This is a genomic window from Flavobacterium sp. ZT3R18, assembly GCF_007097385.1.
Taxonomy (GTDB): Bacteria; Bacteroidota; Bacteroidia; order Flavobacteriales; family Flavobacteriaceae; genus Flavobacterium.
On record NZ_VJZS01000008.1, the window covers coordinates 57,672 to 115,342 of the forward strand.

At 34.5% G+C, this 57,671-nt stretch carries 45 protein-coding genes (2 of these 45 cut by a window edge); 26 read left to right on the forward strand and 19 right to left on the reverse strand.

The genetic code is table 11. The features are described 5' to 3' along the window. From FNW52_RS10530 to FNW52_RS10545, 4 genes are all read right to left on the reverse strand, one after another. A protein-coding gene (locus tag FNW52_RS10530; protein ID WP_143377429.1) for a glycoside hydrolase family 16 protein crosses the window boundary here: on the reverse strand, positions 1-608 show its 5' portion. The gene continues 457 nt to the left of window position 1, outside the view; 608 of the gene's 1,065 nt are visible here — the first part of the coding sequence; the start codon lies at positions 606-608; its stop codon lies off the left edge, out of view. A gap of 133 nt (positions 609-741) precedes the next feature. Further along, on the reverse strand, positions 742-1,611 hold the full coding sequence (locus FNW52_RS10535) for a hypothetical protein (RefSeq protein WP_143377430.1): 870 nt from the start codon (positions 1,609-1,611) through the stop codon (positions 742-744). Positions 1,612-1,630: 19 nt separating this feature from the next. After that, positions 1,631-3,142 (reverse strand): RagB/SusD family nutrient uptake outer membrane protein, encoded by a 1,512-nt coding sequence (locus FNW52_RS10540; RefSeq protein WP_143377431.1) that lies wholly within the window; start codon positions 3,140-3,142, stop codon positions 1,631-1,633. A 14-nt stretch (positions 3,143-3,156) separates the two neighbouring features. Then, positions 3,157-6,276 carry a TonB-dependent receptor gene (locus FNW52_RS10545; protein ID WP_143377432.1) on the reverse strand — a complete coding sequence of 1,040 codons (3,120 nt, stop codon included), beginning with the start codon at positions 6,274-6,276 and terminating at the stop codon, positions 3,157-3,159. Positions 6,277-6,626: 350 nt separating this feature from the next. Between FNW52_RS10545 and FNW52_RS10550 the strand changes: the two genes are divergently transcribed. Continuing rightward, positions 6,627-9,500: a triple tyrosine motif-containing protein gene (locus FNW52_RS10550; RefSeq protein WP_143377433.1), complete on the forward strand. Its 2,874-nt coding sequence runs from the start codon at positions 6,627-6,629 to the stop codon at positions 9,498-9,500. Positions 9,501-9,543: 43 nt separating this feature from the next. Here the strand turns inward: FNW52_RS10550 and murF are convergent, their stop codons facing one another. Both murF and gldJ read right to left on the reverse strand, forming a co-directional pair. Then, a complete protein-coding gene (murF, locus tag FNW52_RS10555) occupies positions 9,544-10,830 on the reverse strand; it encodes a UDP-N-acetylmuramoyl-tripeptide--D-alanyl-D-alanine ligase (protein WP_143377434.1) in 1,287 nt (428 codons plus the stop codon). Between the two features lie 63 nt (positions 10,831-10,893). Next, positions 10,894-12,591, reverse strand: coding sequence for a gliding motility lipoprotein GldJ (gene gldJ, locus FNW52_RS10560; RefSeq protein ID WP_143377435.1), 1,698 nt, complete (start codon positions 12,589-12,591; stop codon positions 10,894-10,896). Between the two features lie 248 nt (positions 12,592-12,839). Between gldJ and porU the strand changes: the two genes are divergently transcribed. The 8 genes from porU to FNW52_RS10600 all read left to right on the forward strand — a co-directional run bounded on the left by porU (position 12,840) and on the right by FNW52_RS10600 (position 25,406). Continuing rightward, positions 12,840-16,670, forward strand: coding sequence for a type IX secretion system sortase PorU (gene porU / locus FNW52_RS10565; RefSeq protein WP_143377436.1), 3,831 nt, complete (start codon positions 12,840-12,842; stop codon positions 16,668-16,670). 39 nt (positions 16,671-16,709) lie between these two features. Continuing rightward, a complete protein-coding gene (porV, locus tag FNW52_RS10570; protein WP_143377542.1) occupies positions 16,710-17,873 on the forward strand; it encodes a type IX secretion system outer membrane channel protein PorV in 1,164 nt (387 codons plus the stop codon). 178 nt (positions 17,874-18,051) lie between these two features. Next, the gene (gene cdd, locus FNW52_RS10575; RefSeq protein WP_143377437.1) at positions 18,052-18,534 is read left to right on the forward strand and encodes a cytidine deaminase; all 483 of its coding nucleotides are present in this window, start codon (positions 18,052-18,054) and stop codon (positions 18,532-18,534) included. 151 nt (positions 18,535-18,685) lie between these two features. Continuing rightward, positions 18,686-19,684, forward strand: a complete 999-nt coding sequence (gene pdhA, locus FNW52_RS10580) for a pyruvate dehydrogenase (acetyl-transferring) E1 component subunit alpha (RefSeq protein WP_143377438.1) — start codon at positions 18,686-18,688, stop codon at positions 19,682-19,684. A 7-nt stretch (positions 19,685-19,691) separates the two neighbouring features. Next, positions 19,692-21,323: a pyruvate dehydrogenase complex dihydrolipoamide acetyltransferase gene (locus FNW52_RS10585; protein ID WP_143377439.1), complete on the forward strand. Its 1,632-nt coding sequence runs from the start codon at positions 19,692-19,694 to the stop codon at positions 21,321-21,323. Between the two features lie 91 nt (positions 21,324-21,414). After that, positions 21,415-23,262, forward strand: a complete 1,848-nt coding sequence (locus FNW52_RS10590) for a hydrolase/aminopeptidase (RefSeq protein ID WP_143377440.1) — start codon at positions 21,415-21,417, stop codon at positions 23,260-23,262. Between the two features lie 371 nt (positions 23,263-23,633). Next, a complete protein-coding gene (locus tag FNW52_RS10595) occupies positions 23,634-24,074 on the forward strand; it encodes a MarR family winged helix-turn-helix transcriptional regulator (RefSeq protein WP_143377441.1) in 441 nt (146 codons plus the stop codon). Positions 24,075-24,077: 3 nt separating this feature from the next. Next, positions 24,078-25,406, forward strand: coding sequence for a S41 family peptidase (locus FNW52_RS10600; RefSeq protein ID WP_143377442.1), 1,329 nt, complete (start codon positions 24,078-24,080; stop codon positions 25,404-25,406). A 307-nt stretch (positions 25,407-25,713) separates the two neighbouring features. Here FNW52_RS10600 and FNW52_RS10605 read toward each other — a convergent pair whose 3' ends face one another. Continuing rightward, positions 25,714-26,958: a glycosyltransferase gene (locus FNW52_RS10605; protein WP_143377443.1), complete on the reverse strand. Its 1,245-nt coding sequence runs from the start codon at positions 26,956-26,958 to the stop codon at positions 25,714-25,716. Positions 26,959-27,069: 111 nt separating this feature from the next. Here FNW52_RS10605 and FNW52_RS10610 point away from each other — a divergent pair, with 111 nt between their 5' ends. Then, positions 27,070-27,651 carry a tRNA-(ms[2]io[6]A)-hydroxylase gene (locus tag FNW52_RS10610; RefSeq protein ID WP_143377444.1) on the forward strand — a complete coding sequence of 194 codons (582 nt, stop codon included), beginning with the start codon at positions 27,070-27,072 and terminating at the stop codon, positions 27,649-27,651. Positions 27,652-27,715: 64 nt separating this feature from the next. Continuing rightward, on the forward strand, positions 27,716-30,478 hold the full coding sequence (locus FNW52_RS10615) for an AsmA-like C-terminal region-containing protein (RefSeq protein WP_143377445.1): 2,763 nt from the start codon (positions 27,716-27,718) through the stop codon (positions 30,476-30,478). Between the two features lie 98 nt (positions 30,479-30,576). Here the strand turns inward: FNW52_RS10615 and FNW52_RS10620 are convergent, their stop codons facing one another. Together FNW52_RS10620 and FNW52_RS10625 are read right to left on the reverse strand one after the other, a co-directional pair. Then, positions 30,577-31,377, reverse strand: a complete 801-nt coding sequence (locus FNW52_RS10620) for a hypothetical protein (protein ID WP_143377446.1) — start codon at positions 31,375-31,377, stop codon at positions 30,577-30,579. Between the two features lie 113 nt (positions 31,378-31,490). Then, positions 31,491-32,726 carry a folylpolyglutamate synthase/dihydrofolate synthase family protein gene (locus FNW52_RS10625; RefSeq protein WP_143377447.1) on the reverse strand — a complete coding sequence of 412 codons (1,236 nt, stop codon included), beginning with the start codon at positions 32,724-32,726 and terminating at the stop codon, positions 31,491-31,493. 129 nt (positions 32,727-32,855) lie between these two features. Here FNW52_RS10625 and FNW52_RS10630 point away from each other — a divergent pair, with 129 nt between their 5' ends. Both FNW52_RS10630 and FNW52_RS10635 read left to right on the forward strand, forming a co-directional pair. Next, positions 32,856-33,551 carry a MotA/TolQ/ExbB proton channel family protein gene (locus FNW52_RS10630; RefSeq protein ID WP_143377448.1) on the forward strand — a complete coding sequence of 232 codons (696 nt, stop codon included), beginning with the start codon at positions 32,856-32,858 and terminating at the stop codon, positions 33,549-33,551. Positions 33,552-33,554: 3 nt separating this feature from the next. Next, on the forward strand, positions 33,555-33,950 hold the full coding sequence (locus tag FNW52_RS10635) for a biopolymer transporter ExbD (RefSeq protein ID WP_143377449.1): 396 nt from the start codon (positions 33,555-33,557) through the stop codon (positions 33,948-33,950). Positions 33,951-34,551: 601 nt separating this feature from the next. Here the strand turns inward: FNW52_RS10635 and FNW52_RS10640 are convergent. From FNW52_RS10640 to FNW52_RS10655, 4 genes are all read right to left on the reverse strand, one after another. Beyond that, positions 34,552-35,454 (reverse strand): energy transducer TonB, encoded by a 903-nt coding sequence (locus FNW52_RS10640; protein ID WP_143377450.1) that lies wholly within the window; start codon positions 35,452-35,454, stop codon positions 34,552-34,554. Between the two features lie 405 nt (positions 35,455-35,859). Then, positions 35,860-37,086: a Glu/Leu/Phe/Val dehydrogenase dimerization domain-containing protein gene (locus FNW52_RS10645; RefSeq protein WP_143377451.1), complete on the reverse strand. Its 1,227-nt coding sequence runs from the start codon at positions 37,084-37,086 to the stop codon at positions 35,860-35,862. Positions 37,087-37,252: 166 nt separating this feature from the next. Next, on the reverse strand, positions 37,253-37,828 hold the full coding sequence (locus FNW52_RS10650; RefSeq protein ID WP_143377452.1) for a chalcone isomerase family protein: 576 nt from the start codon (positions 37,826-37,828) through the stop codon (positions 37,253-37,255). 193 nt (positions 37,829-38,021) lie between these two features. Next, positions 38,022-39,089, reverse strand: coding sequence for an anhydro-N-acetylmuramic acid kinase (locus FNW52_RS10655; RefSeq protein ID WP_143377453.1), 1,068 nt, complete (start codon positions 39,087-39,089; stop codon positions 38,022-38,024). A 210-nt stretch (positions 39,090-39,299) separates the two neighbouring features. Between FNW52_RS10655 and FNW52_RS10660 the strand changes: the two genes are divergently transcribed. The 8 genes from FNW52_RS10660 (at position 39,300) to FNW52_RS10695 (ending at position 45,213) form a co-directional block, all read left to right on the forward strand. Further along, positions 39,300-40,439, forward strand: coding sequence for an acyl-CoA dehydrogenase family protein (locus FNW52_RS10660; protein WP_143377454.1), 1,140 nt, complete (start codon positions 39,300-39,302; stop codon positions 40,437-40,439). Positions 40,440-40,576: 137 nt separating this feature from the next. After that, complete coding sequence (locus FNW52_RS10665; protein WP_143377455.1) at positions 40,577-41,254, forward strand: Crp/Fnr family transcriptional regulator; 678 nt, start codon at positions 40,577-40,579, stop codon at positions 41,252-41,254. Positions 41,255-41,362: 108 nt separating this feature from the next. Next, positions 41,363-41,872, forward strand: coding sequence for a YHS domain-containing (seleno)protein (locus tag FNW52_RS10670; RefSeq protein ID WP_255515563.1), 510 nt, complete (start codon positions 41,363-41,365; stop codon positions 41,870-41,872). A gap of 6 nt (positions 41,873-41,878) precedes the next feature. After that, positions 41,879-42,268 (forward strand): DoxX family protein, encoded by a 390-nt coding sequence (locus FNW52_RS10675; protein ID WP_143377456.1) that lies wholly within the window; start codon positions 41,879-41,881, stop codon positions 42,266-42,268. 1 nt (position 42,269) lies between these two features. After that, on the forward strand, positions 42,270-42,758 hold the full coding sequence (locus FNW52_RS10680; RefSeq protein ID WP_143377457.1) for a DinB family protein: 489 nt from the start codon (positions 42,270-42,272) through the stop codon (positions 42,756-42,758). Continuing rightward, the gene (locus FNW52_RS10685; RefSeq protein WP_143377458.1) at positions 42,746-43,456 is read left to right on the forward strand and encodes an NRDE family protein; all 711 of its coding nucleotides are present in this window, start codon (positions 42,746-42,748) and stop codon (positions 43,454-43,456) included. The genes FNW52_RS10680 and FNW52_RS10685 overlap by 13 nt, the downstream gene beginning before the upstream one ends. 68 nt (positions 43,457-43,524) lie before the next feature. Further along, positions 43,525-44,559, forward strand: a complete 1,035-nt coding sequence (locus FNW52_RS10690; RefSeq protein WP_143377459.1) for a D-alanine--D-alanine ligase — start codon at positions 43,525-43,527, stop codon at positions 44,557-44,559. Between the two features lie 3 nt (positions 44,560-44,562). Then, a complete protein-coding gene (locus FNW52_RS10695) occupies positions 44,563-45,213 on the forward strand; it encodes a hypothetical protein (protein WP_143377460.1) in 651 nt (216 codons plus the stop codon). Here FNW52_RS10695 and FNW52_RS10700 read toward each other — a convergent pair. Both FNW52_RS10700 and FNW52_RS10705 read right to left on the reverse strand, forming a co-directional pair. Beyond that, complete coding sequence (locus FNW52_RS10700; RefSeq protein WP_143377461.1) at positions 45,203-45,775, reverse strand: GNAT family acetyltransferase; 573 nt, start codon at positions 45,773-45,775, stop codon at positions 45,203-45,205. The genes FNW52_RS10695 and FNW52_RS10700 overlap by 11 nt on opposite strands. 76 nt (positions 45,776-45,851) lie before the next feature. After that, entirely contained in the window at positions 45,852-46,298 is a 447-nt protein-coding gene (locus FNW52_RS10705) for a cytochrome c oxidase assembly factor Coa1 family protein (protein ID WP_143377462.1), read from the reverse strand. A 143-nt stretch (positions 46,299-46,441) separates the two neighbouring features. Between FNW52_RS10705 and FNW52_RS10710 the strand changes: the two genes are divergently transcribed. From FNW52_RS10710 to FNW52_RS10720, 3 genes are all read left to right on the forward strand, one after another. Next, positions 46,442-47,119 (forward strand): SDR family oxidoreductase, encoded by a 678-nt coding sequence (locus FNW52_RS10710; protein WP_143377463.1) that lies wholly within the window; start codon positions 46,442-46,444, stop codon positions 47,117-47,119. 66 nt (positions 47,120-47,185) lie between these two features. Next, positions 47,186-47,785 carry a SprT-like domain-containing protein gene (locus FNW52_RS10715; RefSeq protein ID WP_143377464.1) on the forward strand — a complete coding sequence of 200 codons (600 nt, stop codon included), beginning with the start codon at positions 47,186-47,188 and terminating at the stop codon, positions 47,783-47,785. Between the two features lie 209 nt (positions 47,786-47,994). Further along, complete coding sequence (locus FNW52_RS10720; protein WP_143377465.1) at positions 47,995-49,056, forward strand: mannose-1-phosphate guanylyltransferase; 1,062 nt, start codon at positions 47,995-47,997, stop codon at positions 49,054-49,056. A gap of 335 nt (positions 49,057-49,391) precedes the next feature. Here FNW52_RS10720 and FNW52_RS10725 read toward each other — a convergent pair whose 3' ends face one another. The 4 genes from FNW52_RS10725 to FNW52_RS10740 form a co-directional block, all read right to left on the reverse strand. After that, a complete protein-coding gene (locus FNW52_RS10725) occupies positions 49,392-50,153 on the reverse strand; it encodes an ABC transporter ATP-binding protein (protein WP_143377466.1) in 762 nt (253 codons plus the stop codon). After that, positions 50,150-50,899 carry an ABC transporter permease gene (locus FNW52_RS10730; RefSeq protein ID WP_143377467.1) on the reverse strand — a complete coding sequence of 250 codons (750 nt, stop codon included), beginning with the start codon at positions 50,897-50,899 and terminating at the stop codon, positions 50,150-50,152. Before FNW52_RS10730 ends, FNW52_RS10725 begins: the two co-directional genes overlap by 4 nt. Before the next feature lie 115 nt (positions 50,900-51,014). After that, a complete protein-coding gene (locus tag FNW52_RS10735) occupies positions 51,015-51,914 on the reverse strand; it encodes a glycosyltransferase family 2 protein (RefSeq protein ID WP_143377468.1) in 900 nt (299 codons plus the stop codon). Between the two features lie 22 nt (positions 51,915-51,936). Then, positions 51,937-52,485, reverse strand: a complete 549-nt coding sequence (locus FNW52_RS10740) for a methyltransferase domain-containing protein (protein WP_143377469.1) — start codon at positions 52,483-52,485, stop codon at positions 51,937-51,939. Positions 52,486-52,966: 481 nt separating this feature from the next. Between FNW52_RS10740 and FNW52_RS10745 the strand changes: the two genes are divergently transcribed. After that, positions 52,967-54,682 (forward strand): T9SS type A sorting domain-containing protein, encoded by a 1,716-nt coding sequence (locus FNW52_RS10745; protein WP_143377470.1) that lies wholly within the window; start codon positions 52,967-52,969, stop codon positions 54,680-54,682. 61 nt (positions 54,683-54,743) lie between these two features. Beyond that, positions 54,744-57,671: the 5' portion of an RHS repeat domain-containing protein gene (locus tag FNW52_RS10750; RefSeq protein ID WP_185965959.1), read on the forward strand. The gene runs 126 nt beyond the window's last position; the window shows 2,928 of its 3,054 coding nt (coding positions 1-2,928); the start codon lies at positions 54,744-54,746; its stop codon lies beyond the right edge, outside the window.

Sequence of the window (57,671 nt, forward strand, 5' to 3'; positions counted from 1 at the left end):
TCAAATTTCCCATTGGATTCTATTCTACCAGAAGTGAAGTCCCCTTTTCCATATTTTTCTCTTATCGCTTTTATTTTCAAAAGGCCACGTTGTACAATTGTGTTTTCTGGACGAGTGGTATAAGATTGAAGTTCGTTGTTAACATAACCAGGGTCCCAAGTTTGAAAATTCCATTTGGAGGGATCCGGTGCTCCATCGGTATTAAATTCGTCCGACCAAAGTAGTTTTGAATCGACAAAAATAGATAATGATACTGTAGTGCTGACAAATTTTCCTGAATTATAAGCAGACACATATAATGCATAGGTATTTGTTCCTGATGCTGTATAGGTGTAAGTAAAATTTCCATTGGTCACTTCTTTAGTTTCACCGTTTCCTAGCACTATTTTGTAAGATGTTGCATTAGTTGCCGATATAGTAAAATTTACTGTGCCGCTGCCATCCCCGTTTGGAGTCTGGGCAGTTGCCCCCACAATTACTGGCGTTACAACAAGGTTTGTTGGTGTTTGATTTACCACAGTATCCTCGGAATTAGAACTACTACAAGCAAACAATAAAAAGCAATTAAAAGCGACAATCAAACCTATTCTTATGAGATGTTTTTTCATTTATTCAATATTAAATAATAATTCAAAAAAGACAATTCTTTATAAAAATGGCCCATAATCAAAAGAGAATGGACCATTCTACCAACTCAAACCTAACTCAAACCTAACTCATTATTTATCATTAGGAAAATATTTACAAGGATGGTCTCATTTCAATATTCTGAATTTTGATTCCGGCCTTCATGTCTTCTCCTCCACCTCGCATTACTAAGTAAGCTACTCCTGTTTTTGTAGCTGTGAATATTCCTAAATTGTTTTCTGGTTTACAGCCAACAACTGAAATCTTACCGGAAAAAGGAGCCTTTGCACAACCGTCCCAAGTACTTAAAGCTCTTAATTTGCCACCTTCGGAATAATCAGTTCCTTCTACTGGAATCGAATAGCCACAATACATTTCGAGCCAAGTGTTATTGCAGCCTGTTGTAGAAGAGGTAACCATATCGATCACGTATTTTTTGCCTGCTACAACATTAACAGCTTGATACATTCCTTGTCCAGCCCAGCCACTTGAAGTTAGAGTAGCAGACCCATTGCCAAAAACGATTTTTGCGCTCGAAGCAGGATTTGTAATTGTCCATTTACCCCAATCTGCTGTATCAACCAGTTTTCCCCCTTTAAGAATATTTCCAGCAATTGGATCTGGTGTAGCTACAATAATATTTTGAGTAGTTGTATTAACTACACCTCCTCTGCCAATAACAGTATGTGTAATGGTATATGTACCTGCGTCAGGAAGGAAAATAGCTTCGGTCATTTTACCGGTATATAGTCCTACACCATTACCTAAATCCCATTTTGAACCCAGTGCATTTTTTGTTTGAGCAACCAACGTAAATTTATTGGCTGAACCTTCTACAGGTTTTATTGTAAAAGCTGGATCTACAGTAGCATCTGATAATCCATTATCTACGATATCTTCAGATTGACAACTCTCTAATGAACTTAATGTTATAATAGTCAACATTAAATAAATACATCTATTTAAAATTATTTTTATATTCATAATATGTGTTTTTTTAATATTAATAATTAGGATTTTGAACCAATTTTGTATTTTTTAATTCACCAAAAGGAATTGGGAAAATTTCGTTTTTTCCGGCAACAAATCCTCTGATAGCAAGGACTGAAGCAGCTTTACCTGTTCTTACCAAGTCATACCAACGATGACCTTCGCCTGCCAATTCTAATCTTCTTTCGTCCATAATTACTGCTTTTGAAACGGGTACAGATGGCAATCCAACTCTAGCTCTTACTGCATCTAAAAGTGCTTGCGCTCTGGCTCCAGTTCCTCCCAAAGCTTCAGCTTCCAACAAGTACGTATCAGACAAACGAATAGCATAAGTGTTCTGTTTGTAATTTAAAGGTTGTGCTCCAGTACCAGTTGTTACATCTGCCTGTGTTGGCGTAAATTTGTTTACAAAATAACCAGTATCCTGATATCCAGGAATATAATCTGCTTTTCCGGCAGCTTTCAATGCCTTCATATCCAGTACGGTAGAGTTAAAACGAGGGTCGGTTTTAATAAGATTATATAAATCTACTGTAATTGGATTAAAACTCCATCCAGAAGGTAAATCTGGCGCTGGCGATCCTGCTGTTCTGACATATCCTCTAGGTCCAACCATTACATTCACAGAGTTACCCTCATCTCTTCCAGACCCCCAAAATCCCCAATCTGAATTTCCTTCACTAGTATGTGAAATTTCTAGTATAGATTCTGAATTGAATTTGTTACTTATAACCCATAAATCACTGAATTTTGTCAACAATTTGTAGCCATAAGGACTTGTAGTACCCGGGGTTGGTCCGTTTACTAATGCCAATTGCGTAGCAGCATCAGCATATTTTTTTTCATACAAAAATACTTTACCCAACAAAGCTGTTGCAGCGCCTTTTGACAAACGACCAGACTCATTAGCGGCAATTGTCATTGGTAAATTTGGAATTGCTTCAGTCAAATCTTTTTCTATTCGAGCATAAACCTCTGAGGGTGTGGCTTGAACTACTGTATATACTTGTGAAGTAGTAAGAGGAGTTAATATCAATGGTACATTTCCAAACATTCTTACTAAATCAAAATAGTAATATGCACGTAATCCTTTCAATTCTGCAGTATATCTTGATTTTGTAGCTTCATCCATAGGAATACCGGGTAATTTCACTAATAAAATATTAACATTGAAAACCCCTTGATAAGGAACACTCCAAAAACTACCAGGAACATTGTTTGTATCTAAAGTATATTTAGAGAAAGCTTGTAGTCCTGCACCATCTGTCGCTGATCCGCCTCCTGCATAATGATCATCTGAACCTGCATTCAACATGGTTATATAATTTTCAAAACCTCCGGAATTTTTTCGAATAGGATCATACGCGCTAACAAGAGCTGCATAAGCATCGGCTGGTGTTTTATAATAGTCATCTACAGATACACTTCCTGATTTATCTACATTCAAAAAGTCTTCGGAACAGGAAACCATTGTAAGTACAATTGCTGTGGCAATTAAGATATACTTATTTCTATTTATTTTCATAATTGTATTTTTTATTAAAACTGTAAATTAGCACCAAAGATGAACCCTTTAGCTTGAGGATAAAGTCCTTTGTCAACTCCCGAAATATCACCACCAATTTCTGGATCATATCCGGTATATTTTGTAAAAGTCAATAAGTTTTGACCCGTAACATAGATTCTTACTTTTGTAGCTCCAATTTGACTAATCACTTTTTCTGGTAATGAATATCCTAAAGTCATTAGTTTTAGGCGTAAATAATCACCATTTTCTAAATAGAAATCAGAAGATTTTTCGAAATTTCCATTAGTGTCATTGGAAGTTAATCGAGGATAATCATTAGATGTTCCTTCTCCTGTCCAACGTCCTAGAGCTTTGGTCTGGTAATTTGCATTTTGTACATCTAAACGACGTAGTCCTTGGAAAATTTTGTATTTTGAAGCTCCTTGAAAAAACACTTGAAAGTCAAACCCTTTGTAATCTAGATTGAGAGTCAAACCATAATTATAAGCAGGTAAAGAGTTTCCAATAAAAGTTTTGTCATCATCATTTATTTTTCCATCATGATTATTATCTACCCAACGGAAATCCCCAGGTTTAGCTGCTGGTTGAATTGGAGTTCCAGCTGCATTTGTATAAGCGTTTATTTCCTCTTGTGTCTGGAAAATTCCAGCGGTTTGAAACCCATAGAATGAATTGTAAGTTTGTCCAACGGCAGTCCTTGTTATATCTCCCATCGATTGGAATCTAGCTGTCCTATCAGTTATAAAATCTTTTCCTCCTCCTAGATAAGTAACTTTATTTTCAACATAGGACAGGTTACCATTTGCAGAAAAATTTAATTCTCCAAATTTATGATGATACCCTAATTCAAAATCAACTCCTTTATTTACCATATCAGCAACATTCCCAACTGGATTTTTTATTGATCCAACATATCCTGGAATCTCCACCACTTGTAATATATCCGAAGTCTTTTTATTATAAAGACTCAAACCCATATTAAAGTCATTAAATAGTGTAGCATCAAATCCTATATCGGCAGATGTTGTAGATTCCCATTTCAAGTCAGGATTAGCTGGTGAATCTGGACCATAACCAGAAATAATAGTACCTGGATTACCAATATTATAATTACTTCCTCCAATAATATTAGATACAAATTTGTTTGGTTCTATAGCGTCATTACCATTTAATCCATAGTTCCCGCGTAATTTTAAACTATTAACGATGGAATTCTCTTTCCAAAATTCTTCTTTAGACACTACCCAACCTCCAGATACAGCAGGGAAAACACCATATTTATTATTTGTCCCAAAATTGGTAGAACCATCACGACGAATTACACCTGTAAGCAGATATTTCTCCTTAAAATTATAATTCAAACGAGCAAATAAAGATTCAATACGGTGAGGATCAACTGCAGAAGCAGTACCTGTTTTTTTACTAGCTGGGATGTCCCAGTTAAAAGAGGCGTCTTGAAAATTATTTACTGGCAATCCTTGATAAGTAACTGTACTACCTATAGCAGTATAATCTTCATACGCTCCTTGTCCTAATAATACGACAATGTTGTGATTACCCAATTGTTTTGCATAGGTTAGAGTGTTTTCTACATTCCAACCAAAACTTCGATTGTTTGAGCGATACAAACTATTTTCAGTCACGTTATTATTAGAATTCAAGAAAGCTTTTGGAGTAAAAGTTTCTTCACCCCAAGTAGATAACTTACCCCCAAATGAGGCTTTAAACACAAAGTCATTAATAGGTTTAATTTGCACGTAGGCATTCCCCAATAAATTATCAGACCATCTATAGTTTCCTAGTCTAGTTTGTATATAAGCTAATGGGTTTGTTATCTCTTGGCCCACAACGCTTGAAATCCCATAAGGATTACCATTGGCATCTCTTACAACAGGATTAGTACTATATGGCGCCACATTAGCTACTGTTGGATCTGTAACTACAGTTGGAGTTGTTGGATCCAAATTGATTGCAGAGCTCAATGGTCCTCCAAACTCACTATTGGTATTGCCAATCCCTTGAGATTTATCATGAGCATAACCAACAGATTCTCCAATTGTAAAGATTTTTGATATTTTATGAGTAGAGTTCAAACGCATATTCAATTTTTTATAATTCGAAATATCCGTTGCAACAATTCCTTGTTGGTCTTGATAACCTATAGAGCTATAAAAACTAGAAACTTCATTTCCGCCACTAAAACTAATTTCGTGTGAAGAACGTTGGGAACCACTGTTAAAAATAGTAGATTGCCAATCTGTTCCTGCTCCCAACGCTGCTGGATTAGTATATATTAGTCCACCACCACCAGCTACAGATTTCTCATTCATGATAGTAGCATACTGTGTTGCATTAAGTAAGTCCAATTTTTTAGCTGGAGAAAAGGAACCAGCAAAACCAGAATAAGAAACATTAATTTTACCAAGCTTTCCTTTCTTTGTTGTTATCAAAATAACTCCCGAAGCAGAACGCGAACCATAGATTGCCAATGATGCTGCATCTTTAAGTACCTCAAGAGATTCAATATCCGATTGATTGATTGAACCAATACCACCATTATCGACAATAATACCATCAACGACCCACAGAGGATTATTGCCATTTTGATCAGAATTAAAAGTAGTTATCCCCCTAACTCTAATTGTTGATGCCGCCCCAGGTTCACCTGAATTAGCAATAACAGTAACACCCGAAACTCTACCTTGAAGAATTTGTCCAACAGCAGTATTTGGGTTATCTGCAAAAGCTTTTGCTTTAAGACTAGATACGGAACCAGTTACATTAGATCTTTTCTGAACACCATACCCAACAACTACAACCTCATTTAAGTCTTGAGCAGTAGAATTAAGTTTAATTTGAAGTTCTGTTCGTCCATTTATAGGCTCTTGAACAGTTTTACACCCAATAAAACTGATTATCAAAGTGCCGTCTTTTGGCGCCTTAATTTGAAATTTTCCGTCAAAATTAGAAGACTCGAAAATAGCTGATCCTTTTAATAGAATAGTTGCCCCTGGTATTGGCAACCCTTTATCGTCAAGTACTTTTCCGTTTATGGCAACTTCCTGTGCATGCCCATAAACTGAGAATAAGATTGACGAAATACAAAAAATAAATGTTTTTAATAATTTCATTTTTCTGATAATTTTGGTTAATTAATTTAGTTATTGATGCAATATTATGGTAATTAATTTTGTATTGATAAAATAAAAGCATTACAAAAACACATCAAAACATATAAAAGTAGATTTTTATACTTTACAAAAACACATCAAAAAATAATTAACTTTTTGATTGTTAGGTGTTTATATTTTGATGTGATCTAACAACAAAATGAATTTATAAAAAATAAACACTACATTTACAAATAAATGATAATTATGAATTTTGAGATCATTGTTTGTAAACGATCCATCTTATTTTGCTTTTTTTTACGAAAAAAAAGATTTAATTTAAATTAATTTAGTAGAATAAAAATCAATTTATGCAATATACAAAACGCCACACTTTCGTTATTTTATTTTTGTTGTTCCTAAACTTGATCTTTAGTCAGGTAAAAAGCATTGGCTTACCTCAAATAAAAAACTACAAAAAATCAGAATATAAAGGAGGGACTCAAAACTGGAATATCGATCAAGACAAGAATGGTAATTTATATTTTGCAAATAATAATGGTCTCTTACAATTCGACGGTTCCGCATGGACAAAATACGCTATGCCAAATGCTGCGGATATAAGATGTCTTAAAATAGATGCTTCGGGTAGAATTTTTGTTGGTGGTTATAATGAATTTGGTTATTTCAAAGCCAATTCAAAAGGAAGACTAGAGTATTTTTCTATTTCCAAACTCATAAAAAGAGATAATTCCAAAATAATAGATAATATTTGGAAGATTCATTTTTACAAAGGCGCTGTGATTTTTCAGTCTTTCAAAACCACGTATATCTTTAAAAATAATAACTTAAAATTACTGGAAGCACCCAGTAAATTCCAGTTTTCATTTCAAGTTAATAACCAACTCTATTTTCAAGATCTTTCCTTGGGTTTAATGAAATATAGTAATGGTCAACTTATTCCTCTGAAAGGTACAACCATTCTGAACAACACTGAAATTTGGGGAATGTTTGTGATGCCAGATAATAAAATGTTAATTGCAACTTTGGACAAAGGTCTTTTTTTGTATGATAATGAAAAAATGATTTCTTGGAAAACTGAAGCCAATCAATTTATTAAAAAGAATAGCTGTTTAGGAGGTTCGGTCATTAAGAATAACTACATAGTTCTTAATTCTATCTTGAATGGAATTATTATATGTGACACCAATGGGAAAATTATTCAGCAGATCAACCATAAAAAAGGAATACAAAACAACACCGTGCTCACTTCGTTTGTTGACAGTAAAAGCAATCTTTGGCTAGGTCTTGACAACGGAATTTCGTTTATTAATGAAAATTCTCCTTTCACCTATTTTGGTTTTAGTTTTGATTTGAGCACGGTTTACGCTTCGGTTATTCATAAAGGAAATTTATATGTAGCTACAAATCAAGGGTTGTTTTACCATTCTTGGAATGACACCTTTAAAGAAGATACTTTCAAACTTGTAGCAGGCACAACTGGACAAGCTTGGAACATTCAAGTTATAGATGGAGAGTTGCTATGCTCCCATAATAGGGGAGCCTTATTGATTGACGGGGACAAATCATATAAAACTTTAGACAATGTAGGGTATTGGGAATTCAAGCAAATCCCAAATCATCCTACTTATTTAATAGGTTCTAATTACAATGGCTTCTCAATATTCGAAAAAAAGGCTAATGGCTGGCAGTTTAGAAATAAAGTTGGAGGACTCGTTAAGTCTATTGGTGCATTTGAACTAGACGATAAAGCCATTTGGATGAAAAAAGACAATTTAATTCATCAAATGGAATTAACCGAAGACCTAAGACGGTTTAAATCTATTAAAACATACCAAAACTTGACAAATAAAGCCAAAGGAATTGGAAGCATTCAACAGTTAAAAAACAAAATTTATTTTCAAACCAATAATCATTTTTTTAAATATTCCTATGAGCAAGAATTATTTTTTGAAGACAACACAATAAGTCATTTGTTTAGGAATATTCCTAAAATCAGTACTGTTAAGGAAGATAGGCAAGGAAATATTTGGTATGTGTACAATGAATCATTAGGGGTTTTAATGAAAAGTAAGGATGGTAGTTACAAAAATAGAGCTGCACCATTCTCTAACTTAACAGGTAATCTAGTCTATAACTATTTGTCTATAAACGCAATTAATCCTGAAAACATTTTAATAGGACTTACTGACGGTCTGGCTCATTATGATTCCAAACTAGTGAATAATTTTGCAACCAAACCAAAAGCTTTTATAAGAACATTTTCGTTTCCAGGAAATACTTGTATTCTTGGAAATGGACAAAAAACAATCGAAAAACACAAAATACCATATGCGTCAAATCAAGTAAAATTTACCTTCTCGTCTCCTATTTATGAAAATCTTGAAAACACTGAATTTTCCTATCAGTTAGTAGGCTTTGATGAAAGTTGGAGTTCTTGGTCAAATAGTTCGATAAAAGAATACACTAATCTTAAAGAAGGTAATTATAAAATGAAAGTAAAAGTCAGAAACAGTTATGGGATTCAATCTGATGAAACTTCAATTAATTTCAGAGTATATCCGCCTTGGTATAGACATTCGTTAGCTTATTTACTATACTTACTAATGGCCGTTGGTTTAGTTTACTATATTAGGTTAAGAATAAAAATTAAAATAAGACAAAACAAACATTTTGAAACATTAGAACAAAGAAGGTTATATTTAGAAAAAGAAACCAAAATTAAGCAAGAACAATATGATCTTGAAAAAGAGATAGAAAAATTAGAAAATGAAAAACTTCAAATTAGAATTTTATCAAAAGACAAGGAATTAGTAAATAATACTTTGCAAGTGGTTAAAAAGAATAAAATACTAAATGGTATCCTTTATAAATTAAAAGATATTAATAGTAATTCATTTGATGAATCAACAAAAAACCAGTTTACCAAACTGAACAAAAGCATTGCAAAAGAAGTGAATACAGATAAAAGCTGGAAAGATTTAGAAAAACATCTCAAGAATGTGCATTTTGATTTTCTAAAAAAGCTAAAAGAAAAACATCCCACCATTTCTCCGAGAGAAATGGACTTGTCCACCTATTTATTAATGAACATGTCTACCAAAGAAATTGCTGAGTTTATGAATATCTCAACTGGAGGAGTAGAATTAGCCAGATACAGGTTAAGGAAAAAACTAGAATTAACCCAAAAAGAAAATCTAATAAGCTATTTGATGAGTCTTTAAAATAACAACGCCTTCATTATCTATGAAGGCGTTGTTTTAATTTTTAACGGATAAATTCTAATGTCCGTTCCAGAGCCATTCCTCTAGAGCCTTTAATGAGAATCATATTGTTTTCAAATACATTTTTCTGAATGGAGTTTGAGAAGTTTTCAAAAGTATCAAAGAAATGAAAATTGCTTTTCTCCATTTTATTATGATAAAAATCCTTTCCTATAAAATAACAAACTGTCTTTTCTTCTTTTGAAAGTAAATAAATGATGTTTTTGTGTTCCTCTAAACTTTCAGTTCCTAACTCAAACATATCGCCAAGAATGGCTATTTTATTTGGTTTGTCTAACTGTACAAAATTTTCAATAGCCACTGTCATACTGCTCGGATTGGCATTGTAAGCATCCAATATAATTTGGTTTGTGCCTTTTGTCAATAATTGTGATCTGTTATTTTCGGGAATATAACTTTCTAAAGCTTCTTTTATAGGTACATCATCAACACCAAAGTACTTTCCGATGGTAATTGCTGCATTTATATTATTGGAGTTATATAAGCCGATTAAATGGGATGAAATCACAATATTAGAATAGCGAATCATCACAAAAGGATTTGCTTCTATAGACTTAATATTTACATTGGCACTCTCTTTATTTACACCAAAAGAATATGATTTTAAAGTTTTTGATTTTTGTACTTGAATTGGGTCTTCGAGATTTATAAAGCATAACTTGTCGTTTTCAGACAAATAAGAATACATTTCACTTTTACCGGCAATAACTCCTTCAACGCCGCCAAAACCTTCAAGATGGGCTTTTCCAAAATTAGTGATGTAACCATAATCCGGTTTTGCTAAATCACATAGAAACTCGATTTCTTTTTTGTGATTGGCTCCCATCTCAACAATACCAATCTCTGTTTCGGAATTAAAAGACAATAAAGTTAGAGGCACACCAATATGATTATTTAAATTTCCAACTGTTGCTTTTGTGTTGAATTTTTTAGAAAGAACCACATGAATCAACTCTTTTGTAGTTGTTTTTCCATTACTTCCTGTTAGGGCAATTATGGGTAGTTCTAAATAGGTTCTGTGAAATTTTGCTAGTTGTTGTAAAGCCGCTAAACTATTTTCTACCAAAATGGTTCTTTGGTCAATATAATAGGAGTCATTGTCAATTATTACATAAGAAGCCCCTTTTTCTAATGCTTCTTTAGTGAATATATTAGCGTCAAAATTATCCCCTTTGATAGCAACAAATAATGAATTGGATTCGATTTTTCGTGTGTCAATTGAAACGGAATTGCATTTCAAAAACAGACTATGAATGTATTTAATATCCATATTATTTAGTTTAAAAAATAAAAGCCCTAATTAAAGGGCTTTTAGATGAATTTTTATAAAGAATTAATTTCTAGGTGATTTTTTTGTGTTAGACTTTGAACCTACTCTTGACATAGCGCATCTAAAACCAATGTAATCTGTTGCCATATCTTGAGGGAAAAATCTTCTTTGAGCTGGATCTAACCAATAGGCTCTATCTCTCCAAGATCCTCCTTTGTAAACTCTAACGGCATCATTAATCAAGGTTGTTCTCTTGGTTGACTTGTCGTATTTTCTGTCCATATTTCCTAAGCTGTCAATTTTCACATTGTGCTTTGGAGCATTATACATAGCTTCTTTGTCAGTCATCTTGCTTTTGTCAGCATCAGCTCCTCCAAATTTATAGTATTTAGTAGATTGCTTGTCGCCGTCTCTATAATTAATATTGTCGCTTGTGCTAAAGTTTTGTCTTAAATACGTTTCGTTATCATCAACAGGAACTTGAGAAATTTCGCCAGGTAAACTTTTTGCTACCAATTTTCCATTACTTAAGGTGTCATAAACAACATTGCTACTAGTAATGATGTCTAGTTTGCCATCTTTTCCAATTTTGTTTTTAGTGTAAACGTTACCTCTAAAATAGTTGAAATCATTTGTTTCAACATCGATGATAGGTCTGTAAACATCGGCAACCCATTCTGCAACGTTTCCAGCCATGTCATACAAGCCAAAATCATTAGCAGGATATTTTTTTACTTCATTAGTAATATCAGCTCCATCATCAGACCATCCAGCGATTCCGCCGTAATCTCCATTGCCTTGTTTGAAGTTGGCTAATTGGAAACCTTTATTTGATCTTTTTCCAGAACGAGTATAGCTTCCAGACCATGGGTATTTCTTTTGTCCTTTGTAGGTGTTGTATTCTCTTTGTCCAACATCTGCGGCAGCTGCATATTCCCATTCAGACTCTGTAGGTAATCTGTATTCTGGTAAAAGGATACCAGTTGATCTTTGGGCGTATACATTCTTTTCTTCAACTACTTTACCATTTTTATCTGGTTTAGGACCTTTTCTAGCTCCTTTAGCTTTCAAAACAATTTCTTCATTTCCACCATAAGTTAGTGTTGGTGCAGCTAAATACGTTTCAGAACTAAAATTATTTTCTGCAGAAACATCCAATGATTTAGCATTTTTCTTTAAATAACCATTTTTTTCCAAAACAGCTTCGTTTACACGATCTGTTCTCCATCTACTAAATTCAACGGCTTGAACCCAGTTTACACCAACTACAGGGTAGTTTGCATAAGCAGGATGTCTTAAGTAATTGTTAGTCATGGTTTCGTTATACCCCAATCTGTTTCTCCAAACTAGCGTATCTGGTGAAGCACCTTCATAGATGTTTTTATAATTTTCTTCTGTTGGAGGGTACACTTTCTTTAACCATTCTAGATATTCAAGATACATTAAGTTGGTAACTTCAGTTTCATCCATGTAAAAAGACATGACATGTTGTTGATTTGGAATGTTGTTCCAATCATGCATTACATCGTCTTGAACTAATCCCTTTGTGAAAGTTCCTCCTTCAATAAAAATTAATCCTGGTCCTGTTGCTTGTTCCTTATGGCTTGATGCGTTTTTAAAACCGCCTTTTGCGCCACTTACATTCCATCCAGTACCTCTGGAGGCACTATCGGTTTTAGATTTTTTGCTACAGCTTGCTAAACCTATTACTAATGTTAGGGACAACATTATCTTTAAGGCTGTGGTCTTATTTACTTTCATATTTTCTCGTAGGTGATAATTAATTTAGGTGGCGCAATGTAATAATTAACTATTAATACACAAAATTTAATTGATAACTTTTAAAGTCTGGTATAGATAATTTCTAAACGCAAAATTATATATTTTATTACACAAAACAACTAAAAAGAAATTTAATATTTCTTGATTGAGGCCGTAGCAAAAAAGAGGTTAAATATTTTTTATTTACTTTTAACAATTATTTCACACCTACTTCGTTAACTATTTTCATGAAGAATATTTTTTTTTACTGTATTGTTCTTTTCCCCTTTCTAGCTTTTTCTCAAGTAAAAGGTGATGTTGTCATAGAATGGGCCGAAAAATCAGAAATGGCATTTGGTAATTCTACAAGGCATATTCCTCATTTTAAGGGCTCTAGTTATTGTTATGATTCAACTCAAGAGTCTTTGTTCTATAATTTAAATATAGCTAATTCAGCTTCGCTTGATGAGAATAGTTTGCAAATCACAGGTATGATTTATGAAACTATTTCTGCTGCCCAGTTGGGAGATTTAAATATTTCAAATATTCCGATTGCCATAAATGCTTCGGTATATTCTAGTGAATCTAGGAATTTACGGCAGGAATTTTTAAAATTATCTCCTATTATTAAAGATGGTAACGGATATAAAAGAGTTAAATCGTTTTCTTATGTGCTAAATCTTGGCTCTGCCAGGAAATTAAATACCAGTAAAAACAAGAATGTCTTGTCGAATTCTGTTTTGTCTACTGGGGAATGGTTTCGGTTTTATATAGAAAAATCGGGTGTTTATAAAATTTCAAAAAGCTTTTTGCAGGATTTAGGTCTTAATTTAAACGGATTAGATCCTAAAAAAATAAAAATATATGGCAATGGAGGGAAAATGCTGCCACTTTCGAATAGTACATTTTATCCGTCCGATTTGACTCAAAATGCGATTCAGATTCAAGGAGAGAATGACGGTGTTTTTGATGCGGATGATTTTATTTTATTTTACGGAGAAGGGACAGACAATTGGAATGATGAAAGTCAAACCAATTTAAATCTATACGATTCCAAGTCTTATTATTATGTAACCGTGCAAGGGGATAATGGCAAGAGGATTCCTGATATGGCAAAACCTTCGGGTGGAATTACTTTAGATTTAACAACTTTTGATGACTATCGATTTCACGAGGTAGACCTTGTAAATATTGCTCATTTAGGCAGACAATGGTTTGGGGAGGCTTTTGATATTACTCAAGATCAAGAATTTTCTTTTGATTTTCCTACCATAGACGCAACGATTCCTGTAAAAATAAGTGCCTCTTTGTCTTCGGCGGCTTATACTCCTACCTCTTTTAAGGTTTCTGCAAATGGTAGTGATATAGCCACTGTTTCATTTTCGGCTTTAAATACTAATTCTGAAACACAATATTTTCCAGGTTATTTGCCTAGTGGTAGCACCTTTATGGGTTCCTCAAACATAAAAATAAAACTAGCATATAACAATAATGGTGTTCCTGGATCCAAGGGTAATCTGGATTATATAGGGTTAATAGCAAAAAGCAAGCTTCAAGGATATGGGAAACAATTTCGTTTTCAATATGATTTATCAAGTTCGAGTTTGGGAATAGTGAATTACTCTATTTCCAATGCGGCTGCAATTTCGCAAGTATGGGACATTACCGATATATATAATGTAACAAAAGTAGAAAATGCTAACCAAAGTACTCTTTCATTCAAGGCAAATCTTGGAGAACTGAGAAAATATATCGCTATCGATTCTCAGGATTATTTTTCTCCTTCAAAGGAATCGAAATCGAAAATTGCAAATACAAATATAAAAGGAACGGTTTTTAAAAACGCTCAAGGTCAGTTTCAAGATGTAGATTATGCGATTATCACTCCAGAATATTTAAAAGTTCAGGCCGAAAAACTCGCTAATTTCCATCGAGTAAACTCTAATTTAAATGTAAAAGTATTGACATTAGAGTCTATTTATCAGGAATTCTCCTCTGGTAAACAAGATATTGCTGCAATACGAAACTGTTTAAAATATATATATGGTAATGCATCATCTACTGATAAAAGAATACAATATGTGAATCTTTTTGGAGACGCTTCGTATGATTATAAAAATAGAACTGTAAACAACTCAAATGTAGTTCCCATTTACGAATCTTTAATAAGTAATACGATGGGTGAGGCTTCGTTTGCCTCTGACGATTTTTATGGGTTAATGGATGATTCGGAAGGAAATGTTGTGTCTTTTTTTGGCGGTATAGATATTGCCGTTGGTAGAATGCTAGTTAGCAATACAATACAGGCAGATGAAATGGTTAATAAAGTAATCGAATACCATGACAAAAAATCCTATGGAAATTGGAGGAATAATTATGTGTCACTTGCTGATGATTCAGATAAACCGTCGGATGTTTCTTTACAATCAAGACAAAATACGATGGCTGACGAAATTAAGCTGCAAAAACCATTTTTGAATGTGTCTAAAATACTTCTAGATAGCTATACTCAGGAAGCTTCGGCCGGAGGGGAGCGATATCCTAAGGCGAAGGCGAATTTTTATAACGAATTCGAAAAAGGAGCCTTAGTCTTTAATTATTTAGGACATGGGGGAGAAGATGGGTTGTCTAGTGAGCGTATATGGGATAAATCAGACAGTCAAAACGTAAGTAACCAATACAGATATCCTTTATTCATAACGATTACTTGTGATTTTTCTCGTTTTGACAATCCATCACGACCTACAGCGGGAGAATATATTTATTGGAACCCAAAAGGGGGAGCGATTTCTTTGGTGACAACCATACGTTCGATAGGGCAGTTTAGCGCAGAAAATTTTAATGATTTATTTACAAAGTACCTTTTGTCTTATGGCTCAAGTCAATATGTGTCTATTGCGGAAGCGTTAAGGGTTTCTAAAAATTCGAATCCAAATTCGGCGACTAACGTTGTGCTTTATCTTGGGGACCCTGCTTTACTCTTAGCGATACCAAAACCTAAAGTGGTGCTTAGTAAAGTAAATGATATTTCAGTCAGCCAAACAATACCTGATTTTAAGTCATTGGCCAAAATGAAAATCACGGGACAGATAACCGATGAAAATGATGTTCCTATGACGAATTTTAATGGTGTTCTCTCTACTGTAATGTTCGACAAAACAATAACAAAAAGCACTTTAAATAATGACGGATTTAGCCCTCCGATGCCTTTTAGCGTTCTAGGGGAAGCTATTTTTAGAGGAAATGCCTCTGTCACGAATGGTCAATTTGAATATAGTTTTATAGTTCCTAAGGATATTCGAATTTCATTGGATAAAGGAAAATTAAGTTTTTATGCCAAGAAAGGGGAAACTCTTGAAGATGTAACAGGTTATAATTCAAATATAATGGTTGGAGGTGTCAATGAAAATGCTGTAGAGGACAATATTAGCCCAAAATTGGAGTTATACATGAATGACCAAACATTTGTATCGGGAGGTATTACAAATGAATCTCCCTTTATTCTTGCCTTTATGGCAGACGAGAGTGGTATTAATACAGCTGGGGGGATTGGTCATGATATTGTCGCAATTTTGGATGGAGACGTAAGTAATCCTTATATATTAAACGATTATTACCAAACCGAGTTGGATAATTTTGCTAAAGGTACTTTGCGATTTCCGCTTAGGAACCTTAAGGTTGGCTTGCATACTATAACTTTTACGGTTTGGGATGTATATAATAACCCAACAACATCAGAGATTCAGTTTTTAGTTGTTGGAAATGAAACTATTAAGCTGACAAATGTATTAAATTATCCTAATCCCTGTGTTAATTATACGGAGTTTTGGTTTTCTCATAACAAACCAAATGAGCCTTTAGAAGTTCAGGTTCAGGTATTGACAATAACTGGTAAAGTGGTTTGGACAAAAAATCAAACCATTACTACTCCTGGTTTTTTATCAAGAGAAGTTTCTTGGGATGCTAGAGACGATTTTGGCAATAAAATAGGGAAGGGAGTTTATGTTTATAAGCTTACCGTAAAAGCAACTTTATCAAATAAAAAAGTTGAAAAATATGAAAAACTTGTGATTCTTTAATAATATAGTATATTTACTCCAAATTAATTTTTTTTAATGATGAAAAAAACGGTTCTATTTATTACATTTTTATTTGCATTTAATTATGCCATTGCTCAGGAGAATACAATAACGACTGCGGTCCCTTTTCTTATGGTCGCTGCTGATGCTAGGGCTGCGGGTATGGGAGACAATGGAGTAGCCTCTTCGGCAGATGCTTTTTCTCAACAGTGGAATCCTGCAAAATATGCTTTTTCAACAGAAGCTCAAGGTTTTTCATTGAGCTATACTCCATATTTGACGGATTTGGCAAATGATATTTCTCTGGGGCAGTTAAACTATTACAACAAATTTAATGATAGAAGTGCTTTTGCTGCCAGTTTTCGCTACTTCGGATTAGGGGATATTGAATTAAGGGAATATTTTGATAGTTCCCCTCAGATAGTGTCTCCAAACGAGTTTGCTTTAGATTTGTCTTATTCCCAAAAATTAAGCGAAAAATTCTCAATGGCTGTCGCTGGACGATATGTCAATTCGAACCTAAAAGTAGCTACAGATAATAACGACGCTTCTTCGGCAACTAGTTTTGCTGTTGATGTTGCGGGTTTTTATCAATCTGAAGAAGTGGCTTATAGCGATTTTAATGGAAGATGGAGAGCGGGATTTAATTTTCAGAATATGGGGCTAAAAATGAGCTATGATAATAGCGAGTTCAATTCTAATTTTCTGCCGGCTAACATGAGACTGGGAGGGGGATTCGATTTTATATTGGACGAGTATAATAAGATCGCTGTAAATTTGGAAGTGTCTAAATTGATGGTGCCAACCCCACAAAATCCAGATTTAAATGGTGACGGAGTGACTACCCCTGCAGAAGTGCAGCAAAATAGAGATGACTATCAGTCTATTAATTGGTTTTCTGGGGTTTTTCAATCATTTAGTGATGCTCCGGGTGGCTTTAGTGAAGAACTAAAGGAGGTAACGTATTCCTTAGGTTCTGAATATGTGTATCAAGATGCATTTTCATTTCGTGCAGGATATTTTCATGAAAACCCTGACAAAGGAGCAAGGAAATTTTTCTCGCTTGGAGCGGGATTCAAATATAGTTCTGTTAAAATAGATGTTTCTTATTTATTCTCTGCTTCTAAAGTTCCAAACCCATTAGAGAACACCTTGCGTTTCTCTTTAACATTTAATTTTGGTGAGAAATACGAGGCCTATTAGAGTTTTCTAATAGTATTATATACAAGGACAAAAATCCAAATTTCATATTTTGAAATTGGATTTTTTTGTTTTTAATTGAGATATAAAACTAAAATCTAAAAATTATTTTTTTTAGAAAAAGAGCAGAATGTTGGTTATTATTGCGCTAAATAAAAACCTTTAAAAAAAGCATAGATAAATGAAAGACATAGTATATACTTCGCAAATAACGGTTTTTGACACTATTCAAGAATTGCCTTTAGCTATTCAGGATTTGATGGAAAAAGCCATTGAAGTTAGAAAAAATGCCTACGCACCGTATTCGAAATTTAGAGTAGGAGCGGCTATTCTTTTGGATAATGGAAAAATTGTTCTGGGGTCCAATCAAGAAAATGCAGCATACCCATCAGGTCTATGTGCAGAACGTGTGGCTATTTTTCAGGCAGGGGCCATTTATCCAGAAGCAACTATTTTGAAGATGGCAATTACTGCCGCTTCAGATAGTAATAGAACAGAAACTCCGGTTCCGCCGTGTGGATCTTGTAGGCAATCGATAGCCGAATATGAAGTTCGGCAAGAGACTCCTATAGAAATTTATTTTATGGGAGAAACAGGGGCGATTCATAAATCAGCATCCCTAAAAAACCTACTCCCGTTTATGTTTGAGAAAAAATTACTTTAAAAATCACGTTTTAAATTTTAGTTCTTAGTAGGAATGTCTTATTTTTGCAACCCGACCCCTTCGGGGCGCAAATTTGTGGTGAGGATACTATTTTGCGTTACTAGGTCATATTTGATAAAACAATAACACTTAAGCAAAAGAATTAATTCAGATGAAAGAAGTAACAAAAGAGGTTTATTTAAAGTGGTATGAAGATATGCTGCTTTGGAGAAAGTTTGAAGACAAACTTGCGGCATTATACATTCAACAAAAAGTTAGAGGTTTTCTGCATTTATATAATGGTCAAGAAGCCGTATTAGCGGGTGCTTTACACGCTATGGATTTGACAAAAGACAAAATGATTACGGCCTATAGAAATCACGTTCAGCCAATTGGGATGGGTGTAGATCCTAGACGCGTAATGGCTGAACTTTTAGGAAAAGCAACTGGAACATCAAAGGGAATGGGTGGATCGATGCATATTTTTTCCAAAGAACACCGTTTTTATGGTGGACATGGTATTGTAGGAGGTCAAATTCCATTAGGGGCAGGTTTGGCATTTGGAGACAAATACAACGGTACTGGTGGTGTTACTATGACCTATTTTGGTGATGGTGCAGCGCGTCAAGGTTCTTTGCATGAAGCCTTTAATATGGCTATGTTGTGGAAACTTCCCGTAGTTTTTATAGTTGAAAACAATGGGTATGCCATGGGAACTTCTGTAGAAAGAACTGCAAATCACACTGATATTTGGAAACTAGGTTTAGGGTATGAAATGCCTTGCGGACCAGTTGACGGTATGAATCCTATTAAAGTTGCCGAAGCAATGACTGAAGCAATAGACAGAGCAAGACGTGGGGACGGACCTACTTTTCTTGAAATGAAAACGTACCGTTACAGAGGGCACTCTATGTCTGACGCGCAATTGTACCGCTCTAAAGAAGAGGTTGAAGAATATAAAAAGATTGATCCAATCACTCAAGTTTTGGATGTGATTTTAGATCAAAAATACGCTACCCAAGAAGAAATTGCGGCAATTGATCAAAGAGTAAAAGATTTAGTTGAAGAATGCGTTCAATTTGCTGAGGAATCTCCTTATCCGGAAATTCAACAACTATACGACGTAGTGTACGACCAAGAAAACTATCCATTCACACCTCATAAACTATAAATCAATTATGGCAACAATTGTAACAATGCCTCGTTTGAGCGATACTATGACAGAAGGAACGGTAGCAGCTTGGCTAAAAAAAGTAGGAGACAAAATAAGCGAAGGAGATATCTTGGCCGAAATTGAAACCGACAAAGCAACAATGGAATTCGAATCCTTTAATGAAGGAACACTTTTATATATTGGGATACCAGAAGGAGAAACCGCACCGGTAGATTCTTTATTAGCAATTATTGGAAACGAAGGAGAAGATGTTTCTGCTTTGATATCTGGAGCTTCAGCAGCACCAGTTGTAGCAGAATCTGCACCTGCACCAACTGAGGTGAAAACAGTAGAAGCTGCGGCTCCAACTGCAACTACAGCTTTACCAAAAGGAGTAATCGTAGTAACAATGCCTCGTTTGAGCGACACTATGACCGAAGGAACGGTAGCTACTTGGTTGAAAAAAGTAGGAGATACTGTTGTTGAAGGTGATATTCTTGCCGAAATCGAAACTGATAAAGCAACAATGGAATTCGAATCTTTCAATGAAGGAACTTTATTATTTATTGGAATTCAAGAAGGGAATACAGCTCCAGTAGATAGTCTTTTGGCGATTATTGGGCCAGCTGGAACAGATATTAGCGGAATCGCAGAAAATTATAAAGTGGGCGGAGCCGCTCCAACAACTACTGAAGCAAAAGAAGAAGTTAAAGCAACTTCATCTGAGGCTTCTGCAGAAGTTATTGAAACAGTTAGCGACGGAAAAAGAATTTTGGCATCGCCATTAGCTAAAAAAATAGCAAGTGACAAGGGAATTCAATTGACGCAAGTGAAAGGAACAGGTGAAAACGGTCGTATCGTGAAAAGCGATGTAGAAAACTTCACTCCAGCAACTGCTGCTCCAGCTACAACTGCTGCAAAAGCTCCAGAAACTGCAAAAACAGAAGCGCCAAAAGTATTCGTACCTGCAGGAGAAGTTTTTACAGAAGAAATCAAAAATTCGCAAATGCGTAAAATCATTGCGAAACGTTTGGCTGAATCATTGTTTACAGCACCTCATTACAACCTTGTGATAGAAGTAACAATGGACGATGCTATGCAATCAAGAGCAATCATCAATAGCGTTCCGGATACCAAAGTGTCTTTCAACGATATGGTGATCAAAGCTTGTGCATTAGCATTGAAAAAACATCCGAAAATCAACTCACAATGGAGAGAAGATGCTATCATCATCAATCACCATGTAAATGTGGGTGTGGCTGTAGCTGTTGAAGATGGATTAGTAGTGCCTGTATTGAAATTTACAGATGCTATGAGTTTGTCTCAAATTGGTGCAAGCGTTAGAGATCTTGCAGGTAGAGCAAAAAATAAAAAATTATTACCTACCGAAATGGAAGGAAGTACTTTCACGGTTTCAAACCTAGGAATGTTTGGTATAACCGAATTTAATTCGATCATCAACCAACCCAACTCTGCTATTTTATCAGTAGGAGCTATTGTTGAAAAACCAGTAGTGAAAAACGGACAAATTGTGATAGGAAATACCATGATGCTTTCATTGGCTTGTGACCACCGTACAATCGATGGTGCAACAGGAGCACAGTTTTTACAAACATTAAAACAATTTATTGAAAATCCAGTGACTATGCTGGCGTAATAGATCTATTTTATATTTTAAATCCCGTTTTGATACGTCAAAACGGGATTTTTTTATTTAATTTACGGTCTTAAAATTAGTACTTTATAAAATGAGAAAAATATACCTACTTACCTTCTTTTTTGCCGCTTTGGCCTGCCAGAAAAAAGACAATGCCGAAAAAACTACATTCGTTAAAGACGAACATTCCTATTCAAAACCAAATCAAGCGGTTGTAAAACATTTGGATCTTGATATTAAAGTTGATTTTGATACGCAATCCATTTCCGGAAAAGCATCTTGGCAAATTGATAATGTTAGTAAAGGCAACGAAATTATCTTCGACGAAAACACATTAAACATTACCAAAGTTACTCTTGGAGATGATGAAAAAGAAACCAAATTTGAACTCGGTGCCGAAGTGAAATTCCACGGAAAGCCCCTTCATATTACGATTGAACCCAATACGACTAAAGTCAATATTTATTATAATACCACCAAAGAGGCTATTGCGTTGCAATGGTTAACACCACAGCAAACGGCCGATAAGAAGAAGCCATTCCTCTTTTCTCAAGGCGAAAGTATTTGGTCGCGTACTTGGATTCCGTGTCAGGATTCTCCGGGAATTCGATTTACCTACGCTGCAAAAGTTACGGTTCCTAAAGATTTAATGGCAGTAATGAGCGCTGTCAATCCGCAACAAAAAAATGATACAGGAATATATACTTTCAAGCAAGATAAAGCAATTCCGTCTTATTTAATGGCGATTGCCGTTGGCGATATTAAGTTTAAAGCTATTGATGATCGTACAGGAGTTTATGCAGAACCGTCATTGCTTGATAAATCGGCTTGGGAATTTGCCGAATTGGGAAAGATGGTCGTTGCTGCCGAAAAATTATTCGGCCCGTATCGTTGGGGGAGATATGATGTATTGGTTCTTCCTCCGAGCTTTCCTTATGGCGGTATGGAAAATCCAAATCTAACATTCCTTACCCCAGGTGTGATTGCAGGTGACCGTTCATTGACCAGTTTATTGGCGCATGAATTGGGGCACAGTTGGAGCGGAAATTTAGTGACCAACGCTACTTGGGATGATATATGGCTGAATGAAGGTTTTACCACTTATGTAGAACACCGCATCGGTGAAGCAATTTTTGGAGAGAAAGAAGCCAAAATGCAAGGTGTTTTAAGTAGAAAAGTGTTGAATGATAACATAGCCGAATTTGGGAATACAAATCCTGACACGCGACTTAAAGTAAATACAACAGGGAAAAACCCAGATGATGCCATAAACGAAATTCCATACGTGAAAGGATATGATTTCTTAAAAGTAATTGAGCAAGCTGTCGGGCGCAAAAAATTCGATACATTCATTACCAATTATTTCGACGCTCATGCTTTTCAATCCATAACGACGGAAGATTTTGTGAATTATTTGAACGAAAACCTGATAAAAAATGACAAAGCTCTTGCTGATAAAATAAAAGTGGAGGACTGGATTTACAAACCAGGAGTGCCGTCAAACATTACGGCTGTCTTCTCTGAGGATTTTAATGCAATAGACAGTATTCAGAAAAACTGGAGAAAAACAGGTGTTAAAGGATTGAGTCAAAAAATAAAGTCCACCAATGAAAAACAACATTTCATAGATTATCTTCCTGAAGATATTACGGTAAAAGAAATGACGGAGATTGATGCTGAATTTAACTTTACAAAAGGAGGGAACTTTGTGATCAAGCGTCAATGGTTTGTACCTGCAATTCGTCATCACTATACTGTGGCATATCCTGCGATAGAACAATTTATGATTGCTACTAGCAGAACGGGATCGTTAGCGACACTTTATAAAGAAATGGTAAAAACACCTGAAGGTAAAGTTTGGGCAAGGCAGATTTTTAATAAAGCAAAATCAGGTTATCATTTAACAACTGTTCAAGATATTGAAGGTCTGTTGAAATAAAAAACGCATCACAGAAAGGTATTTTAAATACAACTGTAATTATTTGGGCGAGACTCCATAAGAGAAAGGGGCTACTATTCATACCGTTTAGTAGCCCCTTTCTCTTATGGAGTCGGGCTATCCGCGCTACAGGGTAGCTAGCTCCTATCCCTCTCGCATACATAAGACCTCTAGGTTTATAGTTTTTTTTATTTAATGGGATTAGTGCAAATTAGCCCCGATAGCTATCGAGGTTCGTGGCTAACTTATTTTCATGAATACCCACGCAGTTGAGGGTAAAACCTATTATTTCAATGTAAAGAAAGAATTTAAATCCAATATCTTGCTAATGTTGTTGATATATCAATTATATTTGCATCAAACAAAATAACATGATGCAAGATAATCCAACAGGAACGGTACTTTATTCTATTGAGCAAGCCATAAAAGAATATAGGAAAGTTTCGCAAAAAAATATAAGGAAAATTGTAAGTGACATAACAGTTGATCAATGCTTAGTATTGATGATCCTTAATAAAAACCCAGATTATTCTCAAAAAACAATTGCGGATCTTATCTTTAAGGACAATGCCTCGATTACAAGAATAGTTGAGTTAATGGTAAAAAAAGAGTATCTAACAAGAGAGATAAATACTTTAGATAGAAGAAAATTTAATCTTGCGATAACCGAGAAAGGAAAAAAAACAATTGACTTATTGGCTCCTGTTATTCTGCATAACCGCGAAACCGCTCTCTATGGATTGTCTCCTGATGAAATAGAATTGCTTGACATTATCCTTTGCAAAATAATCTTAAACTGTAAAAAGCCCTAAAAAATGAAACAAATTATCACTTTACTATTGTTGTCAGTCTCTATTCTTGCCTATTCGCAAGCAAAATCATCTGCAAAATCCGAGGTAATTCTAAATGAATTAAATAAAAAAGAAGTTATTGATTCACTTACTAAAAAACTGGAAGAGTTTTATATAAGACCGAATTCTATTGAAGGTATAAAGAAAAACTTGAATGAAAATTATGAAAAAGGCGTTTATAAAAACATTGTTAGTCCAAATGAATTTGCCTCTAAACTCACAACTGATCTTCTTGAAATTACCAAAGATTTACATTTCGGTGTGATTTATGACCCTCAAATACTGGAGAATAAGCAAAACAATAATGCTGTAGAGTCGCAGAAGAGAATTAAAGAGCAAGAACTAATAGTGGCTAAAAGAAAGAATTTTGGTTTTCAGCAAGCAAGAATATTAGAAGGAAATATAGGCTATTTAGAGTTTAATTATTTTCATGATCCTGCAGAAGCAAGTGAAACTGCAGCATCAATGATGCAATTTCTTAGTAATTCGGATGCCTTAATCATAGATTTGCGCAATAACAATGGTGGAGCATTAGAGATGGGACAATTTATAAGTAGTTATTTTTTTGCAAACAAAGATTTGCCACTCTATAAATATTACTATTATGAAAGCGGTAGAAAAAAAATAGACAGAGAAATGTGGTTGTTGCCTTCTGTACCAGGCAAACGATTAGATACTATTGATATTTATATATTGACGAGTGGTGCTACTTTTTCTGCTGCCGAATGGATGAGTTATTCTCTTCAAAACCTAAAACGTGTCACTATTGTGGGGGAACAAACGGCGGGCGGAGCTCATCCAGTTGATTGGAAAGTATTGACTCAAGGTTTTTCTTTACATATCCCTTTTGGAGAAGTTAAAGATCCGATTACAAAAACAGATTTCGAAGGTCACGGTGTTACCCCAGACGTACTATGTAAAAGCGAAAATGCAATCAATACCGCACATTTTTTAGCTTTGCAAAAGCTATCGATAAAAAATAAAGATTTATCAAATAATATGGATTGGATTATCCCTGTTATTAAAAACAGACAAAAACCCGTAATTATAGAAAGCTCAATTTTAAAATCATACCAAGGCAAATATGGAAAAGGGGAACTGATTTACGAAAATCAGAATTTATATTACCAGTGGAACAATGCCGTTAGTTTTTTACTTTCGCCTTTGCAACAAGATTTATTTCTTTTAGATGGAGATGATTTCCGAATTAAAATAATTTTCGAAAAAAAATCAATAATAGGTATTAAAAGAATATATCCTGACGGAGTAGAAAGAATGTATCCAAAACAATAATAGCTGTAATTGGTACAGGTTTGCATTATTGCATTGGGGGTAAAATTTTCTAACCACATAATTTCCGATAAAAAAAACAGTAAGTCACAATTAATTGCAGCTTACTGTTTGCTAATGGCTAATTGATTAAAGGGGTGTTCTCTTCTTTTTTATCTTTATTGAGTAGGTTTTAAAACTTTAACATACTTTTATGTGTTAATGTGAAAATTGGAGGCAATCTCAAGTTTGAACTGTTGCTTTTTTCGCATTTATTGTTTGAATCCAAGAATATAAATTTCTGGTGGTTTTTAAACTTGGCGAAATTTTTTTAAATCCGATTTTTCGCCTCAATCCAACGCGACATATATTTAGTGCTGGTTAAAGTATGATGCTGTAGCAAAGAACCCATGAAATTATCCAAGCGGTGTTGCTCTAAATTTGAAAGTAAAAATAGGATTTTGGAAGTGAAGTCGTTTTCAAACAATTCTTTAGAATAGCGTTGATTGATAATGACGATTCCATTCTGTTGTGCAGCTTTCCAAAGCTTTTTATCTTGGTACAATTGCACGGCAGCTTTTATAAATTCATGTACATCATCAGTCACAAATCCATTCCACGGTAAATTTCCCTGCATGGATTCGGCACCAATAGTTGTTGTTACACTGGGTGTCCCGCATTGCATCGCTTCAATTAGTTTTCCTTTTATTCCCGCTCCAAAACGCAAAGGGGCTAAAACTATTCGAGCATTTTGTACCACTTCATTGGCATCAATCGCTCGGCCTTTGATGTGGAAACCTTCTTTGGGTTGGTGCAATTGCATTACTTTTTGTGAAGGATAGGCTCCGTAAATATTTAAAACTGCTTCGGGTAATTGCTTTCTTAACAGTGGCCAAATGGTTTCTTTTAGATATTGAACGGCATTCCAATTGGGTTCATGAAGAAAATTACCAATAAAAATAAAATCCTTCCTTTCCTCAAAGGATGGAAGTTTTTCAAAAGTTGCTTCCGAAATGGGTTCTAATAAAAAAGGCAAATAATACAGCAGTTTTTCGTCTATTTTAAAAGAGGTTTTTAATACTTCCATTTCAAATTCAGAAATCATTAAAGATAGATCGCACCTCAAAATACTGGCGATTTCTCTTTTGGCTACATCTTCTTTTAAAGTATCAACGATAGTGAATTCACGGTTTGATTTAAATGCTTTTTGCCTTGCCAATCGCAAACAATGCAAATCTTCGGTATCTAATATCCGTAGGGCATTGGGGCAATTTTCGGCAACGCGCCATCCAAATTGTTCCTCTATCATAAAACGATCAAATAAAACGATGGCTGGATTCAAATCTTTAACAAAAATATCAAAACTAGAACAATTTAAAGTAATGGAAGTTTTGTCTACATTCAAGGAAGTTAAATCTATCATGAAATCACTGTCCATAGCCGGACTGGCAAATGTAATGGCAAACCCTTGTTGCTGAAATTGTGCAAGCAACTGCAACATACGACCGCCGGCCGCCGAAGAATTGGGTTCTGGCCATACAAAACCAATTATTAAAAGCTTTTGAATTTGTTCCATAATAATTAAAGATAATGGTGCAAAATAATACAATTTAGATGGTTAAAGCATCATTTTAAATGGAAAATCAATAGGAAAACACTAATTTTGCAGAACGAAATATGACCTGTTATGCTTGGATTAAAATTAGTTACCGACCCACGTTGGGTAAATATAGTAGAAACCAATATTGAAGAAATATTGACCGATCACGCTTGGTGTGAGCAAAAAGCGGCTTCGAATGCCATAAGTTTGATTACTTACAATTCGGAGTTAGAGGAATTGGTAACGGAGTTATTGGTCATTGCAAAAGAAGAATTGGACCATTTACAGTTGGTTCATAATTTAATAAAGAGCAAGGGATTGACATTGGGTAGAGAGCGCAAAGACCATTATGTTAATGAACTTTTCAAGTTCATGAAAAAAGATGGCAGCCGAAAAGATGCTTTGGTAGATCGATTGCTGTTTTCGGCAATGATTGAAGCCAGAAGTTGTGAACGATTCAAAGTGTTATCCGAGAATATAAAAGACCAGGAATTAGCTAAGTTTTATCGCGATTTAATGATTTCAGAAGCTGGTCATTACACCACTTTTCTCGGATTTGCCAGAAAATATACGGATAATTTTGATGTAGATAAACGTTGGCAAGAATGGATCGAGTTTGAAACCTCGATTATTGTAAACTATGGTAAAAATGAAACCGTACACGGTTAATATTTCATAACAAACAAACTGATCAAGTTCTCCTTTCATTTATTTAATTCACACCAAATACATAATGGCTTCAATCAATTATAAAACCATTTTTTTTAAGTTTTTAAAATATACAGGTATAACGATTGTGGTGGTATTGGCACTGATGTTTGTTACACCTTTTATTTTTTCGGATAAAATAGAAGAGCAAGTCAAAAAGACAGCTAATAAAAAATTAAATGGAGAACTGAACTATTCGGAAGCCAAAGTTTCCTTTTTTACACATTTCCCCTCGTTGACCTTGACTTTAAATGATTTTAATCTCAACGGATCGGCACCTTTTCAAAATGAAAAATTAGTTAGTGCAGATGAGATTGCTTTTGGAATCAATTTAAGCAGTCTTGTTTTTGGAGAAACGATCGATATCGACCAAATTTTCCTTTCCAATTCATTGATTAATGTCAAAGTTAACAAAAAAGGGGAGGCCAATTATAATGTCTATATCGCGGAGGCGGTAACTGCTCCAAAAGAAGAAAAGTCTGAAACGGGATTGAAATTAGAAGCAATTGAAATCAACAATAGCAAAATTATTTATGATGATCAATCGACTAACATTCATATAGATGCGGTAGGTTTTAATTATCTCGGAAATGGCGATTTGAGTGAAGCGATATTTGCATTGCATTCGAAAGCAAAAATAGAAAAGCTGAATATCATTTATGAAAATGAACCTTACTTGATGAATAAAAAAGTAGATGGGGATTTAATTACCAAAGTAAATACCAATTCGTTGTCTTTTGTTTTTGAGCAAAACGATCTTTTTATCAATAAACTTTTAGTTGATTTTACAGGGAAATTTGATTTTTTAAAGGATGGTTATGATATCGATTTTAAAATAAAATCAAATAAAAGTAATTTATACGATCTCTTCACTGCTTTCCCACCCAAATACATCACTTGGCTTAAAAACACGGAATTGAAAGGAAGTGTAGATTTGCTTTTTACTCTTAAAGGAAAATACATTGCATCCCAAAATATCGCACCCGATTTGGGATTGGATTTTAAATTAAAAGATGGATTTGTAAATTACAATAAAAGCGCTTTTCCAGTTTCTAATTTGAATATTGATATTTCCACAAAAGTTCCTTCATTAAATCCAGAACTTTTAATGCTGGACGCCAAAAATGTATCTTTAAACGTTGAAAAAAATTATCTTAAGACCAAATTGAAAATGAATGGGATGACTACTCCAGACATTGATATGGTTTTGAGTTCTCAAATTGATTTAGAGAAATTAAATCGCGCTCTTGGAATTCCAAATTTTGAATTAAAAGGAATGCTACTTAGTGATTTGAAAGCGAAAGGGAAATACGATCAAAAACAAAGGCTTTTTCCAAATGCGAACGGAACTTTGAATTTGAAAAACGGATTTATAAAAACGCAATATTATCCAAATCCAGTAACTAAAATCAATATAGTTTCGAACATAAACAATCAAAAAGGAACTTTTGACGGTCTTTCGGTGTTGCTGAAACCTGCAGGTTTTACTTTTGAAGGAGAACCTTTTTGGGTAGAAGCCGATTTGAAGAATTTTGATGATTTAAATTATGATATTAAGGCCAAAGGAACACTAAACATCAGCAAAATATACAAAGTGTTTTCCCAAAAAGGATTGGATGTAGATGGTTCGATTAAAGCCGATTTGCAATTAAAAGGAATTCAAAGCTATGCTGAAAAAGGAAACTACAGTAAACTACAAAATAAAGGAACTCTTGAGATTAGGAATATAAAAGTTGCTACCGAGTACCTGCCTAAATCATTATTGATTAAAGAAGGAATTTTTAAATTCAATCAGGATAAAATGTCTTTCAACACCTTTTTGGCTTCCTATGGCCAATCTGATTTTAAACTGAACGGTTATTTGCAAAATGTTTTCAATTTCATGTCTTCCAAAAATGGAGTTTTAAGAGGGGCATTTACTTTAAATTCAAAATACATCAATGCAGACGAGTTCATGTCTTCTACAACGAAAGCTCCAGTTGCAACGCCAACAGCAGTTCCAAATAGGGCAGAGAAACCTGCAACGCAAGAAACAGGCGTAATCCTCATTCCGTCTAATCTTGACCTGCAATTTTATGCTACAGCGCACAAAATAAATTATCAAGGACTTGTTTTGCAAGACGGGAAAGGTGCTGTAAAAATGAAAAAAGGAAAAATGTTGATGCAAAATACGGGGTTCAATTTGATTGGTTGTGATGTTAGTATGAATGCCGCCTATCAAGGAATCACTCCCAAGAAAGCAGTCTTTGAATATGATATTAAAGCTACAGATTTTGATATCAAAAGAGCCTACAAAGAAGTGAAGATGTTCAAAGAAATGGCTAGCGCTGCCGAAAATGCAGCGGGTATTGTCTCATTGGATTACAAAATAAAAGGAAGACTCAACCAGCAAATGCAACCGATTTATCCTTCTTTAATTGGAGGAGGCGTTCTTTCGATAAAAGATGTAAAAGTAAAGGGGATGAAAATGTTTAATGCCGTGAGTAAAACTACGGATCATGAAGCGCTTAAAAATCCTGAACTTTCTAAAGTAGCTATTAAAACAACGATAAAAAATAACATCATTACCATTGAACGATTTAAATTTAAATTTGCAGGTTTCAGACCAAGAATAGAGGGAACTTCTAGTCTGGATGGCAAATTGAATCTAAAAATGAGATTGGGTTTGCCTCCTTTGGGAATTCTGGGAATTCCACTTACTGTTACAGGAACCAAGGATAATCCAAAAGTAAAAATTGGACGTAAAGGCAATGAAATTGAGGAAACCCAAGATACAGAAGATAAATAAATTAAATTCGTTATTTCGTCTCACTCGGGCGAAGAAATAAACAAACAGTACAAATTGGGCTTTGTGGCGTTGCCATTGCAATTTGTACTGTTTGTTTTTTATTTAGAAACCCCGGGTAAGTTATGATAGATATAATCGCCATGAATGCCGGTGAAAGCTAATTTTAATTCATCAAAAAAAGCTTTGCTATCGGATTCTTTCGGCCATGCTGCTTTTTCTAATTCGTCTTGTTTTTGATTTGATTTTTCTATATCAGCAAAAGAGTCATAAAAATAGGCTTCCATAAAATCTCTGCTGTCTGATCCCCAGGCGTGGCGAAAAGGATAGTAGGCTCTGATGTAAGGGTCTTTCATAGTAACTTTTTCATTGTATTCTTTCAAGCCTTTTCCTTTTCCGCTCAATACCATTTGAGATCTACGGATATAAACAATCATAGGCTCTTTGGTAGTGGCTTTGAATTCTTTTTCTCCTATTGTTCCAACGGAGGAGTAGATTTCATCAGAATGCATTGGGCCGTAATAAGTGTTGTATTTGTCAAAAAAAGCGGTTCTGGCTTTTTCATCAGGCCAAGCTTTTTTGATAAGATCTTCAGTCATAGCTTCTGCTTTCTCAATGTCTTCCCAGGTTTTGTACACACTCACTAATATAACTTCAGAGCTGTTTTCGGTGTAATAATGGGTCAGAATTTCAGAACCAATTATTAAATCATTTTTACTCGTTACTTTGTCAAAGTACTCTTGTTCCGTTGCCTTCCAGTCTTTACCGTCAGTATTTAGATTTCTGTGTAGGGTTGTAAAAGTAATAAATACAGGTTTGGGGGGATCTTGCGCATGAATGCTCATGCTTAGGAGGAATGTTAAAATTAACATTCCTAACGAAAAAAGGCTTCTCTTTTTCATAATAAATTAAAAATTAAATTACTAATTAACAAAAAACGTCTATAAAGTTAGTTAATTGTTAGTCAAGTGATTATCGATTTTTAATTTATTTTAAGAGAAAAACTATGAACAGTTTAAACCTCTTTGTTTAACGGTAATTCGGCTACTACAAAAGTGCTTCCGCCAATATAGATGAAATCTTTTTTTATAGAATTATTCTTAGCTGAATCATAAGCATCTGTTACTGAGTTGTATGTGTTTCCGATCAGCGAGAATTGCAGCGCTTTTTCTTGTAATATAGAAGAGTCTAAGCCACGCGGTATGTTTGGTTTGCAGAAGTAATACGTTGCATTTTTGGGAAATAACGGTAATACTTCATCCAGCTCTTTGTCATTGACAACTCCCAATACAATATGCAAGTGGTCAAAAGTCTCTTTTTGTATTTGATTCAAAACAATTTCGAGACCATTTTTGTTGTGTGCCGTGTCGCAAATCACTTTTGGATTTTCTCCCAATTGTTGCCACCTGCCTAGTAATCCTGTGTTTTTTACCACATGTAATAATCCCGATTTTATATTTTCGGCACTCACTTTAAAATCCGTCTGCTCGTTTAAAATTTGAAAGGCTTGAATAACTGTTTTTTTATTGTGTGTTTGGTAATTCCCCAGTAAATCCGAAGGAGGTGTTTCTGAAATTAAATCAGAAGCAAAAAAGATCTCCGCTTTATTTGCAGCGGCTGTTGCTAAAAAAACAGCTTTCGTTTCCTGAGTATATTCGCCAATAACAACGGGAATTCCTGCTTTTATAATCCCTGCTTTTTCGGTTGCAATAGACTCTAAAGTGTTTCCCAGAAACTGAACATGATCGATACCAATGTTTGTAATTACTGAAACCAATGGAGTGATAATGTTTGTAGCATCGAGTCTTCCGCCCAATCCTACTTCGATAATAGCGATGTCTACTTTTTCTTTTGCAAAATAATCAAAGGCCAATCCAACTGACATTTCAAAGAAACTCATGTCATTGGACTCGAAAAAAGATTTGTGCTGCTCGATGAACTCACAAACAAAAGCTTCGGAGATTTCAGCACCGTTAATCTTGATGCGTTCCCGAAAATCTTTTAAATGAGGAGAAGTATAGAGTCCCACTTTGTATCCCGCCTCCTGCAAGATAGAAGCCAGCATGTGCGAGGTAGAACCTTTACCATTAGTACCGGCAACATGTATGCATTTTATTTTTTTTTGAGGATTATCAAGATGATCAGCTAGTAAATTGACATTGGTTAAGTCTTTTTTATAAGCCGAAGCCCCTTGCAATTGATACATCGGAAGTTGATTAAACATCCAGTTCGTGGTTTCTTGATAGTTCATTTATTTTTGATAAAATAGTTGCGCATTGAAATAATTTTTACTTTTTTTAGTTTAATATTACAGTGAAAATATTTTTTTACAAAATTGAAATATTTTTTAGAATTAATGATTATAAACCCAGAATAATATATGTTTAGTTTTATACAATTACAAGCTGATACTATTGCAAATGCTGCATCCAATGTTGTTATCGAAAAAATAGCACCCAATACCGAGATCTCTGTTTTAGGTTTTATTCTAAAGGGAGGATTCTTTTTAATCCCCATTGCAATCTTATTGTTTTACACTTTTTATGTGATTATAGAGCGGTACTCGTACATTCATAGAGTCTCCAAAGTAGACCCGCTTTTGATGCGAGATGTAAGAGAACATCTGAATGCCGGAAATTTCGATTTGGCTCGTTCTATCACTGAGCGAACCAATACCGCCTCGGGAAATGTCATCAAAGAAGGAATTTTATTAATTGGCCGTCCCATTGCCGAGATCGAATCGAATATGGATCGTGCTGCCGATATCGAAATTGCCGAAATGGAACAGCATTTAGGACAATTGGGACTTATTGCGGGTATTGCGCCTACGCTAGGATTTATCGGAACCATTTCTGGAGTAATCAAGATCTTTTACAGCATCTCGGTAACCGAAAATATCAGCATTGGTAATATTTCGGGAGGTTTGTATGAAAAAATGATCAGTAGTGGTTCTGGGTTAATCGTTGGGATTGTTGCCTACAGCGCCTATCACTTACTAAACGGGAAGATTGATAATTATGCTTTAAAAGTGCAAAAGCAAATACTGGAATTCGTGAATATTATTCAAAAAGCATAAGCCATGTCTATCAAAAGAAAAAGAAGATTTCACGCCGAAGTGGCGACATCCTCCTTGAGTGACATCATGTTTTTTTTGTTGCTGTTTTTCCTGATTATCTCTACTTTGGCCAATCCCAATGTGATTAAAATGACCTTGCCAAAGTCAAAAGCCAACGAGAAAACCAATAAGCAATACATCAGTTTATCCGTTACCGAGGAAAAGAAATTCTACATAGACAAAGAGCTTGTTGCCTATGAAGAGTTAGAAGCTACTTTGATGTCAAAAATAAATACTCAAAAAGACCAAACGGTTATTGTTCGAATTCCGTTCAATTTGCAAGTGCAGGATTTGGTCGATGTGTTGCAAATAGGAGTGAAGAACAACTTGAAATTTGTTATTGCCACGAGTCCGAAGTAAAATTCGAAATTCAGTTTTTAAAGCAATTTGGGCGTGACCACAATAGAGGAAGGGGCTACTTTAGATTATCTAGAGTCGCCCCTTCCTCTATTGTGGTCGGGCTATTGCCATTACTTCGGTAATTTGGCGCTATCCCTCACGCAGATTTCTGTAACACGAGATATTATGGATTATTAATTGAGTTTTTTAGAATAGTATTATGGGAGTTACTCGTGGAGATTGCTTCGCCAATTTGCTTTCGCTCGTGTCCTCCTTCGTTCGGAATGACAATATTGGCGAGTTTCTTGTGTTTTTTTTTAGCAATTATTTTGTTTAAAAAAGGGTAGTTCCTATAATCAATCGCTATTTTTTATCATACAGTTTTACCACAATATTGTCATTCCGACGGAGGAGGAATCTCCGTAAGTAGCTCGGCAATTTTGGATTTAGACAAAGAGGTGTTTTTGATAAAACATCTTCTAAAAAACTAAATCCGTAAAACTAGCCCCGATGGAAGTGGCATCCTTTTTATAAGGCTGTTTTTTTTATCCTTATAAAAAGATATAACGTACAGCGGGATAAATGTTGATGAGAAAACGAAAAAGTACAGCTCCTAATTATTCTAATTCAAATTGAAATTATAAACAATCTTGCCTACCTGTTTTTCGGGAGCGTCATTACTGGCGTCCCATTTGGTATTCATAGCCGCAATTCGGGCTTGGTCTAGTAAGCATTTTGCGGTATTGGTTGTGCCTTTTATACCCGCAATGGCGTTGATGGTGTTTCCATTTCTATCTACCGAAACTTCTACGACCACTTTGCCTGATTCGTTGCAAGTGTATTTGGGAGCAGGTTTAGAGAGTGCTTTTCTATTGCCGAGTGAATAACCGGAACCGCCTCCAGTTCCTCCGCCAGAACCACCACCACTTCCGGGGCCGTAACCACTACCATTGCCGATACCGTTTCCGGTGCCATTTCCGCCGCCGGTGCCACCGCCAGAACCGCCCGTGCCGTAATAACCCGTTGCGGCCAAACTTCCGTTTGATTTTCCTTTGTTACCCGCGGTTTTGTCATCACCATCGCCTCCTTTGTTGGAACCTTTTAGAATGCTGGACAAAGCAGCATTGGTAGAATTGGAGACTTTTGGTTTAACAACCTCGGGTTTGGGAGTTTCTTTAACAACGACTTCGGATTTTTTTGTTTTCTCTTTTTGCGGAATAACAACACTTTCTTCGGTGGCATTCTCTTGAGATAAAATGGCTTCGTCGGGAGTGCTTTTGGCAGGAGTTGGTTTGACTTGGTTTTGAACATTCAAAACCTCGCTTTGTGTATTTTTTCCCGATCCCAAATCGCTATCGCCAAAATTCAGGGTAACGCCGCCACCACCTCCGCCACCACCTACTAATTCTTCCAGATTGGAAGGAGGCCAAAAACGGATAAAAAACAAGAGCAGCAATATGGATGCATAAATTAGTATGGATAGGACTAATGATTTCTTTTGATCGGAGGAAAGGGTAGAACTCATTGTAGAAATTGAATTAAAAAAGTGTACTTATAAAAACGTTGAAAAGTACTAAAAATTGTCAAGAATAAAAAATGACAGTTGTGTTAAACCTAGAATTCACATTAGGATTGGTCCAAACCCCGAAGGGGGGGTAATGATTATAGAAATAAATAATTCAATCATTCCAAAACCTTGAAAGGGTGGTGTTTTTGCAGCTGAACATATTAATGATATAGGATGAAATTTTTTTAATAAAAAAGAGGTAAATAATTTCACCCCTCCGAGGTTTGATTGTTAACGTTTGAATTTTCTATAATCATTACACCTCTTCGGGGTTCATGCTGGTTTTTTTATAAAAAAAACACGGATCAAATAGATGAAATCTACCCAATCCGTGTTTATGTATTTAGAATAGTGTTGTCCTAACTATGTCAATTGTTTTAAGGCAATCTCAAATGCTGTAGCACTAATATTCTTTTTAGAATTGTTTAAGTCATGTGCTTTTACAATCGCTTTTTTGATGATTTCTGAAGTATCGTTAAAAATAGCTTCATCGGTCATTTGTACTTTCTTTTCCATGAAATAAGCAAAAACTCTCGCCATTCCGCAATTAGAAATAAAGTCAGGAATCAAGCTTACTTTACTGTCCACTTCTTCCATGATCGAACCAAAGAAAATTTCTTTGTCAGCAAAAGGAACGTTAGCTCCGCAAGAGATTACTTCAAGACCATTGGCAATTAAGCTGTCAATTTGACTTTGAGCTACTAATCTAGAGGCTGCACAAGGAGTAAATATTTCGGCACCAATAGTCCAGATTTTTTGATTAATTTCGTCAAAAGGAATCATGTTTTCGGCTACTAATTTATTTCCGTCTTTATCAAGGAATAATGTTTTTATTTCTTCAAAAGAAAAACCTTCTTCGTTGATTAACCCACCATCTCTATCGATAATACCGATGATTTTGGCTCCCATTTCGGCTAAATAAAATGCTGCTGCTGATCCTACGTTTCCAAAACCTTGTACAATGGCTTTCTTTCCTTTTACAGAACCACCATAAATATCGTAGAAATGGCGTACTGCTTCGGCAACACCATAACCGGTAATCATATCGGCAATAGTATATTTTCTAGTTACGTCTGGAGAGAATTTTGGGTTTTCAATTACTTTAATTACCCCTTGGCGCAATTGTCCAATTCTATTGATTTTATCAGCTTCGGTAGGTTTAAAGTGACCATTGAACACCCCTTCTTGAGGATGCCAAACACCACATTCTTCGGTCATTGGGATCACTTCGTGAATTTCATCTACATTCAAATCACCACCAGTTCCGTAATAACTTTTTAATAAAGGAGAAACCGCTTTGTACCAACGTTGCAAAACACCTTTTTTACGAGGATCATTTGGGTCAAAATTTATTCCAGATTTAGCGCCACCAATTGCTGGTCCAGAAACCGAAAATTTCACTTCCATGGTTTTAGCCAATGACAAAACCTCATTCATGTCCAATCCTTTTCTCATCCTAGTTCCACCACCCGCAGCACCACCACGAAGGGAGTTAATCACTGTCCAACCTTCGGCTTCGGTTTCAGAATCTTTCCAGTTAAAAATGATTTCAGGAGCTTTGTTCTCAAATTTCTTTAATAAATCTTTCATATTGTTGTGATATGTTTTTTTTTGACAAATATATGAAAGGTTTTATGAGAAATATGTATTTGGTGTTTTTTTTTTGATTTTGCCTTTCATCCATAAAACAAGTGCTTTTGTATCAACAATAGATACAAAAGCACTTGTAAATTAGAGGCTTATTTTTGGAATGATATTACAATCCCAATAAGCTATTTTTTAAATCTTCATCTGCTGGCTTGTCAGACAACCAAATTCCGAACAACGCTTTTTTGAAGTCAAATCCTTGGACTTTTCCTTTAAGCTCACCATTTTTTACAACCCAAACAGAACTTTCAGTTGGATTATAGGTTAATTCAAAAACATCTCCTCTGGTAATTTCGTCAGACAGAAAACTTTTGAATAATTCAATTTTAGGTCTTAAGGCTTCTAAATTATCGCCTGTTGATTTTTCAAATCCAGCATTCATAGCGCGTGTTAGTTTTCCTGAAGAAACTAAAGCAGAGGTAACTTCAATTCGAATTGCCATTTCTGAATTGTCACTAATGATTTCTTTAGGATTTTGAGAGAGTTGACTCAAATACAATGCCTGAATATACACTTCAACCCACATTTTGGATCTAGATCCTGCACCATTAAGTTGTAACGTTTTGTTTTGGAATGTAATCGTTCTTGGGATAGTTACTCCTTCAAATACGATTTGTTTTTGAGCATTTGCCTCAGTGTATAAGGCTGAAATAACAAGTGTTATTACTAAAAATATTTTTTTCATGGTACTGGGGGGGGTTATTGATTTGGACAAAAATAATGTTAATTCATGGTAAATGACAAATTTGAATCTACTATTTTTATGAATTCAACAAAATGAGTGGTTGCTATAGGTTATTTGTTGTAAAAGCTAAGATTCTAGTAAATAAACACTTACGCAGGTGGCAGTGAGAGAGATGTTGTATGTTTTTTTTAATTTATAAAGAAAAGATTGCACCAGAACTATGATCGTATTTTGCTCCAGTAACACTTTGAAGCACGTTGATTTCATCTCTAAGTTTTAACACTCCTAGTAAAGCAAATATTAAAGCTTCTTTGAATTCTAAAATTTTATTAGAAGGGATGATGATTTGCATTTCGGGTAAATGAAATTGAATACGTTCGATTAGGAAATCATTGTACGCTCCGCCTCCAGTTGTCAATAAAGTCCCTTTTTTATTTGGTAAAGCTAATGCGATTTGTAAAGCTACATGCTCTGTAAAAGTGTGTAATTTGTCCTCAATAGCAATTGGATAACGCTCTATTATAGGTAAAACAACTTCTTTGACAAACTCAAAACCCAAAGATTTGGGATGCTTTTTTTGATAAAAGTCTAATGCGTTCAATTCATTTAGTAATTCAATTGAGCAATTACCGGTTCTGGAAATTCGGCCTTTGTCGTCATAATTGAATCCCAATTGATTGGCGTAAAAATTCAAAACTGTATTTACAGGAGAAATGTCAAAGGCAATTCGATTGTTGTTTTCTTCAAATGATATATTCGAAAAACCGCCAAGATTCATACAATAATCATATTCTGAAAATAAGATGCGGTCTCCAATAGGAACCAACGGAGCACCCTGACCTCCCAATTGCACATCTTGTACTCTAAAATCACAAACGACTGTTTGTTGGGTCAATTTTGAAATTTCGGGTAAATTGCCAATTTGAAGGGTAAGTCCATTTTGAGGTTGATGCAAAATAGTATGTCCGTGTGAACAAACGGCATCTAGATTCTCTATTTTATATTTTTTGATGAAATTAGAAATGATGGCAGCAAGCAGTATTGTGTATTCTTTGTTTAAGTTTTGAAGTTCAATTTCGGAATAAGCGACTGCCGACTTTAATTCGTTAATCCATTTTTTGCTATAACCAATGGTTTCGCTTTCAAGGATTTCAAAAGACCAATTTTGATTATGGATAGTAAATTTTATATGCGATAAATCGACTCCGTCAAGCGAAGTGCCGGACATCACTCCAATGATGTTATAGTTTTCTGATTTCATAATATAAATTTACATTTCAAAATTAATAAATTCACAATAAAAAAGTATCTTTGACTGATTTTTTTAAATATAAATGGAGTTAATTCTAAAAACGCAAAGCAATCATCAAGGAATAATCAGGAAATACACTCTAAAAGCAATTGCGATATTTGTTGTATTACGATTATTTTTTTATTAAAAACACAAACATACTAATTAAAAACAAGGTTTATGGACTTTAATTTAACAGAAGAGCAATTAATGATTCAACAAGCAGCTAGGGATTTTGCTCAAGCTGAATTGTTAGAAGGAGTAATTGAAAGAGATGAACACTCAAAATTTCCTACGGAGCAAGTCAAAAAAATGGCGGAGCTAGGATTTTTAGGAATGATGGTTGACCCAAAATACGGTGGTTCTGGATTAGATAGTGTTTCATACGTTCTCGCTATTACCGAAATTGCCAAAGTTGACGCTTCGGCTGCAGTAATTATGTCTGTAAATAATTCTTTGGTTTGTGCCGGAATAGAGAAGTATTGTAACGAAGAACAAAAAATGAAATATTTAGTTCCCCTTGCCAAAGGAGAGGTAATAGGAGCTTTTTGTTTGTCGGAGCCAGAAGCAGGATCAGATGCGACTTCACAAAAAACAACAGCGATAGATAAAGGAGATCATTATTTATTGAATGGAACCAAAAACTGGATTACCAATGGTTCTTCTGCTTCAACCTATATTGTAATTGCACAAACGGATGTAGAAAAAGGACATAAAGGGATCAATGCTTTTATAGTAGAAAAAGGTTGGGCTGGTTTTGATATTGGACCAAAAGAAAAGAAAATGGGAATTCGTGGTTCTGACACCCATTCTTTATTATTTAATGATGTAAAAGTACCTAAGGAAAATAGAATTGGAGCCGATGGTTTTGGGTTTAATTTTGCGATGGCGGTATTAAACGGCGGACGAATTGGTATTGCTTCTCAAGCTTTAGGAATTGCTACTGGAGCTTATGAATTGGCTTTAAAATATTCGCAAGAGCGTAAAGCTTTTGGAAAAGAAATCTTCAAGCATCAAGCGATTGCTTTTAAATTAGCGGATATGGCGACACAAATTTCAGCAGCAAAATTGTTATGTTTTAATGCGGCTTATCAAAAAGACCAAGGAATGGATATTTCTCAATCTGGAGCAATGGCCAAATTATTTGCATCTCAAACTGCAATGGACACTACTATTGAAGCTGTTCAAATTCACGGTGGAAACGGTTACGTGGCCGAGTATCACGTAGAACGTATGATGCGTGACGCAAAAATTACTCAGATTTACGAAGGAACTTCAGAAATTCAACGTATTGTAATTTCGAGAACCTTAATCGCATAATTGATTTCTATTCTTTAAATCGACACATAAAAATCCAAACTTGAATTTCAAGTTTGGATTTTTTATTTAATGGATGCGCTTTTTAAAAGAGACTTTGTTTATTTTTACATCAATTGGCAACACACTTATAAATTGTTATGTACGACGAATTAAAATATTGGTACCTTCGAGATCACAAATTATTTTGGACATTAAGTATGTCGCAAATCAAACAATTGTGTATCATCACGGGTTTCAAGAAAGCCAATAAAGGAGAAATTATTTATTTCTCCAATTCGGATGTTCCACGGATTTTTCTTTTGAAAAAAGGCAGTATCAAGATCGTTGCTGTTGATGAAGAAGGAAACGAAACCATTAAAGATATTATTCAAAAAGGAGATTTGTTTGGAGAATTGACATTAGAGAATGATGCTCAGTCCAATGAATATGCAAAAGTACTTTCGGATGATGTGGCTATTTGCAGTTTTTTAATGTCGGATTTTGAGAATTTATTGCTTCAAAATCCTAGTTTGGCGTTGTCTTACACCAAGTTTGTAGGGTTGAAAATGAAAAGGATTAAAAACAGTTACGTCAATTTAATTTCAAAAGACGCCAAAACCAGATTGTATCAATTTCTAAAAGACTGGGCCGAAAAAGAAGGGAAACGTACCGAAAATCAAGTGGTTATTGAAAATTATCTAACCCAAAACGATATGGCTCAAATTATTTGTACTTCCAGACAAACCGCCACTCAATTACTGAACGAGATGGAGACCAAAGGTTTATTGGTTTACAATCGTAAAGAAATAATCATTACCGATATTACAAAACTGTAATTATCAAACTATTTTGGTTGAATTGTAAATTAGGCGACAATTGTCTCTGTTGATTCTAAATATCTTTGTTGAAGAAAAAGTCAAAGTATTCATTTTAAATCAAATGCCATGCAATCTGGAATTTATAAAAGTCAAAAAAACAATTTAAAAACGTGGAGTATAAATAAAACAATCTATTTACTCATCTGTTTTATTTCATTTGCTGTTTTTGCCCAAAACGACAATAAAAGAATTGCCCAATTTAACTTAGAGAAAAAAGTCGCTATTCAAGGGTATGACCCAGTAGCTTATTTTAACCAAAAAAAAGCGGTAAAAGGAAAGAAGGAATTAGTTGCAAATTACGAAGGCGTGATATATCAATTTTCGTCAGTAGCCAACAAAGATCTTTTTGTAAAAAATGCAGCGTCTTATGAACCGCAATACGGTGGTTGGTGTGCCTATGCCATGGGAAGTTCCGGAGAGAAAGTCGAAATTAATCCCGAAACATTCAAGATTATTGATGGAAAATTGTTTTTGTTTTATAATGCTTATTTCAACAATACCCTAAAAAGTTGGAACAAGGAGGAGGTTAGCTTTAAAGCAAAAGCAGATGCCAATTGGAAAAAAATTATAAAATAAGAAAGCATGATGAAATTAATTTTAATATGGGTATTTCGGCTAACGGCAGCAATCATTCTATTGCAAACGCTGTATTTTAAATTCACAGGTGCCGAAGAAAGTGTTTATATTTTTTCTACTTTAGGAATGGAGCCCTATGGTAGAATTGGATCTGGTGTAGTCGAGTTAATCGCCGCCATTTTAATTTTGATTCCCCGTACTACTTTGTTAGGAGCTTTACTAGGAGCTGGCGTTATGCTTGGAGCCATTTTTTTGCATCTTTTTGTATTGGGAATCGAAGTGAAAAATGATGGAGGAGAGTTGTTTATTTTGGCAATAATTACCTTTCTTTGTTGTATCGCATTGATTTATTGGAATAAAAGTAAAATTAACAACGTTTTAAAACTGAAACTATAATATGTTAATTCCATCTATAAATAATAGTTTTAACGGACTGATTGATTTGTTAAATCAATTGTCCGATGAGGAGTATTCAAAATCTTGTTTTGAATTGAGTGGTTCCAGTATTGGGGAACATACTCGACATATCGTTGAAATGTTTCAATGTTTGAATCGAAATTATGATTCTGGAATCGTGAATTACGACAAAAGAGAACGAAATGTATTGATTCAAACCAATGGTGATTTTGCCATTCAAATGATTTTGGATATCAAAAATAGTATCGCAAAAGAGAACAAAAATCTCGAATTACAGCAAATTATTGACGGTGAAGCCATCAAAATTCAAAGCAATTATTATCGAGAATTGTTATATAATTTAGAGCACTGTATCCATCATCAAGCATTAATAAAAGTCGCTGTTTTGAAATTTGAAAACGTAACCGTTGATGGAAATTTTGGAGTGGCCCGTTCTACAATCGAATACAGAAATCAATGTGCACAGTAAGTTTTGTTTGTACCAATGATACAATTATCATTACCTCCAATCGCGATGAAAAAGTTATTAGACCCAGTGCGATTCCGCCCAAAAATTACACCCTGAACGGAAAAAATATTATTTATCCCAAAGATCTCAAAGCGGGTGGTACCTGGTATGTGGTTGATGAAAACGGCACTGTTTTAGTCTTGCTCAATGGAGCTGATGAAAAGCACCAACTGCAATTGCCTTATCGAAAAAGTCGGGGATTAATTGTTCTCGAAATGATTGGTAGTGCTTCGCCAAAGAGGTTTTGGGATGAAATTGATTTAGAAAAAATAGAACCTTTTACCTTAGTTTTGTTTCAGGAAAAACAGCTTTTCCAATTGCGTTGGAATGGAGTCGAAAAATCAACGGTGCTTTTAGAGATTGATAAAAATTATGTTTGGTCTTCATCGACCTTGTATTCAAAAGAGATTCGGGAGCAGCGTTCTAGTTGGTTTTATACTTTTTTAGAGTTCAATCCCGAAATTACAGCAGCTAAAATGCTTCATTTTCATCGCTATACCGAAGCGGATAACAACGAACACGGTTTGGTTATCAATAGAAACGATGAGTTGAAAACATTGAGTATTACACAAACTGTAATCGAGAAAAACAAAGTGATGATTCATCATTTGGATTTGATTGGAGATAAAGATTATTCAAAAACATTTATTTCTATTTAATATAGTAACCATTCTGATTTTTACTTTTGGAAGTAAGATCCTGATAAATTTAATTTTAAATACTACCCTTGAAACTATTCTTTCACAAATTGACCCACTGGGAATACTGGCCTTTTCAAATGGTGTATATACCTATCTATTTTCTTTGGGCGTATTATTCGATAAAAGCAAAATCCGTTTTTTTCTTCAATGCATCCAATCCTACCATCAAAAATGGAGGTTTTATGATGGAAAGTAAAAAACAAATTTATAATTTGATTCCACAACACTATTATCCAAAAACAGAACTGGTAAAAGAAGGAACTCCAGTTGATGAAATAAATAAGGTACTAGAAAATGCGGGGATTAAATACCCTTTTATTGCCAAGCCCGATATTGGTTTGCGAGGTTCTGCAGTCAAAAAAATAGAAACTCCAGCCGATTTAAAACAGTATGCCGAAAAAGCCCATTTTGATTTTATTGTGCAGGATTTGATTCCGTATGAAAATGAAGTAGGTGTTTTTTACGTACGCTATCCACACGAAAAGGAAGGGAGAATTACAGGCATCGTAGCTAAGGAATTTTTAATTATTACTGGAAATGGAGTAGCGACTATTGAAGAATTGATAAAGAAAAATGCTAGATACGAATTGCAATTAAAAGTATTGAAACAAGAATACGGAAGTAAGTTACTGGAGATTTTGCCTATGGGCGAAAAAGTAAATCTTGTTCCATACGGGAATCACGCTCGTGGAGCAAAATTTTTAGATGGGAGTCATTGGGTAACACCAAAACTGACTGCCACTTTTAACGAAATGTGTGTGCAAATTCCCGGTTTTCATTTTGGGAGACTGGATATTATGTATGATACTTTTGAAGCATTAGAACAAGGGAAAAACTTCTCGGTGGTAGAATTGAATGGGGCAGCCAGTGAACCAACTCATATTTATGATCCCAGACATAGCTTATTTTTTGCTTGGAAAGAACTTGCGCGACACATTACCTATATGTATGAGATAAGTGTAGCCAACCATCAAAAAGGCTTTCCTTATTTGGCACACAAAGTTGGAATGAAAGAATACCGTTTACATCAAAAGCAAAGCCGTAAAATCGTTAATTTCTAAAAGATGAAGTCCCTTAAAAATATAATAGTTGGATTTATTGTGAGCTTTGTGGGATCACTGCCTCTTGGATATTTGAATATTATTGGGGTTGAGGTTTTTTCTAAATTTGGAATGAATTCGCTAGTTTCTTATTTACTGGGGGTAATTGTAATCGAGGCAGTAGTAATTTATTTTACAGTGATTTTTGCAAACCAATTGGCAGAAAATAAAAAATTAATGAAGAGCATTGATTTTTTTGCTGTATTTTTTCTTTTGTTGTTGGCCTATTTGTTTTATGCCCATTCCAATCAAACAGCCGAAGAACATAATTATTTGGAGGGTTATGTTCAATATTCTCCCTTTTTGATTGGAATGGTATTGTGCGGATTGAATTTTCTTCAAATACCATTTTGGATGGCCTGGAATTTGTATTTAATGAATGCTAAATATATAAGCTTAGGCCGTAAACTTAAATTTCATTATATTTTTGGGACTTTAGTTGGGACTTTTTTTGGAATGCTAGCGGTCATAGTTCTGTTGGATTCTTTATCCCAAAAAATATTGGATTATTCAAAATGGATTATTCCAATTGTTATTCCGCTGTTTTTTGTAGTCTTGGCTTTCTTTCAAACTTTAAAAGTCTATAAAAAGTATCTGAAGAAAACTATTCGATAGATGATTGGTTCATGTCGTACCCCAAAATGAAATAGTTGTTATTGTTGAATTGGAAATCGCCAATAATCGCCCATTTTAGTTTTTCTGTATGCGCTTTTTGAGAAGGTATATTGGTTTGGTTGATGAAGGTAATACTCACTGGAAATCTTTTTAAAAGGTGGGTTCTCATAAAGTCAAAGAAAGGATTAATCAAACCTTTTCCCCTGTATTTTTTGTCAATACAAATAGGTCCGTATTGAAAAGTATTGGTTGCAGTAAGTTTAAAACCTTTGAATGAAAGTCCAGGAAGCATTGGGGTCATGTGATTAAAAATAGCCCATTGACTGAAATAATCCCAGCTGGCAGCAAAAATATAAGCAATGATTTTGTTGTCATCTTTGGCAATAAACAAACCTTCTTGACTAATTACTTCTTGGAGTTGCTCAACAGAAAAAGGAGTCGTTACAAATCCGGAAGCTTTTTCTTCTTCAGTCATATTAGACACCAAATAAAGGCCTTGTAATGCCAGTACACCTTCTATGTCTGTGTTTTTTGCTACTTCAAATTGTATGTTTTTAATCATTTTTATGGATTCTAGTTGGGTTAGTTCGTTGCAAAAATAAGTAAAAGTCTAGTGTCGTTTTTTAAATATTTAAGTATTATTTCACTTCAATTGTATCTTTTAGGATTTGGATTTCTTCTTTCGGTTCCTTAATTCGTATGTTTATCGTTTTATATTCCCATACTGTTCCGTTCTTTTCAGCCGAAATGTCCATTTTTCCTTTTCCTTTGCTTCCTTTTATTCGTATTGATAACGCTACTGAATTATTATTGTTTGAATAAATCGCATTCCCTTCAAAAATAGCTAATTTATCAATCGGTTCTATTGCTCCAAGAACCTCCAAAACTCTTTCGTTAGTTTTTGCTTTCTCAATTGCTTTTTCATAAAGTGAATCGTCCGAATACGCTTGAGCAATATCAGTTATATTTCCATCTATAGTTGAAGATAAAAAAAATCCAAATAAAAGTAAAAACAGCAATGTTGGTAAAGACCATTTCCAATTTCTGCTCCACCAATTTTTCTTAACTATTAATTCATTGTCCATATTTGCTATTTTGATTTAAAGTATGCTGCGGTTGATTTGTATTTATAGAGTTTCGCTTTTTCTAGATATTTAGAAAAGGTTACGAATGTATTTTTAATATTTTAAAATTACTGTTTTTTAACTGTTTTGACTATTTTTGCCCTATGAAAAATATTATTATTACCGGAACAAGTAGAGGAATAGGTTTTGAGTTGGCTTTGCAGTTTGCCAATGCAGGACATCAGGTGCTTGCTTTGTCAAGAAAAATAAATGAAGTCTTGCTTTCTCATAAAAATATTAGCTGTCTTTCTGTTGATTTATCCAACGAAGAAGAGTTGCAACAAGTAACCGATTTTCTATCTGCTACTTGGGATAGAATTGATGCTGTTGTCCATAATGCGGGCAGTTTGTTGTTAAGACCTTTTTTGGAAACGACACAACAAGATTTCGAAAATATATATAAAGTGAATGTTTTTGGCGTAGCCAATCTGACCCGAATCTGTTTGCCGTATTTGCAAAAAGGCAGTCATGTAGTAACCATTAGTTCTATGGGAGGCGTGCAGGGAAGCCTTAAGTTCGCAGGACTGGCAGCTTATAGTTCTAGCAAAGGAGCTGTAATTACTTTGTCTGAATTATTAGCCGAAGAGTATAAAGAGCTAGGAATTTCTTTTAATGTTTTGGCCTTGGGTTCTGTTCAAACCGAAATGTTACAAGAGGCATTTCCAGGCTACCAGGCGCCACTTTCTGCAAGTGAAATGGCTAATTATATTTATGATTTTACCCTTACTGGGAACAAATATTTTAATGGTAAAGTATTGCCGGTTTCTTCTACGAATCCGTAATGAATTAAAATCCAAAAGGCAAAATCCCAAAACACATTCTAAATTCTAAAATCTAAAACCAAATCATTGCCTGAAACTCTTTTAAAATATCTACCAGAACATGCCGTAAAGCCAGTTTTTGAACTGATTGTTACGCATCAGGTGCATCTTAAAATTGTCAATGAGAGGCAAACCCGTCATGGCGATTATCGAAAAGGGATGAATGGAAAACATGAAATTACGGTTAATTCGAGTCTCAATAAATACAAGTTTTTGATTACGTTGATTCACGAAATCTCGCATTTGGTGGCGTTTGAAAAATTTGGCAGAAGCATAAAACCACATGGTGGGGAATGGAAGCATTCTTTTCAGAGAATGATGGTTCCGTATATTCGGCCTGAGATTTTTCCGAATGATTTATTGCCTTTGTTGGCTAGACATTTTAGAAATCCTACAGCAAGTAGCGACACGGATGCCACATTAGCATTGGCATTAAAACAGTATGACAAACCCAATGATAAAAACTTTATCTTTGAGATTCCTTATGGAAGCGTTTTTAGAATTTCTAATGGAAAGATTTTTAAAAAAATCGCCATACGAACCAAGCGCTACGAATGCTTAGAAGTAAGCTCTGGACGATTGTATTTATTTAACCCAAATGCCGAGGTGGAGTTGTTGCCGGGCTAGTTAAATGCGGGGTTCTACCACAAATTTGTGATTAATTTTTTTTGCCACAAATTACACGAATTACACACGAATTTTTTCTTTTTTAATTTAAAGAAATTTGGGGGAGTTAGTGGCTAACTTTTAAACGATTTATGGAAACCCACTCCATAAGGTGCAGAAATTTAAACGTAAATTAAGATTTGCTTTAAAAGCAAACAAAAAATATAAAAATGAACAAAAATTATTACGCAATATTAATGGCAGGCGGAATCGGTTCTCGATTTTGGCCAGTGAGTACAAGAGAATTTCCGAAGCAGTTTCATGATATGTTGGGTTCTGGTGAAACATTGATTCAAAAAACGTTCAGTCGGTTATCACAAATTATTCCGAAAGAAAATATTTTGATTCTGACTCATGAGAGTTACAATGATTTAATTCTAGAACAATTGCCAATGGTGAAACAAGAGCAAATTGTCTTAGAACCTGCAATGAGAAATACGGCAGCTTGTATTTTGTATGCTTCCTTAAAAATTAAAAAATTAAACCCAAATGCAGTCATGGTTGTCGCGCCAAGCGATCACTGGATTGAAGATGAAATGCAGTTTGTGGCCAATTTGCAGCGTTCTTTCGATTTATGCGAAAGAGAAGAAACCTTGATGACTCTAGGGATTTTACCCACGGCTCCAAACACGGGTTATGGCTATATTGAATTTGATAAATTGGATAGCCGTTCTATAAAAAAAGTGGTTCAATTTAGAGAAAAGCCAGATTTTAAAACTGCCAGACGATTTATTCAAAGTAGAAATTATTTGTGGAATGCAGGTATTTTTATTTGGAGCGTGCAATCTATTTTGAAGGCTTTTGAAGAATTCCAGCCCGAAATGTTTGCCCTTTTTATGGAAGGGTACGAGGTGTATAATTCCAATAAAGAAAGTGCTTTTATTCAAGAGAATTACCCCAAAGCGGCCAATATTTCTATAGATTATGCCATAATGGAAAACGCCAAAAATGTGTATGTGCTCCCAGCAACTTTTGATTGGAATGACTTAGGGACTTGGGGTTCATTACATGAAAAATTACCAAAAGACGACAATAATAATGCAGTGGTAAACGCATCAGTATTATTACAAAATGCTTCAAATAACATCATTAGAACTGCCGTAGGAAAGCAAGTCGTTGTTGATGGCCTGGATGATTATATTATTGTGGATAAAGACTCTATTTTGTTGATTTACCCAAAAAGTAAGGAACAAGAAATAAAAGGTATCGTTTCTCAGTTGAAACCGCTATGAAGAAATGTTTTCCTATAAAAATAAAAAAGCGGTTCCTGACAACCAAATTTTAAATACTTTTTCGGAAGAAATAGTTGAGTATGTCTTAATAAAAAAAGGTAGAAATGTTTTTTAAAACGATTTCTACCTTTTTCTTTTTTGTTACTATGCAGCCTACACCAAATTAACGTAGGATTTAAAGAAAAACAGACACGAATTACACAAATTTGCACAAATTGCATTGTGAAATTGTTTTTTTTGTGAAATTAGATTCAATTTTGATCCTGAATTCGTGTTAATTCGTGAAATTCGTGTAAAATTTTTGTTAGGCTGAATAGTTACTCTTTTTTTAGTGATTACCCTTTTAAATAAGCTTCTCTAACTTTCTTAAATAAGTTGGATGAATAAACAAACTCTACAATAGCCTCGTTATCGGTTACGAAAATCTCTTCGTTGGTTCCTTCCCAGGCTTTGACGCCATTTTTTAGAAATAAAATATTATCACCTATTTCCATTACCGAGTTCATGTCATGGGTGTTTACCACCGTAGTGATATTGTATTCTTCGGTGATTTCTTTGATGAGGTTGTCAATCAATATGGCAGTATTGGGATCTAATCCAGAATTGGGCTCATCACAAAACAAATATTTTGGGTTGTTTACAATGGCGCGGGCAATGGCAACCCTTTTTTGCATACCACCAGAAATCTCCGAAGGTAATTTTTTATGGGCACCTACCAGGTTTACTCTTTTTAGAACGAAATCTACTCGATCTTGAATTTTGGAATTACTATCATTAGTGAACATTTTCAATGGAAAGCCTACGTTTTCGGCAACGGTCATACTGTCAAAAAGGGCGCTGCCTTGAAAAAGCATTCCAATTTCAGTGCGTATTTCTCGTTTTTCATCGGCGTTCAATTCGGAATAGATTCGACCATCAAAAGAAATGGTTCCTACTTCGGGGGTATGAATTCCTAATAGTGATTTTAATAAAACCGTTTTTCCCGATCCACTTTGGCCAATAATCAAATTGGTTTTACCTGCTTCAAAAACACAGGAAACCCCTTTTAGAATTTTGACGTCGCCAAATGATTTTTCTATGTTTTTTATTTCGATCATTGCGTTAAAAGTAATTGCGTTAATATGTAATTCATCAAAATAATGGTTACAGATGTCCAAACAAATGCAACAGTACTTGCTTTACCCACCTCTAGCGCTCCGCCTTTCATGTAAAAGCCATGAAAAGAAGGTATTGTGGCCAAAAACATTCCGAAGATGAAGGTTTTTAGAAAAGCATAAAATACATGAAAAGTGATAAAATCTCTCTGTAAACCATCGATAAAATCAGTACTTGCTCCAAAACCACCATATACAGTGGCAACATATCCACCAAGAATTCCTAAAAACATACTGATTCCTACCAAGAAAGGATACAACATTAAAGCAATTATTTTTGGAAAAACCAGATAATTCAATGAGTTTACTCCCATTACTTCGAGTGCGTCAATTTGTTCAGTAACACGCATAGATCCGATACTTGAGGTAATAAATGAGCCCATTTTTCCAGCCATAACGATGGACATAAAGGTAGGGGCAAATTCTAAAATCATGGATTGTCTTGTTGCAAATCCGATGAGGTATTTTGGGATAAATGAATTGGTTAGGTTTAAAGCGGTTTGAATGGCAACAACTCCACCAACAAAGAAAGAAATAAAAGCGACAATTCCTAATGAGTCAATAATCAAGTCATCTACTTCTTTGAAAATAAGACCTTTCATTACGGACCATTTTGTTGGTTTTTTGAAAATCTCTTTCCACATCAAAAAATATTTCCCAATTTGGGAGGTATAGCGAATAAGCATCATTTTTTTAAGTATTCAGTTTACAGTTTGCAGTATTCAGAAAAGAATACAGGTGTGCAAAAATACTGTATTTTGTTGGAATTTTAGATTTTGTTTTTAATTACAGAGGAGTAAAATATTAAAACAATTTCTCTTTCATTTTTTTCAAACGATAATTTCTGATGAAATGGGCTTGTTCTTTGGTAACTAATAAAGGAGTTTTGACTTTTTTAGCTTTCCAGAAACCTTGAATGTAATCAAAGAAAAGAAGCGGTTTCTTTTTCATCATGGCTAATTTAGCGGATGAAATAGTCGTTATAAAAAAACCGTAACCCAAGGTGTAAAACGATTCTCCCTGTTTGTAACGTGCCGCTTTATTGTAATTGGCACCAGTGGGTTTTAGGTGTTTGATGATTAAGGATGCGTCTGTAACTACTTTCCAATTGTAAAATTTTGAGAGTAATTCATCGACAGTGTCCCATCCCATTGCGGGTTTTAAATTGCCTATTTGAAGAAAACATTCCTTTCTATAGGCTTTAAAGGCACCTCGAATGTGATCTTTATCAGTTAAGTTTTCCAGTACCCACTCTCCATTTTTTTCTACATAGGCGAAACCTCCAGCCATACCAACCGTAGGGTCGTTTTTGAAAATGTTTAATATGGTCTCAAAGTAATTGTTTGGAATGATTAAATCGCCGTCTAGTTTTACAATGACATCATAATTATCATCCAAAGTTTCAAACCCTTTGTGAAAAGCTTGAATGACCTTGCTTCCAGGTAAATGAATCGCTTCAGACGTTTTGTTGACTAAAGTAATAAACGGATTGTCTTTGGCGAAAGCCAAAACAATTTCGGCAGTTTTATCCGTAGAATTATCATTGACAACCACTACTTTTTTGGGTAAAACAGTTTGTGACACTAAGGATTGCAAAGTCAAAGCAATAAAAGCTTCTTCGTTATAGGCGGGGATAACTATGTAGTAAGCCCCCCAACCCCCGAAGGGGGAGTTTGTTGAATTTTGTATATTAGGATTGCTCATTATAAATATATTGTTTATCTGTTTATTTTGTTCCCCCTTCGGGGGTTAGGGGGCTCCTTTCAGCATAAACAATATAATACCTCGGGGTAAAAAAACGTAATAATGGACGAAATCCAATTTTTTTAACGGGATGTGTAAATTTCTCTTTAGCAATGATTTTCCAGCCAGTTTTTTCTAATAACCAATCCAATTGCCAATCTTCAAACTCGTGATAATGCCTGTCCCACATATCAGTTTTGCTACGATAGGCAGAAGAAAACCAAAGACGCAAAGGAATTGATATTAGCAATTTATCTGATTTTATTTCTTTTAAAATAGTGTAGGGGTTGAGTAAATGTTCGAAAATTTCAAAAGCGGTTACTACGTCTTGTTTCCCTTGGGAAAAAACACTTTGATTCACGTCTAAATCTTCTCCAGTAGTATTTTTTACCGTATAGCCTTCTTCTTTCATGATTTTAGAAAAGGGATTTTCGACACCTAAATCTAATATGGTTTCCGAGGTTGAGATGTGTTTTCTTAAAAATTCTAAAGTATGTTTGAATCTTTTATTTGGAAATGTTTTTTCGTACATGTTTTTTTATTTTAACTATTGCGTTCGCTTTAGTAAAGGTTTTGAAATAAAGCATACAAAATTTGGCGATGTTATTTTGGTCTTTTTCAAGGTGAAAAATCTTTGAATAGTTTGGCTATTGAAATATTTTTTAACGAAGAAAAAGGGAAAAAGAACGAGATAAATTGTATGAGTTATTTTGAAACATTTACTTAAAGTTTGCAAATATAAAGATTCTGTTTCTTATACCGTTTGTAAATTATAATTTGTCCAGTAATATTTGGGTTTGGTATTAAATCGTATAATTTCTCAGATTGTAAAAAATGATATAAAGTAATTATTTCAAAAAAACTTCAAATATCACTAAAAGTGGGTATTGTGCAGAATAAAAAGTAATCTTAATATTGCACAATTCTATAAAAGCTTAACATATATATAATGTAAATTTTTACAGAATTAACAAAAAACCAATTTTAATCTATTGTTGTTCTAATTTAACTCTATGAAAATAAAATTACTTCTACTGTTACTTTTTTATTCTTGTCTTACCCAATCCCAAGATATCCTTTGGGAAAAATCATACGGAGGACTACATGCCGATTATCTTTTTGATGCACAACCCACGGCCGATTATGGATTTATTTTGGCAGGAAGTTCCCTGTCTGAAAAAACAGGAAATAAAACCGAGAATAATCATGGCGATTTGGATTATTGGGTTTGGAAAATGAATGAGAAAGGCGATCTTGATTGGCAGAAAAGCCTGGGAGGCAGTGGATTTGATTTACTTCAAAGTATCAAAAACACCAAGGATGGCGGTTTTATTTTGGCTGGAACATCAAACAGTAGCCCTGCTTCGACAAGCTCAGCCTCCGAGAAAGGGGGAACAATGGGAGACAAAAAAGAAAATTGCAAAGGCATTACTGATTTTTGGGTCATAAAACTAAATGCCAAAGGAGAAGAACAATGGCAAAAGACAATTGGAGGCAGTGGTCAAGATGAATTGCTGTGTGCTTTTCAAACTAAAGATGGGGGCTATATGCTGGGAGGTTCATCCAGTAGTACAGTAAACAATGACAATTTCAATGGTAATAGCAATTTCAATAGTGATGGGAGTGAAAATAAAGGATTTGACGGGAAACCCGATTTAGCGGGTAAGACCGAAAAATGTAGAGGCAACATGGATTACTGGATTGTAAAGCTGGATAATACTGGGGCTGTACAGTGGCAAAAAACATATGGCGGAGAATATGCAGATGTACTAAGAAGCATGGAACAAACCACAGATGGTGGATACATCATGGGTGGGTATTCTAATTCTTCTCGTTCTGGGGATAAGACAGAAGCTAATAATGGAATTGGCGATTACTGGATTTTGAAAATTGACAATTTGGGCAAAATAGAATGGCAAAAAACATACGGGGGTAATGGAGACAATCAGTTGTATGTGATTCATCAAACCAAAGATGGAGGCTATATAGCAGGAGGAAATTCAAACAGTACAACACCTCTTACTCTTATGGGAGGCAATGTTAGTAGCGGAACCGATTATTGGGTGTTGAAAATGAACGAAAAAGGAGAAGTAGTTTGGAGTAAAACCTACGATTTTGGTAAAGTAGATATTTTGACTTCTATGGTAGAAAATGAAGATCATACATTCCTGATTGGTGGTTACGCACAAAGTGAAAGCGATCAAGGAATTAAAGGAGGTTTGCAATTGAAAGTGAGTGGTGACAAGGAAGGGATTAACGATTATATTGCTTTAAAGATTAGCGATACTGGCGAAGAACTCTGGAAAAAGACTGTAGGTAGCAAAGGAGAAGATATTTTAAGGAAACTCATAGAAACCAGAGATGGAGGTTATTTGCTGGCAGGAACTTCTAATTCTAAATCCTCCCAAGATAAAAACTCAACTATTGGTGGCAATGATTTTTGGGTTGTAAAACTGAAAGACAAACAAAAACCTGAAGAAATAAAAGCCCATATAGAGGCAATCCCAAATCCTGTGAGAACTTTTACCAATATAATAGTTGGTTATGATTTTGAGCAAGGAACGGCATCACTCTACGATATTACGGGACGACAATTACAGCATTTTGAAATAGGTAGCAGAACGGTTCCTATTGATTTAAGCAATTATCCAGAAGGGGTTTATGTGGTAAGTATAAAGACCAATGTGCGTACTGATGGGGTGAAATTGATTAAGGCAAGTAATAAATAAACATACAAAACAGATGAAGCCCCATATAATGACCAAATATTCTTTTTTTTTAATTATTCTAATGCTAAATACATTATTAGCAAAAGCTCAAGACCCTACAAATCCTAGTAAACAATATATCCCGAATATAACTACAGCGTCTCCTCAGGTTGCGGCCATGAGTAAGGTAGGCGAGATACCAATTGATATTTCTACAGGTAGAATAAACTACACAATTCCAATATTTGAAATTCAAGAAGGGAATTTTACTATGCCCATTAATCTGTCGTACAATTATTCTGGATTATTATTTGATGAAACTCCTGGGCACGCAGGTGTAGGTTGGACTTTTAATATTGGAGGTTCAATATTACATACAGTAAACGGATTGGACGACTATCATCACGAACAAGACAAAAAAATAATTGATGATTATTTAAACGTAAAGCCTCCTTATGATAAAAATTCGTCAAATGGAGTAAATCGCATTTCAGAATTACTAAAGAGAATCTCAGATGGATATATTGACGGAGAACCTGATAAGTATTCTATAAATATTGGGAATATAAATAGTAGCTTTTATTTAGATAAAAATGGGAATCCTGTATTTTTAAAAAATGAAAATTATAAAATTACTCGTACGCAAAATGATGGTTTTATATTGGTTGATGACCAAGGGATTAATTATGTGTTTGATTTGATTATTAGTGCTGATAAAGGGCAAGGAGATAATTCATATGGTTATGCTTCGGGGTATTTGGTAACAGAAATTAATTTTCCAAATACTAGTAATAAAATCATATTTCAATATGAAAATGCTAATTTGTTAAATGAAAATTATATTAATGAAACTTTAATAAAAACATTAGATCAATATGGAAACCCTAACTCTTCTGGAAGTTTAGAGACGAACGAAACAACAATAGCTATTAACAATATAAATTTAAAAAAAATAGTATCAGACAAATATTCTATTGAGATAAAGTATAAATATAACCCAATAGAGTCAGGAATTTGTGTTATTAATAGTTTAATTGTCAAGAATAATGAAAATAAGGAAATTAAGAATTTTGTTTTTTCGTATTCTGGTTGGGTAGGTAGAAGAAGTAATCTTCTAAGTGTAAGTTGTAATGGAGCTATTACTAACCAAATGGAATATGATATGGCTGTTAATTATCCAATATTTCAAGATATATATGATTCTTATTTCAAGAAGGATCTTTGGGGTTATTATAATAGTAAAGCTTTGAGAGCAACTAATGCAACAGACCCTTTCTTTAATCCTAGTATAAAGCCAGATTTTGCAAGTGTTAAGATTGGCAGTTTAAAAAAAATAACATATCAAACAAAAGGATATTCATTGATTGATTATGAGCCAAATATGGCCGCTTTTGGAGGAGTACCTTATGGTTTACCTTACCATCCCGATGCAGCCATATATTCTAATTATTCTGCAAGAACAAGTTATTTAAGTGGAGGTACTGACGAAAAAACATTTGTAGTAAATACAGTGCCATGTTATATTGACTTGAATTATAATTTAGTGAATAATACTGTAGATAAAGAACCTTATGAAAGAGAGTCAAGAATATCATTATTTTTAGATGAAAAAGAAGATGATCCAATATTTATAGAAAATAAAAGTTGGTATTGGGACCAGAAATGGTCAGATCCTAAAATGTCTAAAAGTGGAACCAAAAAACAGATTTTAATCAGCAAAGTAGGAACCTATCATTTGAAAGCAACTTCAACATTAGGAATAAATGCTTCAATACAAATAAAAGTAGTAGAGTATCCAGATTTTTTTGATGAGCCTGTTGGAGGTATTAGAGTAAAGCAAGTTCAAAATTGTGATTATAACGGCAAGTGTATAACGACTGTTTACAATTTTACGCAAAACGGGAAAAGTACAGGGTTAATGCTCCAGAAACCAAAATTTTATTCAGGATCATTTACTGATGATAGAAGGGAATGCTTAGGGGGAGTTTATAATAAAAGTGAATTTTATACATTCAATAGTGTTTATCCATTGTCAGAATATAGAGGAAGTCCTGTTTTATACAAAAAAGTAGAGAAATATAATATTTTTGGTTCAAACACTAATGGGAAAACTGTGTCTTCTTATTTAGGGAAAAACGTAGTGACCCCAAACGAAGGACAATTATTGAATATTGGTCTTTTGGACAGTGAAATAGTAAAAGATCAGTCAAACAATGTGCTGTCTAAAAGTAAAAGCAATTATTTACTGGATAAATCACCAGACCCTTCTAAATATGTTTACTCTTTAGAGGCTAAATATATTTTAGAAACAAGATGGCAAAATAGTCCTACTACAGGAGGAGCCTGTGTTTATTCAATCCCAATTCCTTTGAATAGCTTTAGAGAAGGCGGAATGACACACAGGGCGAGAAATTATAAGTTACAGAAAGAAGAAAATAAAAGTTACTTCAAAGGGGATTCAATTGTTCAAACTACGGAGTATAATTATAATTTAAGTTCAGGTTTTCTTAAAAGTCAAAAATCAACCAACTCAAAAAGAGAAACTTTGGAAACTAAATATTTATATGCCCAAGATTATGAAATGGCTAGCGAATCAGTCCGAAATGAATTAATTGCTAAAAATATGATCGGAATACTTTTGGATACACGAAGTTATAATGGAGTAAAGTTGTCAGAACAAAAAACAGAGTACACCAAAACAGCGGACAATCTATTGTTACCCAAGTTTGTATATGCAAAAAAAGGAGTAGGAGATATTGTTAATATTATAGACAAAAAAATAACCTACGATCAATACGATAACAAAGGGAACATCTTGCAATATACACCGGAGAGTGGATCGCCAGTAGCCATAATCTGGGGATATAATCAAACTCAACCAATAGCCAAGATAGAGAATGCAACTTATGCCCAAGCAATTGTACAATACGCTATAGATGAAAATGTTTTTAGAAATAATTTACCCAACGCAATGATAACGACATATACCTACATTCCCTTGGTAGGAATA

What these genes read in the sequence shown, in the direction of transcription:
- FNW52_RS10535 (WP_143377430.1), bottom strand. Translation starts at nt 1,611, where the DNA reads ATGAATATAAAAATAATTTTAAATAGATGTATTTATTTAATGTTGACT.
- FNW52_RS10540 (WP_143377431.1), bottom strand. Translation starts at nt 3,142, where the DNA reads ATGAAAATAAATAGAAATAAGTATATCTTAATTGCCACAGCAATTGTA.
- FNW52_RS10545 (WP_143377432.1), bottom strand. Translation starts at nt 6,276, where the DNA reads ATGAAATTATTAAAAACATTTATTTTTTGTATTTCGTCAATCTTATTC.
- FNW52_RS10550 (WP_143377433.1), top strand. Translation starts at nt 6,627, where the DNA reads ATGCAATATACAAAACGCCACACTTTCGTTATTTTATTTTTGTTGTTC.
- murF (WP_143377434.1), bottom strand. Translation starts at nt 10,830, where the DNA reads ATGGATATTAAATACATTCATAGTCTGTTTTTGAAATGCAATTCCGTT.
- gldJ (WP_143377435.1), bottom strand. Translation starts at nt 12,591, where the DNA reads ATGAAAGTAAATAAGACCACAGCCTTAAAGATAATGTTGTCCCTAACA.
- porU (WP_143377436.1), top strand. Translation starts at nt 12,840, where the DNA reads ATGAAGAATATTTTTTTTTACTGTATTGTTCTTTTCCCCTTTCTAGCT.
- porV (WP_143377542.1), top strand. Translation starts at nt 16,710, where the DNA reads ATGAAAAAAACGGTTCTATTTATTACATTTTTATTTGCATTTAATTAT.
- cdd (WP_143377437.1), top strand. Translation starts at nt 18,052, where the DNA reads ATGAAAGACATAGTATATACTTCGCAAATAACGGTTTTTGACACTATT.
- pdhA (WP_143377438.1), top strand. Translation starts at nt 18,686, where the DNA reads ATGAAAGAAGTAACAAAAGAGGTTTATTTAAAGTGGTATGAAGATATG.
- FNW52_RS10585 (WP_143377439.1), top strand. Translation starts at nt 19,692, where the DNA reads ATGGCAACAATTGTAACAATGCCTCGTTTGAGCGATACTATGACAGAA.
- FNW52_RS10590 (WP_143377440.1), top strand. Translation starts at nt 21,415, where the DNA reads ATGAGAAAAATATACCTACTTACCTTCTTTTTTGCCGCTTTGGCCTGC.
- FNW52_RS10595 (WP_143377441.1), top strand. Translation starts at nt 23,634, where the DNA reads ATGATGCAAGATAATCCAACAGGAACGGTACTTTATTCTATTGAGCAA.
- FNW52_RS10600 (WP_143377442.1), top strand. Translation starts at nt 24,078, where the DNA reads ATGAAACAAATTATCACTTTACTATTGTTGTCAGTCTCTATTCTTGCC.
- FNW52_RS10605 (WP_143377443.1), bottom strand. Translation starts at nt 26,958, where the DNA reads ATGGAACAAATTCAAAAGCTTTTAATAATTGGTTTTGTATGGCCAGAA.
- FNW52_RS10610 (WP_143377444.1), top strand. Translation starts at nt 27,070, where the DNA reads ATGCTTGGATTAAAATTAGTTACCGACCCACGTTGGGTAAATATAGTA.
- FNW52_RS10615 (WP_143377445.1), top strand. Translation starts at nt 27,716, where the DNA reads ATGGCTTCAATCAATTATAAAACCATTTTTTTTAAGTTTTTAAAATAT.
- FNW52_RS10620 (WP_143377446.1), bottom strand. Translation starts at nt 31,377, where the DNA reads ATGAAAAAGAGAAGCCTTTTTTCGTTAGGAATGTTAATTTTAACATTC.
- FNW52_RS10625 (WP_143377447.1), bottom strand. Translation starts at nt 32,726, where the DNA reads ATGAACTATCAAGAAACCACGAACTGGATGTTTAATCAACTTCCGATG.
- FNW52_RS10630 (WP_143377448.1), top strand. Translation starts at nt 32,856, where the DNA reads ATGTTTAGTTTTATACAATTACAAGCTGATACTATTGCAAATGCTGCA.
- FNW52_RS10635 (WP_143377449.1), top strand. Translation starts at nt 33,555, where the DNA reads ATGTCTATCAAAAGAAAAAGAAGATTTCACGCCGAAGTGGCGACATCC.
- FNW52_RS10640 (WP_143377450.1), bottom strand. Translation starts at nt 35,454, where the DNA reads ATGAGTTCTACCCTTTCCTCCGATCAAAAGAAATCATTAGTCCTATCC.
- FNW52_RS10645 (WP_143377451.1), bottom strand. Translation starts at nt 37,086, where the DNA reads ATGAAAGATTTATTAAAGAAATTTGAGAACAAAGCTCCTGAAATCATT.
- FNW52_RS10650 (WP_143377452.1), bottom strand. Translation starts at nt 37,828, where the DNA reads ATGAAAAAAATATTTTTAGTAATAACACTTGTTATTTCAGCCTTATAC.
- FNW52_RS10655 (WP_143377453.1), bottom strand. Translation starts at nt 39,089, where the DNA reads ATGAAATCAGAAAACTATAACATCATTGGAGTGATGTCCGGCACTTCG.
- FNW52_RS10660 (WP_143377454.1), top strand. Translation starts at nt 39,300, where the DNA reads ATGGACTTTAATTTAACAGAAGAGCAATTAATGATTCAACAAGCAGCT.
- FNW52_RS10665 (WP_143377455.1), top strand. Translation starts at nt 40,577, where the DNA reads ATGTACGACGAATTAAAATATTGGTACCTTCGAGATCACAAATTATTT.
- FNW52_RS10670 (WP_255515563.1), top strand. Translation starts at nt 41,363, where the DNA reads ATGCAATCTGGAATTTATAAAAGTCAAAAAAACAATTTAAAAACGTGG.
- FNW52_RS10675 (WP_143377456.1), top strand. Translation starts at nt 41,879, where the DNA reads ATGATGAAATTAATTTTAATATGGGTATTTCGGCTAACGGCAGCAATC.
- FNW52_RS10680 (WP_143377457.1), top strand. Translation starts at nt 42,270, where the DNA reads ATGTTAATTCCATCTATAAATAATAGTTTTAACGGACTGATTGATTTG.
- FNW52_RS10685 (WP_143377458.1), top strand. Translation starts at nt 42,746, where the DNA reads ATGTGCACAGTAAGTTTTGTTTGTACCAATGATACAATTATCATTACC.
- FNW52_RS10695 (WP_143377460.1), top strand. Translation starts at nt 44,563, where the DNA reads ATGAAGTCCCTTAAAAATATAATAGTTGGATTTATTGTGAGCTTTGTG.
- FNW52_RS10700 (WP_143377461.1), bottom strand. Translation starts at nt 45,775, where the DNA reads ATGATTAAAAACATACAATTTGAAGTAGCAAAAAACACAGACATAGAA.
- FNW52_RS10705 (WP_143377462.1), bottom strand. Translation starts at nt 46,298, where the DNA reads ATGGACAATGAATTAATAGTTAAGAAAAATTGGTGGAGCAGAAATTGG.
- FNW52_RS10710 (WP_143377463.1), top strand. Translation starts at nt 46,442, where the DNA reads ATGAAAAATATTATTATTACCGGAACAAGTAGAGGAATAGGTTTTGAG.
- FNW52_RS10720 (WP_143377465.1), top strand. Translation starts at nt 47,995, where the DNA reads ATGAACAAAAATTATTACGCAATATTAATGGCAGGCGGAATCGGTTCT.
- FNW52_RS10725 (WP_143377466.1), bottom strand. Translation starts at nt 50,153, where the DNA reads ATGATCGAAATAAAAAACATAGAAAAATCATTTGGCGACGTCAAAATT.
- FNW52_RS10730 (WP_143377467.1), bottom strand. Translation starts at nt 50,899, where the DNA reads ATGATGCTTATTCGCTATACCTCCCAAATTGGGAAATATTTTTTGATG.
- FNW52_RS10735 (WP_143377468.1), bottom strand. Translation starts at nt 51,914, where the DNA reads ATGAGCAATCCTAATATACAAAATTCAACAAACTCCCCCTTCGGGGGT.
- FNW52_RS10740 (WP_143377469.1), bottom strand. Translation starts at nt 52,485, where the DNA reads ATGTACGAAAAAACATTTCCAAATAAAAGATTCAAACATACTTTAGAA.
- FNW52_RS10745 (WP_143377470.1), top strand. Translation starts at nt 52,967, where the DNA reads ATGAAAATAAAATTACTTCTACTGTTACTTTTTTATTCTTGTCTTACC.